Raw genomic sequence first — 56910 nt, 5'->3', positions numbered from 1 at the left:
GTTCTGGATTGAAGTCGTCCTGATGGTCTTCCCGTTAGTGGTGCTGCGTGTGGCGAAACTGCGTAATGACTCTCGTATGCTGTACCTGTCGGCGCTGAGCGCGCTGTTGGGCTGCGCGACGTGGCGTCTGACCTATTCGCTGGTGGCATTCAACCCGGGTGGCGGCTACCACTACTTCCCAACCTGGGAAGAATTGTTGATTTCTATTGGTTTTGTGGCTATTGAGATTTGTGCATACATCGTACTCATTCGTCTACTGCCGATACTTCCTCCTTTAAAACAAAACGATCATAATCGTCATGAGGCGAGCAAAGCATGAGCCAGAGAATTACTATTGATCCGGTAACCCGTATTGAGGGTCATTTACGCATTGACTGCGAAATTGAGAACGGCGTCGTATCCAAAGCATGGGCGTCCGGCACCATGTGGCGCGGTATGGAAGAGATCGTGAAGAACCGCGATCCGCGCGATGCGTGGATGATTGTGCAGCGTATTTGCGGCGTTTGTACGACAACTCACGCGATCTCCTCCGTTCGTGCGGCGGAAAGCGCGCTGAATATTGATGTTCCCGTCAACGCGCAGTATATCCGTAATATTATTCTGGCGGCGCATACCACCCATGACCACATTGTCCATTTCTACCAGCTCTCTGCTCTGGACTGGGTGGACATTACCTCTGCGCTGAAAGCCGATCCGGAAAAAGCCTCCGCGATGCTGGATGGCGTGTCGAGCTGGCACCTGAACAGCGCGCAAGAGTTCACGAAAGTTCAGAACAAGATCAAGGATCTTGTCGCCAGCGGTCAGTTAGGTATTTTCGCCAATGGCTACTGGGGGCACCCGGCAATGCAGTTACCGCCGGAGGTCAACCTGATTGCGGTCGCCCACTATCTGCAGGCGCTGGAATGTCAGCGTGACGCTAACCGCGTGGTGGCGTTGCTGGGCGGTAAATCGCCGCATATCCAGAACCTGGCGGTCGGTGGGGTGGCGAACCCGATCAATCTCGACAGCATCGGTACGTTGAACCTTGAACGCCTGATGTACATCAAATCGTTTATCGATAAGCTGAGCGATTTTGTCGAGCAGGTGTATAAAGTGGATACCGCAGTCATCGCGGCCTACTATCCGGAATGGCTGGAGCGCGGCAAAGGCGCGGTGAACTACCTGAGCGCGCCAGAATTCCCGACCGACGGTAAAAACGGTAGTTTCCTGTTCCCGGGCGGTTACATTACCAATGCCGATCTGTCGACATACCGTCCAATCACCTCTCACTCCGACGAGTTTCTGATTAAAGGTATTCAGGAGAGCGCGAAGCACGCCTGGTATAAAGATGAAGCGCCGCAGGCGCCGTGGGAAGGCACTACGATCCCGGCTTACGACGGTTGGTCGGATGACGGTAAATACTCGTGGGTCAAGTCGCCGACATTCTACGGCAAAACCGTTGAAGTCGGGCCGCTGGCGAACATGCTGTGTAAACTGGCTGCAGGCCGTGAATCCACGCAGACCAAACTCAATGAAATCATTGCGCTTTATCAGAAGCTGACCGGCAAAACGCTGGAAATGGCGCAACTTCACTCTACGCTGGGTCGTATCATCGGGCGTACCGTTCACTGTTGTGAACTGCAAAACGTATTGCAGGATCAATACAACGCGCTGATTGTAAATATCGGCAAAGGCGATTACACCACGTTTGTGAAGCCGAACATTCCGGCGACGGGCGAGTTCAAAGGCGTGGGCTTCCTGGAGGCGCCGCGCGGTATGCTGTCTCACTGGATGGTGATTAAAGACGGCATTATCAGTAACTATCAGGCGGTGGTGCCATCGACCTGGAACTCAGGTCCGCGTAACTTCAACGATGACGTGGGGCCGTACGAACAGTCGCTGGTCGGTACGCCGATCGCCGATCCGGCGAAGCCGCTGGAAGTGGTACGTACCATCCATTCCTTCGACCCTTGCATGGCGTGCGCGGTGCACGTGGTGGACGCCGATGGCAATGAAGTGGTCTCGGTGAAGGTTTTGTAATGCGGATATTAGTCTTAGGGGTCGGCAATATTTTGCTGACCGATGAAGCCATCGGGGTACGTATTGTTGAAGCGTTAGAGCAACGATACACCCTGCCGGATTTCGTTGAGATTCTGGATGGCGGTACGGCGGGAATGGAACTTCTTGGCGATATGGCGAGTCGGGATCATTTGATCATTGCCGACGCCATCGTGTCGAAAAAGAACGCGCCGGGAACCATTATGGTACTGCGCGACGATGAAGTTCCGGCGCTGTTCACCAACAAAATCTCCCCCCATCAGCTTGGACTGGCCGACGTATTGTCGGCCCTCCGCTTTACCGGCGAGTTTCCGAAGAAACTGACCCTGGTCGGCGTTATTCCACAGTCGCTGGAACCGCACATCGGCTTAACGCCAACCGTCGAGGCGATGATTGAACCTGCGCTTGAGCAGGTTCTTGCTGCGCTGCGTGAATCCGGCGTCGAAGCAATTCCTAAGGAGACGGCGCATGTCTGAAACGTTTTCCGGATTCGACACGGCGCCCGTCGCCCGGGTTCAGGCGGCGTTTGAAGAGATAGCCCATCGTTCGATGCACGATCTTTCGTTTCTGCATCCGACTATGCCTGTGCATGTCTCTGATTTTACGTTGTTTGAAGGACAATGGACGGGCACGGTAATTACGCCGTGGATGTTAAGCGCATTAATCTTCCCTGGCCCGGACCAGATCTGGCCCGGGCGTACCGTCGGTGAAAAACTCGGTCTGCAACTGCCTTATGGCACGATGACCTTTACCGTTGGCGAACTGGAAGGCGTTTCGCAATATCTTGCCTGCTCGTTGATGTCGCCGCTTTCCCGTAGCCTGTCGCCGGAAGAGGGCGTCCGGCTGGCGGATGACTGCGCGCGGATGCTGTTATCCCTGCCGGTAAGCAATCCTGATGCGCCGCAGACAAGCCGGCGTGCGTTGCTGTTTGGCCGTCGGAGCTGTGAGAATGCATGAGCTGTCTCTTTGCCAAAGCGCCGTTGAAATTATTCAGCAGCAGGCAGAACAGCACGGCGTGGCGCGCGTCACCGGCGTATGGCTGGAGATAGGCGCGCTTTCGTGCGTTGAAGAGCGCGCGGTTCGTTTCAGCTTTGACATCGCCTGCCAGGGGACTTTAGCGCAAGGGTGCGAATTGCACATCGACTACAGACCGGCCCAGGCCTGGTGCTGGGATTGCAGTCAGGTGGTGGAAATTCTCAGGCATGACGCGCAATGTCCGCATTGTCATGGCGATCGCCTGCGGGTGGATACCGGCGATTCGTTGAAAGTAAAAAGTATTGAGGTCGAATAACCCGCATTTTATTCCAGGTGGTTAATTATGTGTATTGGCGTCCCCGGTCAGGTGCTGGCCGTCGGAGATGATATTCACCAGCTTGCGCAGGTGGAAGTGTGTGGCATCAAACGTGATGTCAATATTGCTCTGATTTGTGAAGGTAAGCCAGCCGAGCTGATAGGGCAATGGGTATTGGTACACGTTGGTTTTGCGATGAGCATCATTGACGAAGACGAAGCGAAAGCCACGTTAGATGCGCTGCGCCGCATGGAGTACGACATCACCAGCGCGTGATCCCTTAATCACCTCTATTATATCGCTCTATAATCGTTGTATAATTATTTATATATCGATTGTGGGGCGAAACCTATGAATAAATTTTTGCGCCAGCTCTCTCTGCTGGCGTTGCTTTTTTGCTGGTCGTTAATGTCACAAGCGGCGCGTACTTTTACCGATCAAATTGGCCGCCAGGTCACGGTTCCCGACACCGTCGACAGAGTGGTGGTGCTCCAGCATCAAACGCTCAATCTCCTTGTACAGATGAATGCCACTGACAAAATCGTTGGGGTCATGGCGAACTGGAAACAGCAATTAGGCGACGGCTATGCGCGTCTGGCGCCGGAACTGGCGCAAAAAGCCTCGCTGGGCGATCTAACGCACGTTGATCCTGAAAAACTGGTGGCGCTGCGCCCGCAGGTGGTGTTTGTCACGAATTACGCTCCGCAGGAGATGATCGACAAGATCAGCCGTCTTGGCATTCCGGTGGTGGCGATTTCGCTGCGCCATGATGTTGTTGGCGAGCAGGCTAAAATGAACCCGACCCTGGCCGATGAAGAGCAGGCTTACAACCGCGGGCTGCGTGAAGGAATAACGCTGATTGGCGATATCGTCAATAAACCGCAGGAGGCGAAAGCGCTGATTGAGGCGATGGATAAAGGTCGCAAAATGGTCAGCGACCGTTTGCAGTCGGTTCCTGAAAATGAGCGGGTTCGCGCCTATATGGCGAATCCGGAGCTGACCACCTACGGTTCCGGTAAATATACCGGTCTGATGATGGCCCATGCGGGGGCGCTGAATGTAGCGGCATCCTCGGTGAAAGGCTTTAAGCAGGTGACAATGGAGCAGGTGATCGCCTGGGATCCACAGGTGATCTTTGTCCAGAATCGCTATCCGAAGGTCGTCAATGAGATCCTGCACAATCCCCAGTGGCAGGTCATTGACGCGGTGAAGCATCATCGGGTTTACCTGATGCCGGATTATGCCAAAGCCTGGGGATATCCGATGCCGGAGGCGGTGGGAATCGGCGAACTGTGGATGGCGAAAAAACTCTATCCGGAAAAATTCCACGATATTGACATGCAAAAGGCCGCTAACGACTGGTATCAACGTTTTTACCGTACTGACTATCAGGGCGTACAGTGATGCGAATACTGGCTGCGGGGAGCTTGCGTGTCGTCTGGCCGCAGCTAATGGCGGCGTTTCAGGCGGATGCGGTATGTGATTTCGGTCCGGCGGGGTTGTTACGTGAACGCATCGAAGCGGGCGAAGCGTGCGACTTTTTTGCTTCGGCGAACCTGGCGCATCCGCAGGCGCTGCTGGAAAGCGGGCGGGCGCTGTGGGTCGCGCCTTTTACGACGAACCGTTTGTGTCTGAGCGTGCGGGCGCAGGCGATGCGTGAAGGCGAGGACTGGCTGTCGCTGTTAACCCGGCGGGATCTGCGGATCGGCACCTCAACAGCAGGTTGCGATCCTTCCGGCGATTATACGCAACAGCTTTTTTCGCGGATGGGCAAGGAAGGCGAAGCGGTCCGAAAACGCGCGGTAGCGCTGGTTGGCGGCAGGCAGACTTTGCCGTTACCGGCGGGCCGGCTGGCGGCGGAATGGCTCATCAATCATGATTACACCGATATCTTTATCGGCTATGCCAGCTATGCTCCCAGGCTACGGCTGGTTAATTCGCTGCGAGTGGTTGATATCCCGGAACCTTATAATCCCGTGGCTGAATATGGCTTTGCCTGCCTGAGCGAGCAGGGAAAAACGCTTGCCGACTTTTTACTATCAGCACGGGCGAGGTCGATTCTCATGCAACATGGGTTTAGTGAAGCGCCGCATATGACACGCTCGCAGAACTGATAAGCGAAGCGTCAGCAGGGAATACCATGCCGGATGACGACATTACTACCCCATCCGGCATTATGGTTTAACTTTGACGTTTATCTTCGGTATGGTTTTCGAAGTCGCTGGCGTCATGGCGTTCGTGAAGCTGTTCGTTCAATGGGCCGTTGGTCCGGTTGACAATGCGCCCCCGCTTTACCGCCGGACGTTCGGCTACCTGTTTCGCCCAGCGTTGTACGTTTTGATAACTTCCGGCATCCAGAAACTCCGCTGCATCATAGACATTCCCCAGCACCACGTTGCCGAACCACGGCCAGATGGCCATATCGGCAATAGTGTACTCTTCTCCCGCGACATACGGGTGATGAGCTAACTGCTTATCCAGCACGTCCAGCAGACGCTTGGCTTCCATGGTGAAGCGATTAATGGCGTACTCAATTTTTACCGGCGCATAATGATAGAAATGACCGAAACCGCCACCGAGGAACGGCGCCGCGCCCTGTAGCCAGAACAACCAGTTAAGGGTTTCTGTGCGCTTAGCCAGATCCTGCGGCAGGAAATGGCCAAACTTATCCGCCAGATAAACAAGAATTGCGCCCGACTCAAAAACTCGAATCGGCGGGTTGTGTGAGTTATCGCGCAGCGCCGGGATTTTTGAGTTCGGATTGATGTCAACAAAGCCGCTGGAGAACTGATCGCCCTCGCCGATGCGAATCAACCAGGCGTCATATTCGGCGCCGGTCACGCCCAGCGCCAGGAGCTCTTCCAGCATAATGGTCACTTTCTGGCCGTTAGGCGTCCCCAGCGAATAAAGCTGTAACGGATGTTTGCCGACGGGCAGCGTTTTGTCGTGCGTCGGGCCGGAAACCGGGCGATTAATGTTAGCGAACGCGCCGCCGCCGGATTTATCCCACGTCCAGACTTTTGCGGGTTGATAAGTATTATCTGCCATATTGACCTGCCTTCACAGTGGTGGTGTTGAAGCAGTGTAGCAGCTTGCTAACCGGACATTTAACCGATTGGGACATTCCGGCGAGTGAAATTTTAACCTTCTGGCCTCAGTGTGCCTTATTGAGGTGTATGATTATGTCGACCTCTGTCCGGTTAGTGTCACAGAGCAGACAATCAGAGCGAAATTACGCCAGGCTGCTCAGGCGGTCTTGTTTTGAGGTAAGTGCATGAGCAAAGGAACCACCAGTCAGGATGCCCCCTTCGGGACATTATTGGGTTACGCCCCCGGCGGCGTAGCGATCTACTCTTCAGATTACAATTCCCTCGATCCGTGGGACGACGACGACGCAGCTTTTCGTAGCTACATCGACGATGAATACATGGGGCATAAATGGCAGTGCGTGGAATTTGCCCGCCGTTTTCTCTTTCTGAATTATGGCGTTGTTTTTACTGACGTCGGCATGGCCTGGGAAATCTTCTCGCTGCGTTTTCTGCGCGAGGTCGTGAATGACAATATTTTGCCTTTGCAGGCCTTCCCGAACGGTTCGCCGCGCGCGCCGGAGGCCGGGGCGCTGCTCATCTGGCAAAAGGGCGGCGAGTTTAACGAAACCGGGCACGTCGCGATTATCACCCAACTCCTGGATAACAAAATTCGTATTGCTGAGCAAAACGTTATCCACACGCCATTGCCGCCAGGGCAGCAGTGGACTCGCGAACTGGAAATGGTCGTAGAAAACGGGTGTTACACCCTGCGCGACACCTTTGATGACACGACGATTTTAGGCTGGATGATCCAGACCGACGACACGCAATACAGTTTGTCACAGCCTGACATCGCGAATCAGTCGCTGGCGATTCGCGGCGCAAGACTGCCAGAGAAAGGTCAGTTTGACGGTCAGTGGTTGGATGAGCGCGATCCGTTACAAAAAGCCTATGTACAGGCGAACGGACACGTTATCAATCAGGACCCGTACCAGTATTTTACCATCACCGAGAGCGCTGAACAGGAGCTTATCAAAGCGACCAATGAGTTGCATTTGATGTACCTGCACGCCACGGACAAAGTTTTAAAAGACGATAATCTGCTGGCGCTATTCGATATCCCCAAAATTCTTTGGCCGCGCCTGCGTCTCTCCTGGCAGCGCCGTCGTCACCATATGATCACCGGTCGTATGGATTTCTGCATGGATGAACGCGGGCTGAAAGTCTATGAATACAATGCCGATTCCGCATCATGCCATACCGAAGCGGGATTAATTCTCGAAAAATGGGCTGAGCAGGGCTATACCGGTAAAGGGCATAACCCGGCAGAGGGCTTAATTAACGAGCTGGCAGGCGCCTGGAAACACAGTAAAGCGCGTCCTTTCGTCCATATCATGCAGGATGATGATATCGAGGAGGACTATCACGCGCAGTTTATGCAGCAGGCGCTGCATCAGGCCGGCTTCGCGAGCAAAATTCTCCGCGGGCTGGGCGAGTTGCGCTGGGATGACGCCGGGCAGTTGATCGATGGCGACGGACGGCTGGTGAATTGTGTCTGGAAAACCTGGGCGTGGGAAACGGCGATGGAGCAGATACGCGAAGTCAGCGAGACGGAGTACGCCGCAGTGCCTATTCGTACCGGGCACCCGGAAAATGAAGTCCGGCTGATTGATGTATTACTGCGCCCGGAAGTGTTGGTGTTTGAACCGCTGTGGACGGTGATCCCGGGTAACAAAGCGATCCTGCCCATCCTGTGGTCGCTCTTCCCACATCATCGCTATTTGCTCGACACGGATTTTACCGTTAACGATGAGCTGGTGCAGACCGGCTATGCGGTAAAACCGATTGCCGGACGTTGCGGTAGTAATATTGATTTGGTGAGCCATCAGGAAGAGCTCCTGGATAAAACCAGCGGCAAGTTCGCCACGCAGAAAAATATCTATCAGCAGTTGTGGTGCCTGCCGAAGGTCGCCGGGAAGTATATTCAGGTCTGTACGTTTACCGTGGGCGGTAACTACGGCGGTACGTGCCTGCGCGGCGATGATTCATTAGTCATTAAAAAAGAGAGCGATATTGAACCGTTAATCGTCATCAAAGCGTAACGGGGTCATTCTCGTCGGGATATCGGCGTTGGTGCCGATATCCCGCCTGTTGTGTTTACCAGCGAACGGCTGTCAGCCTGACATTTACTGGTAACATATGAGAAATAATATCACAAATTATTCTTAACTTTTCTGACGCAGGCGGTGACGCTCGCCGCGTTGGCGCATCCGTTTCCTGATTTTCGACTACTCGATACTTTTTGCGGCTGGTTACGCCGCCCCTATCCCTTTGGATTTAGGTCATGCCTGTTTGGTTGGTAAACGGACAGCATAATATATTGATGAGTCCAAATGATATTATTGGTCATATAAAAAGTTTACGTTAGGTTATTTTTCTATTGCAAAAGTTTGCGTTTAAACCCTGTCTGCAATCTTCGGGCTGAGATATAGATACACCTAAGTAAATGCAGTTAATTATTATTCAACTATTATTGTCAGCCTTGTAAATAATATTTCCGTATAAAGTGAAGCGACTTCCATTATGACTATTAATAGTATTGTTGAATAGTTTACTCTGTAATTATTTAAGTTTAGTGGACGTTTTGTCTTATTCTGGTGAACGTATGGTTATGGCAGATGACAGCCGATTTTTCATTATGTTAGCATGAGTTGATAATACTTTATCCAGGCATAGATCAGGATGTCCACATATAATAAGGAGAATGGTATATGTTTAAAAAAGTATTAGGCTTGCGCCACTGGAATAATAATGTTGTAAAAATACCGCCGCCAGCAGAATCTGGCGCTAATGCGTCTGACGTGGTGGTGGATACTCCTGAGCCTTATGAGCGGATATTGTGTCAAAAAATTCTGATGGGGATCTCGACGATCGATATCATTCGTAATGCCATCATTAAGTCCTGTGAGCAGCTCAACATTGAAAAAGAACGCATTAATGAACTTAACGAACAGAATGATAAAGCCAGAAGTTCATTAAAATCGCTCGTGGAATTTATCACCGAAATTGGCACGACTTCATCGGATATTGGCTGTCGTATGGGCGACTTAAATACCTCCTTAACGCAAATTAATGCGTGTATTAAAGAGATACAGAAGATCGCTAACCAGACCAATTTGATAGCGATTAACTCCGCGATCGAGGCCGCGCGCGTAGGGGATGCCGGGCGTGGTTTTAGCGTTATTTCGAAAGAGGTGAAAAACCTGTCCGAAGATGTTAAACACAGTTCGAAAAGCGTCAGTACGTTAACCTCTGTAATCAAAGATAATACGGCCAGAGTGAGTGAGGTGCTGGATAACCAACAGCCGGTTATTGATAATATTACGACTAACATAAATCAAATTGTGGAGTCTATTGGCATCGTCATCGATAAATCGCTGAGCATGAAATCGGTCATGCAGTACATCTCTACGGTGCAGTTTTTGAATATTGTCAAAGTTGACCATGTTATCTGGAAAATGGAAGTCTACAAATTACTCTTAAATAAAGACATAAACAGTAAAATAACGATGCACGATCAGTGTCGGCTGGGGAAATGGTACTATGGTTTCGAAGGGCAGCAGTTTAGCAATTACTACAGTTTCCGTAGTCTGGAAGCGCCGCATAAAGAGGTGCATACCGCTGGTCACTCTGCGCTGAACTATTTTGCCGCAGGCGATATGAATGCGATGTCGCAAGAACTTGACAGAATGGAGCGATCCAGTAATGAGGTGGTTAACCAGCTGGAAATGCTGGCTGTCGATTTGTTAAAAGAAACCACACTGTGAAGTCATGAGTTATTACCGTATAACCAACAGGAGCCATCATCAACAGGACTGATGTATCGCACTTTCTGCACTGGAGTTATTCCGGACAGAGAAAAGAAGCATGACGCAGAAGATGGCTGTGTTTGTTCACCCGAATCACTTACCTTAGTAAGTGATTCGGGATTAATCAGCAACCTCTTTGCTTTTTATCGGCGGCCAGACTTTGGCTGGAAAAGTGCGTTACTGCTAAATTTCTCACTCTCTTACCGCCTTCCTGCCCCTCGGAATACCTGAAACCTGTGCTCACAGATTAATAGCGATTATTTAATCGTGAAATAACGTTGGGCATTATTGAAGCAGATATCCTGAACCATACGGCTTAGCATCGCTTCATCATCAGGAATCTCTCCGTCCTGCGCCCACTGTCCCAGCAGGTTACAGAGAATACGACGGAAATATTCATGTCGCGTATAAGAAAGGAAACTGCGGGAGTCGGTCAGCATCCCGACAAACTGACTTAACAGTCCCATTTGCGACAGTTGCTCCAGTTGGCGCAGCATCCCGTCTTTCTGATCGTTAAACCACCAGCCGGAACCAAACTGCACTTTTCCGGCAATTCCCGGCCCCTGGAAGTTACCGATCATGGTCGCCAGGACTTCGTTATCACGTGGGTTCAGGCAATAGAGGATAGTCTTGGGCAGTTCATTGGTCACATCCATACTGTCGAGCAAACGGGAGAGCGCCCAGCTAATGTTGTTATCGCCAATGGAGTCAAAGCCGGTATCCGGCCCCAGCTGGCGGAACATCCGGGTATTATTGTTACGGATCGCGCCAATATGTAGCTGCATCACCCAGCCGCGCGCGGCGTACTGACGGCCCAGCCAGACCAGCACCGCCGTGGTAAACTGGGCGATCTCAAGTTCGCTCAGCGTTTCGCCAGCCAGACGTTTGCCCAGAATGGCGTCAAGCTGCGCGTCGTCGGGCACCGGTGCAAATCGCAGCGTTTCAATGCCATGATCCGACGCGCGGCAGCCGCAGGCGGCGAAATGGTCGAGACGGCGAGTGAGCGCCTGACGTAAATCGTCGAAACGGGTAATGCTGACATCTGCCGCCGCTTCCAGTTTCCCCAGGTAATCGACAAAGCCGTCCAGTTCGATTTTGAAAACTTTGTCGGGGCGCCAGCTTGGCGCGACTTCAATATCAATGCTGTCGTCGGCGGCTATCTGGCGGTGATATTCCAGAGAATCTATCGGGTCGTCGGTGGTTCCGACCATCCGCACATTCATCTGCTGCATAATACCGCGCGCGGAAAAGGCCGGCGTCGCCAGTTTCTCATTACACTGCGTCCAGATACTTTCCGCGGTATCCGGTCCGAACAGCGTACCTGTAATGCCAAATGGACGGCGTAGTTCAAGGTGCGTCCAGTGATACAGCGGATTGCCCAGCGTTTTTGGTACGGTATTGGCCCAGGCCATATATTTTTCATAATCGCTGGTCTCTTTGCCGGTGATCAGCGACTCATCCACGCCTGCGCTTCGTAGCGCTCGCCATTTATAGTGGTCGCCTTCCAGCCAGATCTGACCGAGGTTATCGAAACGGCGATCGTCGGCGATTTCCTGCGGACTTAAATGGCAGTGGAAGTCATAAATCGGCATGGGCGCGGCGTATTTATGGTACAGCGTGCGGGCAATGTCGTTTTTAAGTAGAAAATCTTCAGTCATAAACGTAGCCATGATTTATCTCCTTACTTAGCCAGCGCTTCTACCGTGGCTTTCGCGCCGTTCTGCAATAGCTGTTGGTAAGCGTCGGTAACGGCTTGCACAAATTCGTGGTTCTTCGGCAGGTCGCTGCCAAAGATAGATTCGATGGCCAGTAGCCCGCGAACGCGTTCTTCCGGCGTCTGATATTGCTGATGAATCGCCTGATACTGCGCGAGCAGCGGATCGACGACATCAATGGTTTTACCTTGTTCATCGACACCGCCGACGTAACGCATCCATCCGGCGACGCCCAGCGTCAGGTGGCGATAGTCATCGCCCTGTTGTAAGTGCAGACGTACCGGGTCCAACAAACGCTGCGGCAGTTTCTGACTGCCATCCATCGCGATCTGCCAGGTGCGGTGTTTCAACGAGGGGTTAGTGAAACGCGCAATCAACAAATTCGCATACCCTTCCAGATCGGTGCCTTCCGGCATTGACAACGTCGGCGCTTGTTCATCAAGCATCAGCGCCAGCGCCGCGCGACGGTAAGCCGGGTTGGTCATGGTATCGGCGATAGTGTCATACCCGCCGAGATAACCCAGATAGGCGAGGAAAGAGTGACTGCCGTTAAGCATACGCAGCTTCATCATCTCAAACGGTACGACGTCTGCAACGAATTGCGCGCCGACGGTGTCCCAGTCCGGGCGACCATTCACAAAGTTATCTTCGATGACCCACTGGCGGAAGGGTTCGCAGGCGATAGCGCAGGGATCATAAACCCCTAACTGGTCGGCAACCAGTTGTAGCGTCTCTTCGGTCGCCGCCGGAACAATGCGGTCAACCATGGTACAGGGGAAGGTCACATTGTCGGCAATCCATGCGGCGAGGGCGGCATCGCGAGCTTTTGCCAGACCGAGGACGGCAGCCTTCGCGACGTGACCATTCTCGCGCACGTTATCACACGACAGCACGGTAAAAGCTTTCAGTCCTTGCTCCCGGCGCATGTTTAGCGCTTCGACAATATAGCCAATGGCGGATTTAGGCTGCTGTGGATGGGCAAGATCGTTTTGGATCAGCGGGTTATTGACATCAAGCTCGCCGCTGGCGGGGTCGGTGCAGTAGCCTTTTTCGGTCACGGTTAAGGAGACGATGGCGGTTTCCGGGCGCGCCATTGCCGCCAGAATCCCTGCATGACCGTCGAATTCAGGGTGTAGCGCTTCTTTCATTGAACCGATAATTTTCAGTTCGGTACTTTCTGCGCCGCGTTCTGCAACGGTGTACAGCAGATTTTGCGCTTTCAGGTTCGCGATCAGCCGCGCGTCGTTACCCGGCATCAGGTTCACTTCACAAATGCCCCAGTCGCTGTCGCTCTTTTCCAGTAGATGATGGGTAAAGAGCGCCTGGTGCGCGCGGTGAAACGCCCCGCAGCCCAGATGCACAATACGGGATACCAGACGTGATTTGTCCCAGTTTGGGCGGGCGACGGAAACCTGGGCGGTGGCGATATTCTGTTCCATTGCAAACTCCTGTCATTCGACGTCTTCGCCCGCGATCTCCGGGGCGAGGCATGTTGCTATTGCATTGAGTAGGGGAAATCGCATGACGCGTCGCGCCATGCGAAAGAAGGTTATTTGCTAAAGAAAGCGCGCTGGATAGCCAGTTCGACGCCGCGGACTTCCGCAAGCCCTTTCAGACGGCCAATGGCGGAATAACCCGGATTCGTTTTCTTCTTCAGATCGTCCAGCATCTGATGACCGTGGTCCGGGCGCATCGGGATCAGATCGTCGCTACCTTCGGCTTTACGACGGTGCTCTTCTTCCACAATCGCTTTAACGACTTCATACATATCCACATCGCCGTGCAAATGGGCGGCCTCGTGGAAGGTCTTCGGATTCTCTTCGCGCAGCGTAGAGCGCAGATGCGTAAAGTAGATGCGCGGACCAAATTGCTTGATCATATCAACCAGATCGTTGTCGGCGCGCACGCCGTAAGATCCGGTACACATGGTGAAGCCGTTCGCCATGCTATTAACGGTTTCCACCATCCATTGCATGTCTTCAATGGTAGAGACAATGCGCGGCAGGCCGAGAATAGGGCGCGGCGGATCGTCAGGGTGAACGGCCATACGCACGCCAACCTCGTCGGCAACCGGAATAATGGCTTTCAGGAAATAGGCAAAATGTTCACGCAGTTTTGCTTTATCGATATCTTTATACGTCGCCAGGTGTTGACGGAACTGCTCCAGCGTATAGCCTTCTTCCGCGCCAGGTAAACCGGCAATAATGTTGCGGGTCAGACGTGCTTTGTCTTCCTCGCTCATGGTGGCGAAACGCCGCTCTGCCTGAGCAATCTCTTCTGCCGTATAGTCGGCTTCTGCTCCCGGACGCTTCAGGATGTGCAGTTCGAACGCGGCGAATTCAATCTGGTCAAAACGCAACGCTTTGGAACCATCCGGTAATACGTATTCCAGATCCGTACGTGTCCAGTCCAGCACCGGCATAAAGTTATAACAAACCGTATAGATACCGCATTGCGCCAGGTTACGTAGCGTTTGCTGGTAGTTTTTGATCCATAAATCGTACTGACCGGTGTGGGTTTTGATGTCTTCGTGGATAGGTACGCTCTCTACCACAGACCACTCCAGACCCGCCTCTTCAACGATTGCTTTACGTTTCTGGATCTCGTCTACCGACCAAATTTCTCCATTCGGGATATGGTGTAACGCCGTTACCACGCCGGTTGCGCCAGCCTGGCGTACATCTGACAGCGTTACCGGGTCGTTAGGTCCGTACCAGCGCCAGGTTTGTTTCATATCTCGTTTCCTCTTCTTGCGATAACGTCTTCGTGGTTGACCCATTGCCAGCCAACATCGAAACGTGCTTTGTAAACCCGTTCTGGCTCCTAAATTCAACCAAAAATTTTCTCATGTCAACCTTATTGTTTAAATTGGCTAACCAAATCACAAATATCATCATTCACGGTCTGCCAATTTTATTTATTTGATCTGTGTCAATTTTTGCTGGGTGAAAAGCATTCACCATTCAACTTGAAATGAGTTGATGTATTTATTTCAAGAATATTAAGTGCGGGAGTTGCCGCCAGATTTTGACCGGTCCGGATGAGAAAATATTGATTGGTCAACCAATTTTTGTGATTTCAGTTTTCCCGCTACAGGTCAGACGGCGCGGAGCTAATGTTTTTTAACGAGGCTTTATCATGAAGATGACAAAATTAAGATGGTGGATTATCGGCCTGGTCTGCGTAGGGACCATCGTAAACTACCTGTCCCGTAGCTCGCTTAGCGTTGCGGCGCCAGCGATGATGAAAGAACTCCATTTTGATGAGCAACAATATTCCTGGGTGGTGAGCGCCTTCCAGCTTTGTTACACCATTGCGCAGCCGATCACCGGCTATTTGATGGATGTCATCGGACTGAAAATCGGCTTCTTTATCTTTGCCTTGTTGTGGTCGCTGATCAACATGGCGCACGCGCTGGCCGGCGGCTGGATAAGCCTGGCATTTCTGCGTGGTCTGATGGGGCTGACCGAAGCGTCGGCGATTCCGGCCGGGATTAAAGCCAGCGCCGAATGGTTCCCGACGAAAGAACGCGGTATTGCGGGGGGGCTGTTTAATATCGGTACTTCGATTGGCGCGATGCTGGCGCCGCCGCTGGTGGTCTGGGCGATGCTGACCTTTGCTGATAGCGGCATCGGTACTGAAATGGCGTTTGTGATTACCGGTGGGATCGGCGTGCTGTTCGCCATCACCTGGTTCCTGATTTATAACTCGCCAAATAAACACCCGTGGATCACCCACAAAGAGCTGCGTTATATCGAAGACGGCCAGGAAAGCTATCTCCAGGACGATAACAAAAAACCGGCCGTTAAAGAGATCGTTAAAAAGCGTAACTTCTGGGCGTTGGCGATTACCCGTTTTCTGGCTGACCCGGCATGGGGAACGCTGAGTTTCTGGATGCCGCTGTATCTGATTAACGTGATGCATCTGCCGTTAAAAGAGATCGCCATGTTTGCCTGGTTGCCGTTCCTGGCGGCGGACTTTGGCTGCGTTGCAGGCGGTTTCCTGGCGAAGTTCTTCATGGAAAAGATGCACATGACCACGATCAATGCGCGTCGTTGTAGCTTTACCATCGGCGCTGTTTTGATGATTTCGATCGGTTTTGTCAGCATTACGACTAACCCGTATGTCGCCATTGCATTGATGAGTATTGGCGGTTTTGCGCACCAGACGCTGTCTACCGTTGTGATTACCATGAGCGCTGACCTGTTCAAGAAAAATGAGGTCGCGACAGTTGCCGGTCTGGCAGGATCTGCGGCATGGATGGGACAGTTAAGCTTCAACCTGTTTATGGGGGCGTTGGTCGCTATTATCGGTTACGGCCCGTTCTTCATTGCACTCAGTCTGTTCGATATTATCGGCGCCATCATCCTGTGGGTACTGATTAAAGATCCGGAAAAGCACCACCCGCCAATGACGGAACAGCCGCTGGCGTCTCACCACTAAAGCTGTCTCGTTTTCACAGGCCTGATAAGCGAAAGCGCTACCGGCCTCTAACGGCCACCTCCGGGTGGCCGTCTTCATCTTACCTGAGCATAAAATCATACTGGATGCTCATCTTCACATCCCAGTAATTCAAGCGATCGCCCAGCGCGCTACCGTCGCGTTTTTCGCGCCCTTTGTCAGCGGCAAGAAAAATGTTCATGCCCTCTAGCGGCCCCTCTTCAATACGATAATTTATGGCTCCCAGCAGACCCAACCCCTTAATTTGAACAGCGCGCTGGCTGGACTCATAACCGCGCGTGACGACAGGCGCGAATGTCATGGTGAGCTGTGGCGTAACACGGTAATTAACGCCCGCCTGCCAGGACTGCATGCCTTCCCGGTTGCGATCGAGGCTTAAAGAGAAGGGATAACCAATATCGGTATCGACCACTGCGCCGTTCATGGCGTGTTGCAGATAGCCGCCGCTGGCAAACAGGCTGCCCCAGGGGGCGCTCCAGGTAAACTGAGCGCTAACCAACCCGGTCTCATTAGGCTGGGTGGATGAACGACTTAGCCCCTCCAGCCGGGCGTAAAAACCGAGCAGCTCGCCTTTCAGGGCATAACCATCGTCTAGTGGTATCCGTTTTTCAAAGATACCCTGTACCTGACGGGAGACATCGTTTTGCTGCGAGCCGCCTATGGAATAGCGGCTGCTCTCGTCGTGCCAGCTGGCGGTGAAAAATGCGCGTGGACGATGATGATCATATTGACCCGTTTTACTGTTGTAGACGCCTTCATTGCGAATACCGGTCGTTGAGTCTGTCCACTGAAAAACGCGGGTACGCCACATTGCCCAGAACTCTACATTTGGCGTCAGCGCCAGGTAGCCCAGCGCGCCTTCGGAAGCGGTCGGTAGCGTGCGTTGTGAGCTGCTGGCGATGAGTGGAATTCGCCAGGGGAGGCTGCCATAACTATAATCGGTGCCAAAACGACCTATTTTTAAGCGGCTATTTTCTGTTGGCTTTATTTTTATTGCGCCAAGCACATAGCCGAAACTCTCGTGTCCGTCTAAGTACCAGCGCGTACTCATATTATCACGAGCACCGAGTTTATAAACATAATACGCGCTACCCTCGACGCCGATCCGTTGTGAATAATAGCTGCTATTAAAATCAATTAACCCACCCTGAACCCAGGCATAAATATCTCTGCCTGCGCCCGCGCTGGGCTTATCAGCTCTTCGTAACTCATTTTTCAGTCTAAAACGTAAGGCGGACTCATCATCAGAAATTTGTAGGGCCAGGGCAGAAGGACAGGCCGCGACTACTGCTATTGGAATAGCCGCTATCTTCGCGAATTTTTTCATTGTTTAACCTGTTGTATATTATTGTTATCGAAAAGCTATTTATTAAAATCTTTAATAAGTTGTTGCTGTGACTGTTTTCGTTTATCTATCTCCTGAACAATCTCCTTAAATTTATTATCCGTTAATGGGTAAAACCAAATAATAATAAAAGCTAGTAACATAAAGCCGCACGGTATGAGCGATATAGACATCCGGATACCGGTAATGACTTCCGGCGTCTGCGTCTGATTGGCGATATAGCCACTTAACCCAAGAATAAAGGCCGGAATAGAACCGCCGATAGCCTGGCCGCATTTACGGGTAAAAGAAAATAGCGAGTAAGTCAGACCTTCTATGCGCACGCCCGTGAGATATTCGCCGTACTCCACGGTATCCGCCTCCAGCGCCCACATTACCGTCATGGTGATCCCCTGGCCAATAGCGGCAATCGCCAGAGCGGTTAAGGCCACGGGCACTGAATGGTCAGACATATAAAAGAAAAGCAAATACCCAAGGGTGCCCATTAAGGCGCCCGCCAGGAAGGTGTTCTTCTTACCTATCTTCGCCACCAGACGGGGAACCAGAGGTGCTGACGCCACAGAACCTACCAGCATTTGTACCAGCACGATAACCGAGAAAAGGGCGGTATCATTCAAAACATAGCGTACATAGAACAGTGACGATGCGCTGACGGCGAAGGTCGAGATCAGAATGCATAGCGCGCCGGTACAAAGCATCATTAGCGGGCGGTTCTGTTTAAGCGTTTGCAGACTGATTTTTAACGACGGCTGCGCGACGATACGCACCACGTTTTCGCGGGTAGATTTAAAACAGATGAAATACAGCGCCATACCGGCAATGGCCAGGATAATGGTCCAGAAGAGGTAGACCGACGCCATTTCTGTCGGGCTGGAATGAGTAATACGCGGCCCGATCAGGAAGGCCAGACAGACAAACGTTAGCGAGGCCGCAATACTGCGCGCCGCGCCGAGACGGGCGCGCGAACGCGGTTCCTGAGTCATTGCCGTCGCCAGCGATCCATAGGGAATATTGACCATGCTATAGCAGAACCCAAGTCCCATATAGGTGAGATATGCGTAAATAACTTTGTTGCTATGACTCCACTCTGCCGGGACGCAGAATACCAGTACGCTAAACAGCATTAACGGCGCCGATCCGAACAGCAGGAACGGGCGAAATTTCCCCCAGCGGGTATTTACACTATCTACTATGCGTCCCGCCACCACATCGGCGAAGGCGTCAAATATTCGTACCAGTAAGAGCATCGTACCGGCAGCGGCGGCACCGACGCCTGCGACGTCGGTGTAATAACTTAGCAGGAACAGCGCCCCCATGGCGAAGGCGAAATTATTGGCAACATCACCCAGGCTGTAGCCTACGATAACGCGCCAGGAAAGCGGCTGGTTCATGATTTCTCTCCCTGCTGTGGCTTTTCGCCGAAGGTCATACCGGTCCAGCGTTTTTGCAGTATAAAGGCCGCCGATTTTGGTCTTCTGTCGCGGGTAAAAATCCCTTTTCGATTACCGCCGACGCGCATAATGCCCTGTGAAGTCGCGAAATCGGCAAAGTTCCAGACCTGCTCGCCGACAACGGCGCTAACGCGATCGAATACTCGGTGATACATCTCCAGCCAGGCGCACTGGTACTCTTCGCTCCACATGTCGCTGTACATCGAATGCAGCCCTGCCAGCGTATCGACGCCATATTCCGTCATGATGATGGGGCGGTGGAGTTTCTCCTGCCAGGCCAGTAACTCTTTCTCCAGCACTTTTTCTGCTTTCGCAAGATCGCCGCTTTGTACATACCAACCGTAATAGCGGTTCAGGCATACCACATCGAAGAGGTCGGTGATGGTGTCGGTTTCCACATCGCAAAACATGACGTTCACGCAGGTTATAGGGCGGGTCGGGTCCAGTTCGCGCGTGGCCTGCGCCAGTGGCGCAAAATAGTCTCTGGCGCCTTCTGGACGGGTATCCGGCTCATTCGCGATACTCCACATCACCACGCTGGGATGGTTTTTATCGCGGGCGATCAATTCCTGAATAGCCTTGAGATGCGCCCGCTGTGTTTCATCATTGACGCCTTCCTCGCTGTATAGCGCCTTCGGTTTTTCGCAGGAATCAAAGCCGATACCTAAAGAGAAATTGAAACCAACAGCTGCTGTTTCATCAATGACGACAATGCCATGCTCGTCCGCCCAGTCGAGCATCTCTTCGGCGTAAGGATAGTGCGACGTGCGATAAGAGTTGGCGCCAATCCACGACATTAGCGCGTGATCGTGTACCATCAGCACGTTATCAAATCCTTTCCCTCGTAGATCGGCATCTTCATGGCGACCGAAGCCGGTAAAATAAAAAGGTTTATGATTTATCAGAAACTGTTCGCCTTTTACCGCTACGCTACGGATTCCTACCCGAAGCGGATAGTCATCACGTTCGTCCTGATGCTGTGCGATAACCCGCAGCTCGTACAGATATCCTTCGCCCGGTTGCCATAATCGTGGCGCTGCTATCTGTAATTCGCCCTTTGCCCCTTCGCCGTAGGCGACAATATGCTGCCCGGCATCCCGCAGTTCTACGCGTACTTCACCGTTGGCCTCCACCCGCCAGCTCAGTGTGGCCCGGGAGAGATCGTTCGCGACCTCCGTCGTCACCGTAATATCCTGAACAAACGTTTTTGGTGTGGTGTAGAGCATGACGCTACGGTGGATACCGGCGTAATTAAAGAAATCATGGAAGTATGATTGCTGCCTTTTCCCCATTTCATCACGGGTCACCACCCCCGGAGGGATAGTCTGCCAGCTCAGCTCGTTATTGACGCATACTGTGATACGTATGCTCTCTCCGGCTGCCGCCAGGTGGCTGATATCCGCTTCGAAAGGTGTATAGCCTCCCTGGTGTTCCATCACGGCGTGGTCATTTACCCATACCTTTCCATAATGCGTGACGGCATCAAAACGTAGAACGATGCGTTGATGCTCCCAGCCTTTGGGGATGCGGACGTTGAGCTGATACCAGACATTGCCGACATAGTTGCGGATCTCTGCATCGGCAAACTGATCGTTATAACTACCCGGTACGGCGATAGCGCGGCTTTGGGGGAGCGGTTGTCGCCACCATTGTTGCGCGATACCGCAATCGTCTGCATCCGTGCAAAACGACCACAGTCCATCAAGTTTTTTGATTTCGCGGCTCTGGGTTTCTACGGGACGTAACATTGTTCACTCCTTAATCCTGATGAATTTTCATTGGTCAACCAGCAATAAAACAAGTTAACCAGTTGTCTGAGGCAATAGTTATCACGCAGCGATCGAGAGGGAAAATGCAGAAAGGAAGGATCTTAAGGCGGATCAAAAAAAACAGGATTGCAACCTGATTTTTGTTTCTTTTGTCACATAAAACCATTTTCATCCGTTGACATATGGCAAAAAATGTTCAATCGAACGTTCGTTCTACTGTTTTTTATACAGGAAGTGAGGGGGAGGGGGCGGGAGGGATATCATGAGGATCAAAGAAAATAGGATGAAGAGTAGGTGCCTGAAGTGCGCCCGGGTACACTGCCACCACGCAGAGTGAAAAATGGGTCAACGTAATGGAGAATAAACTTACCGAATCACTACCGACGCGGATGCGAATTTTACGCGCCGCCAGGCAGTGTTTTGCTGAAAACGGTTTTCACAGTACATCAATGAAAACGATCTGTAAGGCCAGCGACATGAGCCCCGGCACACTCTATCATCACTTCCCCTCTAAAGAGGCCCTGATTGAAGCCATTATTTTAGAAGATCAGGAAAGAGCACTAACCCATTTTCGTGAGCCGCTGGAGGGCGTTGGGCTGGTGGATTATCTGGTGGAGTCAACTATTGCCGTCACGCGTGAAGACTGCGCGCAGCGGGCGTTGGTCGTAGAGATTATGGCTGAAGGGATGCGTAATCCTCAGGTCGCGGAAATGCTAACCAATAAATACCACACTATTATCGCCTCGCTGGTTGCACGTTTTAACGATGCGCAGGCGAAGGGGGAAATTGGCGCCGATGTGGATAAAGAAATGGCGGCAAGGCTATTATTAGCTACCACGTATGGTATTTTATCGGATAGCAGCTCTGCTGAGAATGCCCGGCACGTCAGTTTTGCGACGACGTTAAGAACTATGTTAACCGGGCTACTAAAATGCAACTCTGCAAGCTAGTGTCGGTAAAAATACGCGTTCGTTTTATACGAGCGCGTTATCATTTAGTTTGCCTGATTATTTTTAGATGATGAAAATAATATTGTGGTAAGGGTTATTGTTTTTCGCCTGGATTTTTATCGACTCTCTGTCTCGCTGCGATCATCGATAAAGTCCCCTTTATGTAAATAAAGCTTCAATGCTTCTACTCTTTTCTCCATATATTTTGCGTAGCTTCACAAAAAATAACCTGATGTCGTAATGCCCACTCCCTAATATTCTCCATGCGCTATACGTTAATTTAAGTTTAAATTTCATGCCGGGGATATCACGATGTCACGTAATTTTACTGTTTCAGCCTGTCAGTATATTGTTACTGAAATAAACACTTTTGAAGATTTCATAACAAAGGTAAGGATACTTCTTAATAAAAGTCAGGGAGCTGATGTCGTTATCTTCCCGGAGCTATTTACCATTGAGCTATTTACACTATTGAAAAAATGGCAAGAAAGACCCATTTCACACCTTACTTTAATTGATCAGTTCACGGATGCCTATAAGCAGCTTTTTCAACAGGAAGCGAAAGAAAGAGGACAGTTCATTATTGCTGGCTCTCATCTGGAGCAGACAGGAGCAGATCGCTATGAGAATGTTGCGCATATATGGGGACCCGATGGCGAACATTATGCCCACAGTAAGACGCATATCTTCCCGGCTGAACGGGGTTGGTATACTCAGGAAGGCGATAAAATGGCTGTTTTTCAACTGCCATTTGCAAAGGTGGGTTTTAATATTTGTTATGAAGCAGAAATACCGGAGTGTGCCGCGACGCTGGCGGAACAGGGTGTGGAGTTAATTTTAACGCCTTCCGCTACGTTTACTGAACAGGGATTTTGGCGAGTCAGGCATTGTTGCCACGCACGTTGTATTGAAAATCAAATTTATCTTGTTCACTGTTGCCTGGGCGGAAACCCGGGTGGACCACTGCCAGGCTGCTGGGCCCGAAGTTCAATTTTAAGCCCCTGTGATGTCGTGTGGAAAAATCCACAAGGTATTATCGTAGAGGCGCACGTCAATCAAGAGGATGTCATTTCAGGAGAAATTAACCTCGATGTTCTATATGAAAATAGACTTGGTGGGGCAGCAACAACGTTCAAGGACAGACGCAGAAAAGCAGGCATATATAATATCTGGCCATCACACATTAAATAACAGAATGTGTCCCTTCTATGTATTAGCTGGAGGTCGTTATGGGATATTTAAAATTACCTGAGGGTAAAAGGATTGCGGTCAATCTTGGTGTCGATGTAGATGCTCAGTCTTTATGGCTGGGCGGATTTAATCGACCGTCGCCATCCTTTATGTCACGAGGAGAGTTTGGTGCACAAGTTGGCGTACCAAGGCTTCTGAAATTGTTCAAAGAAAATAATATCAAAACCACCTTTTTTATTCCCGGACACACTGTAGACACCTTCCCGGAAATCAGTAAAGCGATTTTTGATGCCGGGCATGAAATCGCTCACCATGGCTACTATCATGAAAATCCGACGCTGGTGAATCGTGATACAGAGCGCCGACTTATGGATCTGGCGTTCGCCTGTTATAAAAGACATTTCGGCATACGTCCTGTGGGATACCGTTCTCCCTATTGGGATTATAGCGAGAATACGCTGGATCTTCTGGAGGAAGCCGGTTTTCTCTATGACAGTAGCCTGATGGCGAGAGATCTTGTGCCTTACCATCCTCAACGTTGGCAGGTGAATTGGGAGACGGGAAATATCGCAGGCCCGGCCAGCGCGATTCTGGAAATTCCTGTTAGCTGGTATCTGGATGATTTTCCCGCACTGGCGTATACCGGCAACCAGGAGGGGATGAGCGATACTGACGGTGTTCTGCGACGCTGGAAGGATATTTTTACCTATGCTTATAACCATCAGGAAAACGGTTTATATGCGATGGCCCTTCATCCGCAGATAATCGGTCATGGGCATCATATGATGATGTTGTCACGCTTGATTGAACATATTAAAGGGCATGATGGCGTATGGTTTGCAACCTGTGAAGAGATAGCCAGTGTCTGGGTGGATGACGAAGAGGATCGACAAAAAATGCTCCGTCCTGATGTTCGTGGCGTAGCGCCGGTTCCGGATGATTATGGCTGGCCAGGCAAATGATATCACCTCATGACAATGTTAATATCAGTCGGGTAACGGATTACCCGGGCAGAAGTTACCTGTTTGCCCGCTCGTTAATGCATATTGTCCATCAGAAAGGGAGACTATCCCGGGACGTATAAAATCTTTTTTATTTCGGTCAAAACGTTAATCAACGAGAATAGTTTGTTTTTTGATTTAAATCATTTTTTAGTGTTAACAGGAAGATAAGCAAATAGCATTTATAATGTGAGTATTAAGAAAAATAAAATTTCCATAGTGATTAATTTTTATTTAACGCTTTGATTTTTAGTGTTTTTGTATGTGTTAATTGATGTAAATCAATTTGGGGTTTTTTATTAAATAAGTAAAAATTAAGTTGATATTTGCTTTTTGATGTGTTTTTTATATATAGCTGATTATTATTCTGAAATGTCAATTTTTGAATAATGACGCTGTGATACCGGCACCAGGGATACTTTGCGATAAAAGGGATTGAATATGGCAGAGAGCGTTCAGTATAACCTCAATTGTATTTGGCCACAGCGGGCCAAAACCCTCTATTGCATTGCAACCAGCGGAATAACGTTCATCAGACGTGGGTAAACGTTGGCAAAATCCCTGCAAACCTGGCGCTTTTCACGCTGTGTTTTTTGGTAGTTGCGCTTTTAATAAGAGTCACAAGCGTTGGCCGCCGGTATTCGTCTGGCTGCTGAACTGCCACCTGATCAACAAGGAGATAAATCATGGATGCGATTTTTTTAAAGCTCGACAATATCAAAGGCGAAAGCCAGGTTGAAGGCTTTGAAGATCAGATAGAGATCATGTCTTATAGCCACAATGTGGCAATGCAGGTAAATAACGATGTTAGCCTCGCCGAGCGGACTTCCGGGCGTGCGCATGTTGGTGAAATGTCGCTCACCAAATTTGTCGACCTCGCCACGCCTGTGCTCAATGAGTACTGCTGTAGCGGGAGGCTAATTAGAACCGCGGTGCTGACGTTGTGCCGCAATGACGACGGCAAAATGCGGTCGCTTATCGTTTATACCCTGACAAACGTGCTGATATCACAACTCAGTGTTAGCGGCGGCGCCGGCGGTAAGCCGGTGGAAACGATGTCGCTGAACTTCACGAAAATCGAATGGCAAATCACTGCCGAGAAATCAGACGGCGCTCAACAGGAGTCCAGAACGTCAGTATGGGATCTGGCGATGGACCAGATAGGGAAATGATGATGACGCCAACCATTCCGGTCGCGCTATTCGACAGGCTCTTGGTTGAGGGGATAAGCCCACATGAATTGGTACGCCGCAAGTTAATGTGTTTATTCAACTCTTGCGCTGTGGCAGGTGGCGAGACATTACCGCCGCTGCTCACTCGGGGTATGCCGGAATGGCACGAGGTGAATGTGGGTGACAAACGGGTTCTCAACTGGTTTTGCCGTGAGCTTCGCGCTGCTATTTTACGTTATGAACCGAGCATCAACATGCTGAAAGTCAGTGTAAAAGATGCCCATCATCAGACGCTGGCGTTGTCTTTGGAAGCGATGTTACAGGATGAGTCTGAACCGTTAAGACTGGAGATAGCCTACTCTAACGGTAGATGGCGCTAGTAATGCAGAAAAGAACGCCGGGCCGGGCGTTTTACATTACCCCAAAAGCAATAAAACGCAGCGAGCGAACCTGATAATCAGGCAGGCAGTCCACCTTTCGGTATGGTTGATCTGCCTGCATCATTTTCAGGATGGTTAATAACGGACCATGACAGATTTAAGTTCGGTATAGTCATCAATAAACGCGCTGCCAAATTCACGACCAATGCCCGATCCTTTCATCCCTCCAAAGGGTACCGCAGGATCGAGGAAGGTATGCATATTGACCCACACCATGCCAGCATCAATATCTTCAGCGTAGCGTAATGCCTTAGACATATTTTCCGACCACACACTTGCTGCAAGGCCAAATGGCGAAGCGTTGATATGCGAAAGCGCCTCTTTTTCATTCTGATAACCGATAAAGCTACAGACAGGGCCAAAGGTCTCCTCGTGCATCAGCGTACTGTTTTTACTACGCACTTTTACCGCCGTCGGCTGTAAAAAGTACCCTTCGCCGGGTAAAGTTTCACCGCCGTAAACAATGGTATCCCCTTCTTCCCGTGCGATTTGAATCAGACGCAGCACTTTTTCAAGCTGAACCTGATTCGCCAGCGGGCCCATCACCGTTTTTTCATCTAAAGGCGACCCGGGCACGATCTCCGATAACCGTTGCCTGAGGAGCGTCATGACTGTATCCAGTTTTTCCTGGGGCAGATAAAAACGCTCTGCGGCAGCACAAATCTGTCCTTGATTCAGATAACCGGCTTCAAGAATACCGTTGACCATGGCTTGTGCCGAGAGATCATTGAGAAACAGCGCCGCATTTTTCCCTCCCAGTTCGAGGGTAACGCGTTTTCCTGACGATGTTGCCGAACGCCGGACTTTCTCACCTGTCGCGACTGACCCGGTGAAACTCACTTTGGCGCAATCTGGATGCGCGATCAGCTGTTGCGCTATCTCACCGCCAGCACCGTTTACCACGTTAATTACGCCATCAGGGAAACCTGCCTCTTTAGCCAGTTCAGCGACTCGCAGCAGTGTCAGCGGGGTATATTCACTTGGTTTAATGACGATGGTGCAGCCACATACCAGCGCTGCGGCCAGCTTCCAGATAGCAATCATAATTGAGAAATTCCACGGCACAATACCGACGACCACGCCAATGGGTTGGCGTTGGGTAAACGCTGTGTATCTCTCTTCTCCCATTGATGGCAGGGAGACATTCAGCGTTTCACCGGTTATTTTTCCTGCCCAACCGGCAAAGTAACGCAGGAAGGCCACTGACTGATCGAGTTCAAGACCGCGCGACAGCAGAATCGTTTTACCTGAACAGACGCTTTCCAGCTGAGCTAACTCTTCACGATGAGCGGCAAGAGTATCAGCCAGTTTCAGCAGTAATGCGCCGCGTTGTAACGTTGGCATTTTACGCCAGACATCAAACGCCCGTCTGGCGCTCTGCATGGCCTCTTCTGCCTGCGCAGGGGTTGCCGACACAACGTCGGCGATGATTTTGCCGGTGGCTGGGTTAGTGACCGAAAAGTTCGTGCCGTTTCCGGCCTGACGTTCACCTGCAATAAATTGTCCGTGTCGTTGGCGTAAAAAAGTCGTTACTTCGGCAAGTAATGTCACATCGCTCATCAGAAGTGCCTGTAGGTCAGGAATGTACGTTTTTCCATCCCAACATACTTTTTCGGAGCTGAATATCGTTCCAAAGAACGTCATTCTTCCGGACGATATTTTGTAAAACGTTACCGTGCTGTGATAGCGGTCTTAGTCAAGCGTGATGACAAGGTAACGCGATGAATACAAAAATCGATGCGTTGAATTACTACGGCGCGACGAAAAAATACCCGTTGCATTTTCCTGCTTTGCAAGAGGATATTGATGCCGATGTGGTGATCATTGGCGGTGGCTTTTCAGGCATCAATACCGCGCTGGAACTGGCGGAGCAGGGGATCACTAATGTTGTCGTTCTGGAAGCCCGTCATCTTGGGTATGGCGGCACCGGACGAAACGGCGGTCAGGTGATGGCCGGTATAGGTCACGACATCGAAGCCGTTAAAAAATATGTAGGCGCAGCGGGAATGGAGACGCTGTTTAAAATCTCGAACCTCGGCGCAGGTATTATTCGGGAGCGAATTCGTAAATACCATATTGATGCTGATTTTGTCCCCGGATATGGTTATCTGGCCTACAACCAGCGGCAGTTAAAAACGCTGCAACAATGGGAAAAAGAATTCAAAGCCGCCACGCCGGAAGACGATATTGAACTCTATACCGGTAAAGACGTGCAGCAGGTTATCGGTTCCGACGTCTACTGCGGTGTTCTCAAGCATATGGGGGGAGGGCATGTCCACTCGCTGAATTTATTGCTGGGCTCCGCTCAGGCTGCGAATTCGCTGGGGGTGAAGATATTCGAATATTCACCTGTGGTTGAGGTCAGTTACGGTAAAACTGTGCGGGTACGTACTGCGATGGGCAGCGTAAAAGCAGCCAAATTGCTGTGGGCCTGTGATAGTTTTCTCAATAATCTGGAACCAGAAATTTATAAGAAAACGCTGGTTACTTATTCTTATCAGGTCTCTACAGAACCTCTCTCCAGCGAGCTTGTTGAGCGGATCAGTCCCTTGCGCGGGGCTTTTAGCGATATCCGCCCGGTGATAAATTACTACCGTCTCACAAAAGAAAACCGTCTGCTGTTTGGCAGCGCCACAAGGTTTCTTGAATATACCCCGCACGATTTTGCTGCCTGGAACCGCACTCTGTTGACTGAGGTCTTCCCTTATTTGAAAGACGTTAAAATCGATTTTGCCTGGGGCGGACCGATGGCCTGTAGCGCGAATCTGTTTCCGCAGATTGGCACGCTTCGTGAACACAATAATGTTTTTTATGTTCAGGGTTATTCCGGATTTGGCGTCACGCCTTCCCATATTGTATGCAAAATCCTGGCCGAAGGAATAAATGGCGGTTCCGAGCGGTATCGTCTGATGAGTAGCATTCCCCACGCGACAATTTATGGTCGCGACAGTCTACGTCTATTACTGGTCAGTGCGGGAAAACTGATACATCAAACAGCCGGTTTCTGGAAAGGCCGGAATTAACCAGGAGAACATTAATGCACGCTTTTAAACTCAATCAACCTGTTCCTGAATTACAGCCAGTCGGGAGTGTCAGCCTATTGGGGGCGTTGCCAACAGAAGGCGATCCTCAGGTTGCCGTTGCGATGATTTACGGTAAACCTGAGGATGTATTTACCTGTGGACTGTTTTCATCGACCCGCGGCGGTTTCACTATGATTTATCCCTTTACCGAGCACGCAACCGTGCTGGAAGGGGAAGTGGAACTCACTGTTGCGGGTCAGGAACCGATACGTTTTTCACCAGGCGATAGTTGGTTTGTTGAACAGGGAACCGAAGTGGCATGGAAAGTTTTAACGCCCCGTTTTGTAAAACATTATCTGGCAAACGTTGAAAGCCATAAACAGGGTTGAATCCTTTAATTGTTCGTCAGTAGCGTTGGCATCACTGGGGAGAATAACGCGCTCCCCACTTGCTATTAGCGCATGCGGGGACGGCGTCACAACGTTATTTACCGTTATCCCTCTTCAGGACGATACCTGTTAGATGCGCTGCCTGCCATAAATAAGCGTTATTCCGGAGCGGTAATTTATTGTTGTAATAATAGTGAAGAGGTTGACCATGTTTAAAAACAGACTTGCCAGCCATCTTGAACGTGGCGTTATCGGTTTCCCCACGACGCTTGCCAGCTCCGTCGGGCTGATTATGGCAAGCCCGGTGATCCTGACCGTGACCAGTGGTTTTGGCTCAGGGGGAGATACCTTTGCCCTTGCGGTATTACTGGCATTTATTATGATGCAAGCGCAGATTACCACCTTTGCCGAAGCGGCAACGCTTATTCCCACAACTGGCTCCGTCTACGACTATATTTCCTGCGGAATGGGGCGTTTTTTCGCTATCACCGGTGCGCTTTGCGCTTACCTGATCGTACACATTTTTGCCGGCACGGCAGAAACGATTCTCGCTGGCGTCATGGCGCTGGTGAACTTTGAGTCTGTTAGCGAACACGTGGCCATGCAGCACAATACCTGGATGGTTGGCGTCGGCATGGTAGTGGTTTTCGGGTTACTGAATGCCATTGGTGTTGAAGTATTTGGCAAGGTGGAAGTATTTCTTACTTTCGGTATGTGGACTACCCTGACCATCTTCGGTTTATGCGGGATCCTGTTATCCCCGGTCACTCATCATTCTGGGTGGTTTGGCGCACCGCTTGATGTCAGTAATCTTTCTGGCCTGTTTGGTTATATTGGCATGGCGATGTTTATGTTCGTCGGTTGTGAACTGGTAACGCCAATGGCGCCGGAAATTAAAAAAGCGCATCGTACGATCCCCAGAGCGATGGCGCTTGGCCTTTTAGCGGTGGCAGGTTGTATGTTCCTCTATGGCGCTGCGATTAACCGGCAGGTAAATAATGTGGTTGTCGATGCGGCAAACCATATCTTTTTACTGGATACGCCGATGGCTATTCCCGCCTTTGCCAATCGTGTCATGGGACATGTCGGGCAATACTGGCTGGGCGTGGGGTTGTTGTTAGCGGGATGTGCGACAATTAATACGCTGATGGCGGCAGTACCGCGTATTATATACGGCATGGCGCTGGACGGCGCTTTGCCGCGGTTTCTAACCTGGTTGCACCCCCGCTTTAAAACACCGGTCATCGCCATCGCATTCGGTGTTGCGATTCCCTGTTTACATGCCTGGTATCTGAATGGTGATATCGACCACATTGTTCCGCTGATCCTCGCTGCGGTCTGCGCCTGGGGAGTAGCTTATCTGCTGGTAACGTTATCGGTCGTTATCTTACGTATTCGGCGCCCCGATTTGCCACGCGCTTACCGGGCCCCCTGGTTTCCCTTACCTCAGATTATTTCGAGCGTGGGTATTATTATCGCCATTATTAATATCGCGCCTCCAGGAATGAACAGTCGGGATGTACTTATACCATTCGGTATTATGCTTGGATTGACTGCCGCCTATGCCTTATTCTGGACATTATGTGTGCAACGGGTTAATCCTTTCCTCCCACTTCCGGTAGAAGAGGTCGTGGAACGGGCGATGGGCAATTATGAAAAGCGAAACAATGAAGAGATGACGCCAGATGTCCTCCGTCCCCTGGTTTAAGAGCACATTAATGAACATGGTGTTACGTGATTTGAGCGGCTGGCGTTGTGAAAAATTGACCGAACATAGCGCCGTGCTGCATCTGAATGCATTTACCCAGGTTATCTGCCATGTTCAGCAAAAACGATTATTCATGGCCAGTATTCACAGTTGTGAATTCAGGGTGAAAGGCACAATCAATTATCCTTTGCAGGGCAAAATTCGCGTTCATCAGCCCGGATGGCTGAAACGTTATCCCGTCATTTTTACTGGCAGCAAAAGTACCGCCGGGCTGATTAACTATCTTAATCGTTTCCCCAATTTACAACAGGCACTGAGTGAACTGGATTATCGTCGGTTTACGCTGGTTTTACATCATAAGGAATGGTATTGCAGCATTGAGCTATGGGCTGCTAGCGAAGTGGTTTGTAAAATGCCGCCGCTGCGCCGTTATCTGCGGCTTGAGCGGCACCAGCGTGTTCTTCTGCTTAGTGTGATAAATATGATCAATCAGGCCATGAATCAATGGCTGCAACAGGATACCGACGCCAGATAATATGACATTTTATTGAGGCATCAGCTCAGAGAATGGTATTAATTCAGGAATATATGACACATGGGGAAAAGACCCGCACTTGACGCGGGGTAAAAAGAACGCTTTCACATATTCAGTGAATGTTGTACCGAGGACATTCTGGTTCGGGAAACCAGTTCCGTGCGATTTATCACTTCTGTTTTAGCAAAAATATTGCGTAAATGCGTTTTCACTGTTGAGAGAGATATATTCAACTGACGGGCAATCAATTTGTTACTGGCCCCTTCGCAGACCATTCCCACAATTTCACGCTCTTTTGCGGTCAATATTGACGCCAGATTGTTGTCTTCCTGAAGAGAATCATGAATTGCCAGTCCCAGTAATGGTTGTACTGCCTGGGCTCGCAAACGCTCTTCGCTGGAAAAAGGTATATCGCGCATTAATGAAATGCCCGCGATAATACGATGGCCCCGACGAATAAAGATCTCAATCATGTCGCACACATGATTAGGTAGCATAAATTCATGATAATAATGGCGATGACGGGCACAGATACCGGGCGTCATCGTCGCTACGGTAACAACCTGTTGGCCGAACCGGGAAGGCGATAGCGGGTCTAATGGTTGAAAATGCTCCAGATATTGTTGGTGTGTGCTATTAGAAATGTTATGTAAAACATAGGCCTCTGGCTTTAAATAAGCATTAACACGATAAAAAACCGCCGACGATAGAGGAATGAGTTGCGCAATGCTCTGTAAGCAATGGAGAGTGATCCCGTCATTATGGCCAGTAGTTGATAAGGCTGACATGTTATCTCCTTCCATCCGGATGAGCGTGCCGGGACGCAGTAAAATAGTGGTATGTTGAAACATACAATTTACATTCGGTTAACACAATCATTCACATGTTAATAATGTGACGTGTGTTACGGTATTTTTTATAACTATTTGAAATAAAACAGTTTTAATTTAAATCCTGTTTGGTTTTCTAAAAAATAATTAAAAATTATTAATATAATTTTTTTTCTGTCGCGGTTGACTCATCTCCTGAAAATGCCGTGGGTTCTCGTCCTTCAGGACGATATTCTTTTGAGATGCCTGTTCTATGATTTTCTGTAATAGCGCAGGTTAACAGAGACTTAATTTCTGGTTCAGACAGGATTTGCTAAATAACGTTTCAATAGCGTCATGCGCTATGCAGAAAACCGGTGTATCAATAGATACAGCCCGCTTTCGGCATTCTGCCCGCAGCACCAGACGGACGCTATTGCGAAATGTGAGTAATGTCTCCGCATCAGAAATGATAATTACAGGACAGAATAATGTTGAATCTCAACACATTACGGCAACAACAAATCCCCGTAATGACTGAATATCGCGCGCAGATACCCTTTCATATTCTGGCAAAACCCATAGGCCCTGCGTGTAATCTGGCCTGCCGCTATTGTTATTACCCACAGGGCGAAACGCCCGTAGAAAAAATGAATGAATCAACGCTGGAGGTTTTTATTTGTCGCTATATTGCGGCGCAACCTGCCAGTGCGCGTGAAATTAATTTTGTCTGGCAAGGCGGTGAACCGCTTTTAGCCGGAATCGGTTTTTATAAAAAGGTAATAGCGCTTCAACAACGATATGCGCCTGACGGCGTGACGATCAGTAATAGTCTGCAAACGAATGCGACGTTGTTAAACGATGCCTGGTGTCGTCTGTTTCGCGACAATAATTTTACTATTGGCATCAGTCTTGAGGGCAGTGAAGACTTGCAAAATTACCATCGTCCGGGCAAACGCGGCGAGTCCAGTTATCCGGCGGTGTTGCGGGGAATCACATTGTTACAACACTATCGAGTCGATTTTAACGTACTGATTGTCGTGCATGATGACATGGCTCGCCATGCGGCAGCCATCTACGATCATGTTGTTAGCCTTGGCGCTCGTTATCTGCAATTTCAGCCACTGATGAACGAAGGCAACGCCCTACAGCAACGTTACCAATTGAGTGCGGATAACTGGGGACGTTTCATGATTGATATCTGGCGTCAATGGCGCAAACGCGGCGATATGGGACGGGTTTTTGTGATCAACATTGAACAGGCATGGGCACAATATTTTACGCATATCAGCGCCACCTGTGTCCACTCCGCCCGCTGCGGCACGAATCTGGTCATGGAGCCGGACGGCAAACTCTATGCCTGCGATCATCTGATTAATAGCCAGCATTACCTGGGACAGCTTGCTAATAATACGTTAGCGCCAGCCGTAGATTCCGCAACCCGGCTTCCCTTTGGTATTAAGAAAAGCCAGCGCCGGGAGTGTCAACGGTGTTCTGTGAAAATAGTCTGCCAGGGAGGCTGCCCCGCACATATCAACAGTGCCGGCTACAACCGACTTTGTAGCGGCTATTACTCTTTTTTCACGGAGATTCTGGCTCCGCTACGCGCCTGGCCCCGGAATCTGAATGGACTGAAAGCCTGGCGTGCTGACGTTATGGGTAGATTTTCGGGCTGATGGTCCCTCTTGCCGCATTTGCTCGCCGCTCTTGTACAACATCCGTAGTCTGAAATGGGGAATAAGCCGTGAAAAAACAAGTAACACTTGCCACACTCAGCATTATCTTCTCCGGTACGGCGCACAGTACGCAAAACGAACGTCCTGATATTATTGTGATTATCGCTGATGATATGGGATATTCTGATATCACTCCCTTCGGTGGGGAAATCCCAACGCCTAATTTGCAGGCGATGGCTGAGAACGGCGTGCGGATGAGTCAATATTACACGTCTCCCATGTCTGCTCCCGCCCGTGCGATGCTATTAACCGGGAACACCAGTCAGCAAGCGGGTATAGGCGGTATGTGGTGGTATGAAAATACCATAGGTAAGGAAGGCTATGAATTGCGCCTGACTGATCGGGTGACGACCATGGCTGAACGCTTTAAAGATGCTGGTTACAATACGCTGATGGCGGGTAAATGGCATCTTGGTTTTACGCCAGGCTCGACGCCAAAAGATCGGGGCTTTCGTCATTCTTTCGCCTTGATGGGGGGAGGCGCCAGTCACTTTGATGATGCCGTGCCGCTGGGAACCGTGGAGATATTTCATACCTATTATACCCGTGACAATCAGCGCATTTCACTGCCCTCCAGTTTTTACTCCAGCGAAGCCTATGCCAGCCAGATTAATCGCTGGATCAGCGAGACGCCACGGGAACAACCTATCTTCGCGTGGTTGGCCTTTACTGCGCCACATGATCCTCTGCAGGCGCCGGATGAATGGATTAGTCGTTTTAAAAATCAGTATGAACAGGGCTATGCAGACGTCTATCGTCAGCGTATTGCTCGTTTGAAGAAACTGGGTTTCCTGCGTGATGACATACCTCTGCCAGGACTGGAACTTGATAAAGAATGGCAGGCGATGACCCCGGAACAGCAGAAATATACGGCGAAGGTGATGCAGGTTTACGCTGCTATGATCGCCAATATGGATGCACAGATTGGTACCGTTATTGAGACGTTAAAAAAGACCGGGCGCGATAAAAACACGATTCTGGTCTTCTTAAGTGATAATGGGGTGAATCCGGCAGAGGGCTTTCACTATGAATCTGAACCGGATTTTTGGAAGCAATTCGATAATCGTTACGAAAATATTGGTCGTAAAAATTCATTTATCTCTTATGGTCCCCACTGGGCTGATGTCAGCAATGCGCCTTATGGTCGCTATCACAAAACGACCAGCGGTCAGGGGGGAATTAATACCAGTTTTATGATTTCCGGTCCTGGTATCATCCATAATGGCGCCATAGATAACGCCACAATGGCGGCGTATGATGTCGCGCCCACGCTCTATGAATTTGCAGGTATTGATGTCAGTAAATCATTATCTGAAAGACCGACACTGCCAATGATCGGCGTGAGTTTTAAACGCTATCTGACCGGTGAAAGTCTGCACGCGCCTCGCACACAATATGGTGTTGAACTCCATAATCAGGCGGCCTGGATAGATGGGGAATGGAAATTGCGTCGTCTTGTCACAGTATTCCCACAGGCGGGTAATGCGCCATGGGAATTATTCAACCTGCAACGTGACCCCCTGGAAACGCATAATCTCGCAGCAGATTATGTGGATAAAGTGAAAATACTGAGCAGTGCATATGAGGCATTTGCAAAACAGACAATGGTGCTTTATGCCAAAGGCAAGCTTATCGATTATGTGGGTATCGACAGTAAAACCGGGCGTTATCTGGCTGTCGATCCACAGACATTGCAGCCAGTTCCTGCTCCGTTAGCGATTCCTTTAGACACAAAATCGGACCAATAATTATTGGTTACGTTTCAAATGATTATTCAACGCTCACATAACCGCATTCAGCCAGTGACTTTCAGGATGAAGTTTCTCAGCGTTGGTGATGTATCGCCGCGCCGGTATGCCAGAGCCAGCTTTGCGACGGGCATCTGGTCTGCAACGGGGCGGTATACTACTCCCTTGACATTAACCTGTCTCATTGAATCTGGAACCATCGACACGCCCATCTCTGCCGACACAAGGTTAATGACTGACGAAATTTGCGGCACGAGTTGACCAATTTTCGGTTCAAAGCCCGCTTTACCGCAGGCCTCGATCACTACGTCATAAAGCGACAGGCCGATTTCACGTGGGAAGAGTAAAAAAAACTCATCTTTGAGAATCGAGAGTGCAATCTGTTTACACGCCGCAGCAGGATGCGTTTCTGCCAGCACAATAACCATCGGCTCTTCAGACAGTAACCTGAGCTGGAACCGTTCATTGCCTGTAAAACCGGGTCTCAGAAAGGCAACATCCAGCGATCCTTCATTCAATTCATCAGCCAGTTGGGTTGTATTTCCTTCCTCAAGCTGCAAACGAACGTCAGGATAAGCCCGCTTGAAAGTACGGATTGCGCCGGGCACCACACTGTTAAATGCCGCAGAGGCAGTAAAACCCACCCTTAACACGCCCGACTCCCCCCTGGCAACACGCTGCGCCGCCAGCGCGGCTCTTGTCGCGGTAGCAGGCATCCCTTTAACAACATCATAAAATGCTTTTCCAGCCTCGGTTAATTCCGCGCCATGAGGCACTCTCCGGAATAGCTGCGCTCCCAGCTCGCTTTCCAGATCCTTAATCTGTTGGCTTAGCGGCGGCTGACCTATGCCTACTTTTGTCGCAGCCCGCGTGAAATGCCGCTCTTCAGCGACGGCGAGAAAATAGCGAATATGGCGCAGTTCCATCTTCATCTCCAAAAGCAATTAAGAATGGCACCATCATATATTGGAAGAATGAAACCGGCGAGCGCATAGTGAGGTTAACAGGAGGTGCAATATGCCCGATATTTCTCATACACCGACACGTAGCTGGCTTTTTACTCCAGCAATTCGACCAGAACGTTTCATAAAAGCAGTTGAAAGTGCGGCGGACATTTCTATTATCGATCTTGAAGATTCCGTCACCCCGAATGACAAGGCGCAGGCCCGGAAAATTGCGATGCAGTTCCTTTCATCCCGACCAAACTCATCGCTGAAAATAGCATTAAGAATTAATGGAATGAATACTCATGCTGGCATTGAAGACCTGCATATGTTACTGGAATGCCGTTTTTTTCCTGATTACATTATTCTTCCGAAAACAGAGTCAGCCGCGCACCTGCAAATCGTGGATAGTCTTATCATGATGGCTGGTTCTGATACTCGCCTTATTGGCATTATTGAGTCAGTTGTCGGACTTAATGCCGTAGAGTCTATTGCGGACGCCACCCCCAGACTCTGCGGGTTGATGTTTGGCGCCGCAGATATGGCGGCTGACATTGGCGCCACACCCGCCTGGGAGCCTCTTGCGCTGGCGCGGGCCAGAATAGTGGCTGCCTGTGCTATGAAAGGGCTTCTTGCAATAGATGCTCCCTTCTTTGATATAGGCGATTTTTCAGGTCTGAAAGAGGAAACGCTGCAGGCGCTCAGTTTTGGTTTTTCTGCAAAATCGGCTATTCACCCCGCTCAGATTAGTGTAATCAACACCGCATTTACTCCTACAACGGCAGAAATTAATCATGCTCGTGCAGTACTGACAGAGAATGCCAAAGGCGTCGGGATCGTTAGCGGCATGATGATAGATGCAGCCGTTGCCCGTCAGGCCCGGAGATTACTCGCCCGGGCAGGGATCTTTTCCTGATTTTATTAACAGAGGAATTGATTATGAACACGTTATTACCCGCTTATAAAACCATTAGCGAGGGGCGCTACCGAGAAATTTCGGGTCTTTACTGGGAGGATTTTCATCCCGGTGATGTTTTTGAACATCGTCCCGGCCGGACGGTTCTGGACGCCGATAATGTGTGGTTTACCCTGCTCACTCTCAATGTGCAGCCGGTCCATTTCGATGCGGCTTACGCCAGCAAAACGGAATGGAAAAAGTTACTGGTTGATTCAACGTTCACTCTGGCGCTTTTAACCGGTATGAGCGTGCGTACTGTCAGCGCCAAGGTCGTGGCCAATCTTGGCTGGGATAAGGTACAAGCCGTCCATCCGGTTTTCGCAGGGGATACACTTTATGCTGAAAGCACTGTACTCAGCAAACGCCTGTCAAATAGTCGCCCGGGACAAGGCATCGTTACCGTTCGGACATGTGGTATTAACCAGAATGGTGTAGAGGTCATGCGCTTCGAACGAACAATGTTAGTTTATTGCTGTGGATGTTCGCCTGAAGAAGACGCCGCTTATTGAGAAATCGCCCTGAGGTTTAGAGTCATGATGAATGTTAATGCAGCGTATGCCGAAAAATGCGTGACGCCTGACGAGGCGGTTACTTTAATTACCTCCGGCAGTCACCTCTCTATGGGAATGTTTGCAGCAGAGCCTCCAGCTTTGCTGAATGCGCTGGCAAAGCGAGCGAAAAGGGGAGAAATCAACGATCTGCGGGTTTACTGTTATGAAACAGCCAGCATTGCCGGGAACACTATTTTCCGTTATGAGCTAAGTGACTATATTCATCTCTACAGTATGTTTATTACCGGTATTGAACGGGCTTTAATACGTCAGGGGATTGAGAGTTCCGGGCGAAAAATAGTTAACTATGTACCTTCAAATTTTCATCAGGCGACGCGATTACTGGCTGATGATATTGGTATTGATACCTTTATTCACACCGTGTCCCCTATGGATAAGTATGGCTATTTTAATTTTGGAACTGGAAACGATTATTCCACCCGGATTGCGAGGACAGCTAAAAAGCTTATTGTCGAAGTTAACAAATATATGCCGCGCGTTCATGGAGAAGGTGCTGCAATCCATATTTCAGAAATTGACGCCATTGTTGAAAACCATGTCCCTTTAATTGAACTACCAATACGTACTGCCGTAGCCGAAGATATTGCTATCAGTCAGATTATCGCCTCTCTTGTGCCAGATGGCGCTTGTCTCCAGATGGGGGTCGGCGCATTACCGGAGCTCATCTGTAATGCGCTCAAGGAACATAATGATCTGGGGGTCCATACAGAGGCGCTGAATCCGGGGTTGGTAAGTTTGATTCAACAAGGCGTCGTTACCAACCAGCGTAAAAATATCGACCGGGGAATGTCTGTATTTACTTTTGCTATGGGACAAAAGGATATGTATGACTATCTCAACGACAACCCCTCTTTTTTTAGTCGGCCTGTCGATTATGTTAACGATCCGGGGATCATTGCGCAAAATGAGAATGTTGTCTCCATTAACGCTACCTTACAAATCGATCTCACTGGTGCCTGTAACTCTGAATATTTGCTTGGACACCAGTACAGTGCTTCAGGAGGGCAATTGGATTTTGTCAGAGGCGCATATGCATCTAAAGGAGGTCGTTCCATTATTACGACCCGCTCAACGGCCGCGAATGATACGATTTCTCGTATTGTTCCCCGCCTTGAGGGGCCTGTAACAACCCCACGAACGGATACGCACTGGATAGTCACTGAATTTGGCTCCGTAAACCTGAAGGGGCTCTCTTCAACCGAGCGTGCGCTCAGGATCATTGAATTGGCGCATCCCAATTTTCGGCAGCAACTTAGAGTAGATGCAAAAAAAATGCATCTGATTTAAAAGTAGGTTAATGCTATTTTTAATGTAGCATCCCCAAAATATAAACATCATGAGTCTATTCAAATGATAATTGACAGAATTGATCACCTTGTATTAACGGTATCTGATATATCAACCACAATAAGATTCTACGAAGAGGTACTTGGTTTTTCTGCGGTAACATTTAAACAAAACAGAAAAGCGTTAATATTTGGAGCGCAAAAAATTAACCTCCATCAGCAAGAAATGGAGTTCGAACCAAAAGCGAGTAGACCAACGCCGGGATCTGCCGATTTATGTTTTATTACATCGACACCGATAAATGATGTTGTGTCTGAGATCTTACAGGCAGGCATTCCCATTGTTGAAGGCCCGGTTGAGAGAACTGGAGCCACAGGCGAGATAATGTCTATCTACATCAGGGACCCTGATGGAAACTTAATTGAAATTTCGCAGTATGTTTAATGTTAAAACTTACTATTGCTGCCTTTATTATGATCACGCATCCGTTTATATTGGTCTAATGGAGATCATATGACAATAATTTCTGGAAAGAGTCTATGTTCAAACTTATTGACTTGAAGACATCGAGGAGTTCATAGGGAAGCATAAAAAAGGAAAGGTGGTGCCCGGACTCGGAATCGAACCAAGGACACGGGGATTTTCAATCCCTGAGTCAAAGTTAATAGTTTGTAAACAGGCGTATTTGCATACTGTAAAGAGTGTGCAAAATGAAAATACTTCCCGTTATCTCTCCCAAAGGTGGAGAAGGCAAATCCACGTTTGCTGCTTACCTTGCCGGTTTTCTTGCCGATGCTGGCCTGAATACCCTTCTTGTGGATGCAGACTATTCCCAGCCCACAGCCAGCAGTATCTTCGCGCTGGAGCATGAAGCCCCTTTCGGTCTCTATGAATTGTTGATGCAGATGGTCAGTGACCATACGCAATGCATTTCACAGACCTCCATAAAAAATCTCGATGTCATCTACTCTAACGACCCGGACGAACTGTTGCCGACCGCGATGCTCCACGCTGCAGATGGCCGTCTTCGCCTGCGTAACATACTTCAGCATCCTTTCTTTAACCGTTATGACGTCATTATTGTGGATTCGAAAGGCGCAACAGGCGTCATGACCGAACTTTCCCTCCTTTCCTCTACCGGTAATGTGATGGGCGTTGTTAAACCCATCCTTCCGGATGTCCGCGAATTTATCCGCGGCTCCCTTCACATGCTTACCCGCCTGAAAACCTATGAAAATTACGGTATCCGCCTTCCTGATATTTCCATTCTCGTCAACTGTATCGAAAACACCCTGCTTGACCGTGAAGCAATGGACGGTCTTGCCGCCATCATTAACGAAAAACATTACGACGCCTCTGCGCTGGGCAACCGTGACGTTTATCGTTTACTCAATACCCGTATCGAGGCGCTGGATATTTTCAAACTGGGGCACGTAAAGCAGCAGCCCGTGCATCGTCTGGAATACAAAACACGCCGCAAAGGTCCGGCCGCAGCCGTCACCATGCACGACCTCGCGTGTGAACTGTTCCCTGAGTGGCAGAGCCATTTCAGTGACGTTCTGACCCGGGAGGTGCGTCATGTCTGAGATGATGATGCCCTGCTCTTATGAGGCTGAGCAGGCCGTACTGGGCGGACTGATGCTTGATAACGACCGGTGGGATGAGGTGATACTGCAAATCTCCCCGGAAGATTTGTTTTCCCGGCCGCACCGTATGGTCTTCCGCGTCATGGCCGAGCTGGCCGGAGAAGGGCTACCGCTCGATCTCATCACTATTACGGAACGGCTGGAGAACAGAGGCGACCTTGAACAGTGTGGCGGCTTTGCTTATCTGGCTGAAATGAGTAAAAACACGCCGTCTGCAGCCAATATCCTGGCTTACGCCGGGGTGGTGGCGGAGAAAAGCCGCCTGCGGCAGCTGATGACTGTGGGTAACAGTCTTCTTTCCGATGTGCAGGCCCCGAAAGCGAGCTCGGCGGGCATTCTTGAGTCGGCCGAAGGTAAGTTGTTTAACATTGCCGAACAGGGAGCCATGCAGCTCAACAGTGAGACCGGTGTTAACGAGGCGCTGGATAAACTGCTGACGCAGCTGGAAAGCATGTCCGCCAGTGACGGCCTCACCGGGACACCGACAGGGTTCAGTGAACTGGACGCGATGACCTGTGGTCTCCAGCCCGGCGATCTGGCCCTGCTGGCCGCCCGTCCTTCCATGGGGAAAACGTCGCTGGCCATGGCCGCCTGCACAGCGGCCGTGAGCGCAAAACCTGACGATTACGTCTTTGTGTTCAGTCTTGAAATGCCCTCAGAGCAGCTGATGATGCGCCTGCTGGCGATGGAAGGCCGGGTGGAACTGTCCCGGCTTCGCAGCGGCAACATGGATGATGAAGACTGGGCTCGCGTGTCCGAGGCAACCGGTCGCATTATTGAGTGGAAAAACCGTCTGATCATTGATGATACCAGTTACCAGACCCCGGCCACACTGCGCGCCCGCGCCCGACGCTATGTCCGCAAATACGGCAGACCCTCTCTCATCATGCTGGACTATCTGCAGCTTGTCCGCTCCCCCGAGCAGGAAAACCGCACGCAGGAAATATCGGAAATTTCCCGCTCGCTTAAGGCGCTCGGTAAAGAGCTGGGCTGTCCGGTACTGGCGCTTTCCCAGCTCAACCGCCTGGTGGAGCAGCGGGCCGATAAACGCCCCAATAATGGTGACCTGCGTGACTCCGGTGCGCTGGAGCAGGATGCGGACCTCATCATGTTTATTTACCGGGATGAGGTTTATAACCCCGGCACCCCTGATGCCGGGGTGGCTGAGATCATTGTCGGCAAGCAGCGGCAGGGGCCAACCGGCACGGTAAAAGTCAAATTTGACGGGCGTTACACCCTCTTTTCGGAGTTTCAGGAAGGCAGCTATGACTTCGGTTACCGCAGCGGGAGGAAACAGGCATGAGCCGTAAAAGTTCTAATGTGGGGGCTGCCATGCTGCAGCCCGGACGCCAGTCGCAGGCGGCCGGCAATATCAGCGTCATGCCGGCGGCTGAAATGCCCATGGTCCTGACGCTCGACCAGTTAAGCCCGAATCCTGATAATCCGCGAACATCACGCAATCCGCGTTATGACGATATCAAGGCTTCCATCCGTTCGCGCGGGCTGGACACCGTGCCCAAAGTCACCCGTGACCCGGATGGTGAGCCCGATATGTACATCTTCAGCGACGGGGGTAATACACGTTATCAGATCCTGTCAGAACTGTGGCAGGAAACCGGAGAAGACCGGTTTTTCCGCGTCCATGTGTTGTTCAAGCCGTGGCCGGGACGGCTGCAGTGTGTTATTGGCCATCTGGCAGAGAATGAAGTGCGCGGGGAGCTGAGTTTTATTGAAAAAGCGCAGGGGATCCACAAAGCCCGCTCTATATATGAAGAGCAGATGGGAAAGACGGTTTCGTTGCGTCAGTTGTCAGAGCTACTGACCCATGAAGGTTTGCCAGTCCATTACTCAACAGTCAGCCGTATGGAAGATGCGCTGAAATATCTTTATCCGTGGATCCCAGACCTGCTTGAGTCCGGGCTTGGCAGGCCACAAATAACGTCACTGCTGGCGCTCCGGCATGATGCGGAACGCGTGTGGGATGAGTTTTGCCTGATTTCAGACACAGGCGACAAATCCTTCAGCGACGTTTTTGGCCAGTGTTGTGGCCGTTTCAACTCCCCGGAACTGTGGTCTCTGGAGATGTTTCGCGATGAATTTATTGGTGATTTACTGCAGGCGTTACCCCATCCGGAACTGGACTATGACCGCTGGATGATGGAACTCGATCCTAAAGAACGCAACCGCAGACATCACTTTGGCGAGCCGGAGACGGTTGCCTTTCCCGCCGCAAACAAGCCTGTTAATGCTGATCACGCCCTGCATACCACAGGCTCAGATGAGAGTGAAGGCGTCCCGCTACCTGTCTCCAGTTCACGTCCTGAGGTCTCAGGAGGGGCTGTAACGCCCGTTCCGGGTAATGCGTCTTCTCCTTCTGAAACACCGATTAATGAGCCCCCTCGGCATGAGGTTCAGCCAGATATGTACGGTGCCGCGCCGGTTATTTCAGGTGAGAGCGGGGATGTTAGCGGGCTGGTTACCCTCTCCGATGGGTACAGAGAAGAGAATGGCGGAGAAGAGGACAATGGGGAGGATGGCCTGCTTTCTCTTTTAACACCAGAACCTGAAGTTGTCCTGCAGGATGACGCGCCGGTGAGTAATGACAGCATCTGGCATGTGCCGGCCCATCAGGACGATATCGAACACCTGCAGAATACCGCTTTTCGTCTGGCCTGGGAGCTGGGTGAGGTCCTTGGCTGCGAAGATGAAATTCTTCCTCAACGCGACAACGACATATCTGCCGGTTACGTCGGGGCAGGTGAGGTGTGTTCTGAAGCCGCCGCATTTCTGCTGGGCCTGACCGGCGAAGCGCCTGCGCTGCATCCTGCGGCAGGAGTGTGTGGCCTGCCGGAGCTTTTCACCGGCGGCCCGGGTGAGGGGGAAGCACCTGCCCTGACAGATGAAGATGCTCTGAAACTGCTCCGCCTGATGCGCGTTATGCGCCGTCTCCGGGAGCTGCAACGCGGTCTGAAGTACGGGGAGGATAACAGTAATGAATAACTCACAGCGACAGTTGCGACTGCTGAATCTTGTCAGGAAACTGCTGAAGCTGGGCCGCAGCAACAGTAATGCCCATGAGGCAGGACTGGCCCTGCAGCGTGCCCAGAAGCTGATGGCCAGATACGGTATCAGCGAGCTTGATGCCGGCCTTACATCCGTGCGCGAAGCGTCTTCCCGCACGGCCCCTTCGGATGCTGAAAAAGTTCCGGAATGGATGGTGACCCTTGTCCGGGGCGTCTGTCATGCCTTTGGCTGCCAGGCTTATTACTCATGGCGTCAGACCTCTGCCGGGTATCGCCGTTCGGTAACCTTTTACGGATTCAGTGAAAAACCTGAGATAGCAGCCTATGCCTTTGATGTGCTGACGCGCCAGCTGAAAGATGCCACAAATTCTTATCTCAAAACCCAGAGTAAGCGGCTGAAACTGGCCACACGCCGGGCGAGAGCGGAGCAGTTCCGTGACGGCTGGGTATGTGGGGTGCGTGAGGTGATGATATCGGCAACTGACATCAGCAGCGAGGAGCAGCAGGTAATGAGCCACTGGCTGGAAAGCCGCAGTATGAAAACAGTCACAACCCGTGAACTGAAAGCCTGCCGCGGGGCGGATACAGCACGTTATCAGGGGTATGAAGCCGGACAAAATGCCCGTCTTCACCAGGGTGTCAGCGGCCGGGGTCCGGCAGCCATTGGTTACCGTCAGGATTAAGGGGGAATGATGAACAGTTTATCTCAGGCTGCAAACGGATTATTGATGCAGCTGGTTATGGATCTCAGAAGTGGCTATCTCCGCCGCTGCGAATCGCTGGGACTGAACCGCGAGGAAATGCAGATGCTGCAGGGACTCTCGCTCGAAGAGCTTCACTACCTTTCCGGCAGTGAGGTGTCGATCATCAGTGTGGGCATCAATCACGGCAATCTGGTGCGCATGCTACAGCAGGCCCGGACGGAACAGAAACGACTCCAGCGTATCGATCGGGCGCTGGCGCTGGGCGGCTCCATTGAACTGATGGCCAATTACTTCGGGCTCTCCAGTACGGACGTGGCGGCCCGCCGTCGCATTGCCGGTATCGATGTCCGGCCGGGGCGCGGTAACGCACTGGGTGATGAGGAAAACGCCGCCCTGTGGCGTCAGTGGCAAAAGTCCGGCGTTGAAGACGCGGAAAGTGCTGACGGGCTGGACGTGATGATGCTGGCTGCAGAACAGATGAACGTCTCGCTGACGTCGGTCTGGCATGCCGTCCGCGGCTGGCACAAGACCCGGCAGCCTTCTCCGGCCCGAACGCCGGTAAGGAAGACGGCATGAAATACAGAATGGTTGCGCCGGGCCTGCGGGCTCCCCATGGTACGCCGCCGCAATGCTGTCAAAAGGCGTTACGTCAGGTTCGCCGTTTCCGGCAGGGGGCGCGTAATTACACCCGGCTCGATGAGAAAGGCTGCGGTTACTACAAAATCGATCTCGGCCCGTTCTGGCGTCTGCTGAGTCGCAACGAAGGCCGGACATGGCTTCTTCTCAGCCACGAACGCTATAACAGCGCCATACGGAAATAGCAGCATGACAGCCTGTTTACCCTGCACCCGTACGCGGGTGCAGTACTAAGCATACTGACAGTTCAGAACGGCCGTGATGGCGGCCGAAAAGGAAAAATAATGAGTCTGCCTGCAGAAAGCCTGATTGCTTATACGCTGGATAAAATGAATGCCCGCCTTGCGGCCAGTCCCCGGCGGGATGATGGCAGGATACGTAACGGCCTGCTGTTTACCGGAAATGTGCATGATTCCATTCCCCGCCGGCTGTTGCTCGACACGCGGTTGTCACCACTGGACAAGATGGGCTGGATGATGATCCGGCTGTATGCACAAAATAATGAGGGGGCGGTTTTCCCCAGCTATGACGAACTGCAGCTGCAGCTTGCCTCACCCGGAAAGGGGAAAGCCTCAAGGGAAACGGTAAGCCGCGTCCTGCTGATGCTGCGAATAACCGGCTGGCTCAGCCTCTGTAAACGCGTGCGGGATGATAAAGGGCGGGTGCGGGGGAATATCTATGCTCAGCACGATGAGCCCCTGACATTCAGCGATGCGGAAATGCTCGACCCCCGCTTCCTTGATACGGTGGCGGATGCCTGCCTGAGTAAAAACCGGACTATCAGCCAGACCGCCCGCGAAGTGCTCGACGATATAAAAAACGACCCCACCATGCGCCATTATCGCAGCCATCTTGCGCTGATCGAATCGCGTCTGGACCGCCCACAGACGCCCAGCCAGATGGCGAAACATCATCACCGAATACACTGTCCCGCACCGGGTTCGGAAACCGAACTCAGTCATAAACGGCCAGGAATCGTCGCTAAAAAACAGGGTTCGGATACCGAACTCAGCCCAGAAAGATACAACAATTCACTGAGTTCGGAATCCGTACTGCCAGTAAAAACAGGCAGTTATGACCGGGTTCGGAAACCGAACCATTACGTACGTAGTATCACACACAGTGTGAATAAAAATACGTACGTACCGGGTAAACCTGTGCTTCCCGACAGTCTGCATGAACTTGTGCCGGCTGAAGATATTGCCATGCTGACCGCCCAGCTGCAGGCGCTGCCTGAAGAACAGGCACAACTTGTGCTGCTCAGCCTGCAAAAGGTGATGGCACGCCAGCAGCTCAGCAACCCGGTTGGCTGGTTGCTGGCCGTGATGAAGAAGGCGCGTGAGGGCAGGTTATACGCGCCCCGTCAGGGTGGCGATATATCTGACAGTGTCGGGCAAAAAACAGTTCAGCGTCCCGAACAGCAACAATGGAAACCCGAACCACGCGCCTCTGCCCGCCCGGTATCGGAGGAAAATATCAGGGATCTGGTGAAGAAAATTCGGGAAAAAATCATAAATTCATGAAATTGCAGATTTTTACAGGCAGCGGAGCATGAAGTCTTGCACTTTTGCCAGCAAAATGCTGGCTAAAAAGCAAGCACTGTTGCCAGTGGCAACACTGGCTAAAAAGCGAGCACTGTTGCCAGTGGCAACACTGGTTGAAAGCCAGGCAATACTTCTTCGCCATAAAAGAGATGAAGGTTCTGCAAATTTGTAACGGTGACGATCTGGTTTTAAGTTGTTCATATACCCCTCTCGCCCGGACTATCTCAAGCGTGTCAAAACTCATTACCCACTAAAGAGAGGCGTTAGACATGTCTGATGGTAAAACAAAGGGCGGAACAACCGCTTCACGAGCGGGGGCCCTACAGTCCTCTGTTAATATCCTGCTCCATACACATTATGCAATCCGGCTTTGGGAGGGCAGGAAACGTGATGCTCCGGACGAGACAGGGGTGAAAAAAAAGAGGCCTGAAATAATCAGCATGCCGCAAGCCATTGCGCGAGCTGGTAATGCTTCCCGAGACTCAGCGGCAGATAATCCCTATGCCGATATGGCTCTGGTACGGCTCGAAGAAGCCCTGCAACGAGCAACACTTAAAATTAATGCAAACGTCAGTTCACTGGATGCCATATTGTCAGCCGTACCCAAAGGGGTAACGCTCTCGGAAGTTGAATCAGCCGATCCGTTAAATGTCAGCGTTTTCAGCCGTTCACCGTTAGGATACCGGTGCGTATGGCTTCTGGTTGGATATGATCAGTTAGCAATGAAAGCTTTCCAGGCTTTTCATTACGGACTGATTTCGCGTTCGCAACGTGACGCTATCCTGGACAATGGTGGCCATGCTGTTCGTCAGGTCTATGGCGTGATTCAGCCTTACCGAACACTTGCAGTGACTCGCCGTGATATTGCAGAAAAAACCACGCAAGGGCTTGTTGCCATTGAGCGAAATGGCGAACCTGATCCGGATGTGTTAAGCGGTAAAAAACGTTCTTCGTTCTCACCTCCGCTTAAAAACACCATAGCAGAGGAGGAATGATATGATTCGCCCTGTGTTCCTCCTCACCTCCTTCTTTTTACTGAGCGGATGCGCAACAACGGACTGGGCTGCGATTAATAAACAGGTCAGTGACACAGCCGCAAACCTGACAAAAACGTTGGGCGGCAACAGCAGCGGAGAAAGTGGCGGGATGCCGCTGATGAGCCCGGCGGGGCAACAGGCCCTGCAGTCCGTCGATAAAACGTTCTCCGTGCCGGTCGATGTGGATACCGCGGCGGCCCGCCTGAAGCGCCATTACAAATTTATCTCCACGCAGGAGCTTGAGGCACTGCGGCAGGCCGCAAATGACGGGGACTGGAAAGCGGCGGCTGAAGATGATGCGCATCCCGTCTGGGATGCCATGCCGGGCAGCTACTACAAAATGGGCTCCGACTGGAACGGACGTGATCACCTGGATATCGAAATCGAGAAAAACGGGTCCGGCAGCAGGCTCTATGTTGTCTATCGCTCATCATCAGCACAGCGTCTGGCCGGGTCCGGCGTCACGAAGCTGATGAATGATGTCCGCGCTGTTGCGGCGGGTGAAAAACGCTGATGCGGGAGGCAACACATGCAACTCTTTCTGTGTGAAAAACCCTCCCAGGCAAAGGATATTGCCCGCGTACTGGGTATCAGCAAGCGTGAGCAGGGATTTATCAGCGGCGGTAACATCGTTGTGACCTGGGCGGTCGGCCATTTACTCGAAACTGCCAGCCCTGAAGCCTATGGCGAGCAGTATGGCAGGCCATGGCGTGCCGATGTTCTGCCTGTGCTGCCTGAGGCCTGGAAAATGGTCGTCAAAGAGCAGACAAAATCGCAGTTCACCGTTATCAGTAAGCTGCTCAAAAAGGCGTCTGAGGTGGTCATCGCCACCGATGCCGACCGCGAGGGAGAAGTTATCGCGCGTGAGCTGCTGGAATACTGCCGCTACAGTGGCGCGGTACGCCGGCTCTGGTTGTCAGCCCTGGATGAGGCCAGTGTGAAGGAAGCACTGGGCAATATCCTTCCCGGGGAAAAAACAGCCCTGCTGTATGATGCCGGCAAGGGCCGGAGCCAGGCTGACTGGCTCATCGGTATGAACCTGACTCGCCTTTATACCCTCAAAGCCCGTGACTCAGGTGTGTCAGAAGTGCTGTCCGTCGGGCGGGTACAGACGCCGACGCTTGCCATGGTGGTTAACCGGGATAATGAAATCACGTCCTTCGTGCCAAAGCCCTGGTGGCAGGTACATGCGCTTATTGAAAAAGAGGGCGTCCGGTTCCGGGCTGGCTGGGTGCCCGTTGAGCAGTACTGTGACGAGGAAAAGCGTTGCATCAATCCTCAGGCAGCCCGGGCGGTGGGACAGCTTTGTCAGCAGCAGGGCAGGGCTACGGTACTGGAGGTGACCCAGAAGCGGGAGAAAACGGCGGCACCCCTCTGTTTTGACCTGGGCACCCTTCAGCAGGTCTGTTCCCGAAAATTCGGCATGGGCGCAAATGATGTGCTCGCCATTGCTCAGTCACTTTACGAAACCCACAAAGCGACCACCTACCCCCGGACAGACTGTGGTTTTCTGCCAACCTCCATGCAGCAGGAAATTCCCGACGTGCTGGCAGCAGTGGCGAAATCCGATCCCGCCGTGGCCCCGGTACTGAATCAGCTGGACAGGCAGTTTGTCTCGCGCGTCTGGAATGACAAGAAAATCACCGCGCACCATGCCATCATTCCCACCCGGCAGGCATTTGATTTGTCGCGCCTCAGCGCCGATGAGCTGAAGGTCTACCAGCTGATTCGCCAGCATTATTTCGCCCAGTTCCTTCCGCTGCAGGAATCTGACGTGACTGAGGCGTCTTTCAATATCGGTGGCCAGCTGTTCCGTACACGCGGGAAAGTCGGTGTGGTGACGGGCTGGAAGTCATTGTTCCAGGCTGAAAAAGATGACGATGAAGAGGACGTCGACGGTGACAGTATGGCGCTGCCGGCGCTGGCTAAAGGGGATAATTGCGCTGTCACCGGTGCTGAGGTTAAGGATATGAAAACCAGTCCGCCCAAACCGTTCACGGAGGGGACGCTGATTGCTGCCATGAAGAACGCGGCCAGTTTCGTCAGTGACCCGAAGCTGAAGAAAGTGCTGCGTGATAACGCAGGTCTGGGCACAGAGGCGACGCGTGCGGCAGTACTCGAAACCCTCTTCAAACGACACTATCTGGAGAAAAAAGGGAAGCACATCCACTCAACGCAGATGGCCCGGGAGCTGATTGCGGCCCTGCCGGAAACGCTGACGAGCCCGGGCATGACCGCATTATGGGAGCAGGCACTGGATGATATTTCGCAGGGGAAAATGTCGCTTGCGGTCTTTATGCAAAAGCAGCTGCAGTGGACCCGTCACCTTGTCGAAAAAGGCCGCCAGGACAGTGTGAAAATCACCGCTCCCGTCACGCCTCCCTGCCCGTTATGCAAAGGGCCCACACGTAAACGTAAAGGTAAAAATGGTGATTTCTGGGGGTGCATACGCTATCCGGACTGTGAGGGAATTATCAGTACAGGTAAGAAGAAAGCAGCGAAGTGTAAAAAAACATCGGTTAAGGCTAAAACAGAATAATCCGCGCAGTATTGAACTATTTCACTGTACAACCCCGGGGCGGGTTCTGCTATTGTTGCCAGGCTTTGATGCATAGGTGCCCCGCTGGCCACGGTGCTGTAAGGTAAACTTTAACGGGATTTACCCGCAGCAGGCCTGGCAGGAAGTTATTGCACACTAACTGACCTGTAAGACGCATGCACTCCGTGAAAACCGCGTCGGGATTATTCCCCGGAGACAGATGAGACGACCGCAGGTTAAGGCACTGACCCCAGGGCACCGGAAACGGTGCCCTTTTATTTTTACGGATCACGTTTTCCATTTTGACCGTTGACATTCCGGGAGGACGGTTTAATTATAAAAGTGCTAAACCGTCGTTCATACGACCACCAATGATTCAGTAGCCTGTGAGAATCGCCTTCGGGTGGCTACAGCGAAAGCTCCTGTAACCTGAAAGGGAGCAAACTTTGGTACATCTGCGCACCTTTGAAAGCAGATATCGCCTGTACAAGCGCATTACGACGCGGCGATGAAGGTTCCTTCAACATACCAGACTCTCAGGATTCAACCGATCCTGACCCCCGACGGGAAACCACTCCCGTCAGGGCAGATGGTTTCTCCGTCGTACCTATTTTTACCTCCATGGAGAAAACATCATGTCTGCAAACAACACTTCTGCATCTGCAAAATCTGAGTACTTCAACCTGACTATCAAAGGCATCGGGTATCTCAGCAACATTCGCCAGGTTAACCATCAGAATGGCTCGTTCCTCAGCTGCGTAATCAATGCACTGAGTGGTCCGACTGATAATCCGGCCTACGTCCGCTTTGACATTTCTGTCGCAGGTAAAGAGGCAACCAGCCTTATCGCCCGCTGCCAGAAAGCCGTCGATGAAGACAAGAAAGTCCTGCTGGGCTTTAACCTGAGTAACCCATCCACGGACATATTTACGCTGAACAAGGGCGACCATGCCGGCGAACAGCGCGTCAGTCTGAAAGCCCGCCTGATAAAGGTGGACTGGATCAAAATAGGCCAGGAAATGGTTTACAAGACTGAAAAATCTGACTCCGTGCCGCCGCAGAATGGCTCTGCCGCACAACAAAACTACGCAGAAAACTCATTCTGATGCGCACCTGACACACCCCGTTCGCGGGGTGTTCCTTTATTCCTTACAGGAGAAATGATTATGTCCTCACGCGGCGTTAACAAGGTTATTCTTGTCGGAAACCTCGGCCAGGATCCTGAAGTTCGTTATATTCCTAACGGCAGCGCAGTTGCCACCCTTTCGCTGGCCACGTCTGAGAGCTGGCGCGATAAGCAGTCCGGTGAACAGAAAGAAGTGACCGAATGGCATCGGGTGGTTATTTTCGGCAAGCTGGCAGAAATTGCGGGTGAATATCTGCGTAAAGGCTCCCAGGTTTACATCGAGGGCCAGCTGCGCACACGCAAATGGACCGATCAGGCCGGCCAGGATAAATACACCACAGAGGTGGTGGTCAATATTGGTGGCACCATGCAGATGCTTGGCGGTCGGCAGTCCGGCAGCGGTCAGAATACGTCTTCCCGGAATGACTGGGGCCAGCCTCAGCAACCTTCCGGACCGACTCACAGTGGCCAGGCTACCGGCAGCAGTGCCGGTGCGCCACCGATGGACTTCGATGACGATATACCGTTCATTGGATTCGGGTATGGAGTACCAAAATCGGCAATCCATGCACTCTGAACAGCCTTTATGGTAGTTGCTCTGAACTTACACATAATCCGGTCAGCATTTAAGGATAACTGACATGCCTGTTATACTGAGGATCAACGGTTTCCGGTTCTTTTTTTATTCTAATGAAGGTAACCCGCTCGAACCTGCACACATTCACGTAATGAAAGCAGGTAGTGAAGCCAAATTCTGGTTAACGCCATCAGTGGTACTGGCCAGTAACGATGGGTTTAATTCACGGGTATTAAAAGAACTGACGGGGATCGTTGAAGATAACCAAGCATTGTTTCTGGAGGCCTGGAATGACTATTTCAGCTAAACGGGTCAGCTTCGATGAGGCCACGATGTGGGTTGAACTCAACGACGCCCGTACCATCGGTGTGCCGCTGGCATGGTTTCCACGCCTGTTGCATGCTTCAACTGAACAGCTTAACAGCTATGAACTGAGTCCCCGTGGTATCCACTGGGACGCGCTGGACGAAGACATTTCTATTGCGGGTTTGCTTGAAGGCCGCGGCGATGTGACCCATCGTCCCCATAAAGTAGCCTGACAGCGCGCTATTAGTGAAAAACGCTGGCTTTTGCCGGCGTTTTTTTTCATCAACGGAAAATCAGTTGTTAATTGAGTGAAACCGGAACGATTCCGCACAGTGAGGGCTGTTTTATCACTGTACAGGAAAATTCCGGATGAAACGTAACACCTCTCACAACATATTTTCACCAGGCAGGCTTGCCACTGTTCTTCCCCTGCTGCTCCTTGCGGGCTGTGTTTCCCAGCCGCAAAAGTTGCAGCAACGCGCGCCTGCCGACCCGGCACCCGGCACCACCGTCACCCGCAACGTTCAGCCGGTCTCTCCGGACGAGTATGCGCGGACGCCGGAAGTGGTGCGCTACGATCGTTATCTGCTGGTCAGTACCGATCCGCAGGCGGCCCAGCGTGACCCTCTCTCGCAGATTATTGATATTCGCATCCCGTCATCCCTGCATCCTACCGTGGCGGATGCGCTGCGTTACGCCCTGCGCCAGTCCGGTTATTCCCTGTGCGCGACCGGTTCCGCCAACGGCGTGCTTTACCGCCAGGCATTGCCGGCAGTCCAGTACCAGCTGGGCCCGATGCGCCTGCGTACTGCCCTGCAGGTCCTGGCCGGTCCGGCCTGGCAGCTTGAGGTGGACGATGTACAGCGGGTGGTCTGCCACAGCCTGCGCGACGGCTACCAGCTGCCGGTCTCCCAGCTTCCGCCGCCGGTCAGCAGCTGGTCCACGCCTGCGCCGTCAGCCGTGTCACAACCGGCCATCAGCGCCCCTCAGTCCGTCCCCGTTAAATCTGTCAGCGGAGGGTTTCTGAGAAAATGAGCGAACAGCAACCATTCCATACGGACTCCGCGCCGGCCCGTAAAAGATTCAGCTGGCGTCCCCGCCGCCGCCTCATCTGGGGCGCTGCCGGCGGTGTGGCGCTGGCCGGCATTCTGGCGCTGGGCTACACCGCCTTCAGTCTGGGCATATCGAACCTTGATGAACGCCTTACACGCCTTGAATCTCAGGGCAGTACAGCGGCCACTGTTGAGACAGTCGCGGCCCTGCAGTCAGATGTGACCATGCTCAGAGCCGGTCTGCAGGACACCCGGAAAAAACTTGGTGAGATGCAGCAGGAGCTGAGCGCAGCAGCGAAACAGGCCGGCAGCGACGACGCCGTGCGTCAGTCATTGCGAACTCTTCAGGAGGCACAGCAGGGGCTGGAAACCCGCCTGAGTGCGCTGACTGAGCAGCTGACAGCGCTGAAATCACAGCCGGCACCCGCACCCGCCGCACCTGTCGCCGCACCGGTCAAAAAAAACGCGCCTGCTGCAAAAAAGCCCCGTCCCGCTGACACACGTCGTGCTGCTCCGTCCCTTCGCCTGGCCCGCAATGCGCCTTTTGTGCTGACGGGTGTGGAGAAGCGGGGGGCAGAGTCCTGGGCTGCCATCGCGCCCCGGGGCTACAGCAGCCTGTCGCAGGTGGCCCTGGTCGGAGAGGGCGAAACCGTTGCCGGCTGGACGCTGGTCAGTGCCGGTTATGGTGAGGCGACGTTTCGGGTTAACGGCCGCCTGACCGTGCTCAGAGCAGAATAACGGAGCGAATAATGAAACTGAAACATACCTTTTTAGCCGCCATGCTGCTGAGTCCCCTGACCTTGGCCGCGACCACATCAGGACAGATCGATGTCAGTCAGCAGGCATCAACACAACGGGCCGACTCTGCACAGCAAAACCTGCAGCAGCAGGCCGGTCAGTGGGGACTCAGTGCCGACGATTATCAGCGTTATCAGCAACTGATGAAGGGACCCAGGGGTATCCAGTCGCCGGGTCTCGATCCGCTTTCCACCCTCGGTATCGAGGCGCAGACGCCGGCAGAGCGCCGTAAGTTTGCTGAGAAGTGGGTCAAGGAAGAGTTTGCCCGCACTCAGAAAGAGCTTGATTTCCAGCGTGAGGTGAACGCGGCCTGGCAGCGCCTGTATCCGGGCACACTGCCGGTCAATATGGGGAACGCCTCCGGCGTGGCGCACGACAGTGGTGGCCGGCTGGCGCTGTTCGTCAGGTCAAAAGACTGCGCCACCTGCGACGCGAAACTGTCTGCCGTGCTGGCTGACAACCGGCCGGTGGACATCTATCTGGTCGACAGCCAGGGCAGTGATGATGCGCTTCGCAGCTGGGCGCGGGACCATCACATTCCCGTTGAAAAGGTCCGCAAGCGCCAGATCACGCTTAACCACGACGGCGGACGGTGGATGCGCTTTGGTAACGGTCTGATGCCGGTTTTACTGCAGCAGGCGGGAGACGGTAAATGGGCAATCGCAGCATTCTGACCGGTGCGCTGGCGCTGGGCTTACTGATGGCGGCCGTCCCTGACGGCCATGCTGACCAGACGGTGCCGGAGGGTTACGTCCGCGTGGCCATGGCGCACGGCGTGCCCCCGGAAGCGCTTTACTCGGTCTCCCTGAGCGAGTCTTCGCGCAAACTTCCCCGCGGCGTGCGTCCATGGCCCTGGACCATCAATGTGGCAGGCAAAGGGTATCGCTATGAGACGCGTCTGCAGGCCTGGCAGGCGCTGCAGGTCTTTATGAAGCGTCACCCGCTTAAGCGCATCGATGTCGGTATTGCCCAGGTCAATCTGGGCTGGAACGGTCATCATTTTGCCTCGACGTGGGATGCGTTTGACCCTTACACCAACCTGAACGCCGCCGCCACCATTCTGCGTGAGTGCTGGGCGCGTAAGCCCGGCAGCTGGCTGGATGCGGCCGGCTGCTACCACCATCCCGCAGGTGGTCAGCCTGCTGCACGTTACCGCGCCATTGTGAGAGGGCATCTGGCAAAAATCAGCCCTGCACCCCGCATTTCTGCGCCGGCAGCTGAAGCGCCCCGTTCGGTTGCTGCGCTCACCCCCGATCCAGGCTTCGTCTGGACTGAACCCGGGAGATAACCCTGATGAAAACGCTGTCCTTACTGCTGTTTACCCTCCTTCCCCTGACCGGCCATGCTGAACTGAACGTGATTGCTGATCTGGGCGGTGAAGATGCTGCGCCGTATTTTGAGGCCGTTAATAAACAGCCCGGTATGAGCACGGGAAACGACACCACATCTTCACCCCCGTCACCCGTGCTGCAGGGCGAGGCCGCCATGCTGCCGGTATTCACGCCGGAGTTGCGCCCGGGCAGCATTGCCGACCGGCCGCTGCAGCTGCCCGGCATCGGGGCGTTGTTTCTGGTCGGGGATGATGCTCTGTCCCGTGAATGGCTGAAGGCTAATGCCGGTGAGCTGGCTGAACAGCATGCGGCCGGGATGATAGTCAACGTCACGGACATGGCTACCGTGCGTGAGCTGCGCGAGCTGGCACCCGGTGTCAGTCTGGCCCCGGCTTCCGGCAGCGAGCTGGCCCGTCGCCTGCAGATTGCGCATTATCCGGTACTTATCACCGATACCGGCCTGACGCAGCAGGTTAAGCCGTAATGAGCGCGCCATATATCAATGGTCTGCTGATGGCGCACCCTTACGGGGCGGTCATACTGGTCGTCCTGTTCCTGGTGGTGATGGTCTTTCTGAACCTGCGCCGGCGGGAGAAAGCCAGCACCCGCCGTCACCGGCGATACCGGGCAACGGCGGGGAGGGTACTGAATAAGCTTAACAGCCTGCCGGGAGACGGGCAGCGCCTGACTTATCTGCGCAAAATCAGCCCCTATGTCTTTGAAGAGCTGTTGCTGTCTGCCTTTGAACGTCAGGGGCTGACCGTGGTGCGTAATGCCTCCTACAGCGCTGACGGCGGCCTTGATGGCCAGGTCATCATCGACGGGGAATACTGGCTGATTCAGGCCAAACGGTACAGCCGTGCTGTTTCCCCCGCACATGTTGAGGACTTTGACCGGCTTCTCCTGCAGACCGGCCGCCGCGGTCTGTTTGTCCACACGGGCCGTACCGGGAAGATGAGCCGCGCCATTCGCACGACATCACCGCGCCTGCGCATCATCAGCGGGCAACGCCTGCTGACCATTCTCGCCGGGCAGGACGTCCGGCAGTATCTCTGAGGAATCATTTATGCACATCATCCTGAACGGCACTGTTGCAAATAGTCGGTGGTGATAAACTTATCATCCCCTTTTGCTGATGGAGCTGCACATGAACCCATTCAA

57 protein-coding genes (1 of these 57 only partly in view) are annotated in these 56910 nt (G+C 51.8%); 46 read left to right on the top strand and 11 right to left on the bottom strand.

Features of this window, described 5'->3' with window-relative positions:
- From hybB to NA389_RS15755, 8 genes are all read left to right on the top strand, one after another.
- Nucleotides 1–319, top strand: the end of a protein-coding gene (gene hybB, locus NA389_RS15790) for a Ni/Fe-hydrogenase cytochrome b subunit (protein WP_000017678.1). 860 nt of this gene lie to the left of the window's left edge; only the last 319 of its 1179 coding nucleotides appear in the window; the start codon falls outside the window, past its left edge; it ends in the stop codon at nt 317–319.
- Nucleotides 316–2019 carry a hydrogenase 2 large subunit gene (gene hybC, locus NA389_RS15785; RefSeq protein WP_000083045.1) on the top strand — a complete coding sequence of 568 codons (1704 nt, stop codon included), beginning with the start codon at nt 316–318 and terminating at the stop codon, nt 2017–2019. Before hybB ends, hybC begins: the two co-directional genes overlap by 4 nt.
- The gene (locus NA389_RS15780; RefSeq protein ID WP_001221962.1) at nt 2019–2513 is read left to right on the top strand and encodes a HyaD/HybD family hydrogenase maturation endopeptidase; all 495 of its coding nucleotides are present in this window, start codon (nt 2019–2021) and stop codon (nt 2511–2513) included. Before hybC ends, NA389_RS15780 begins: the two co-directional genes overlap by 1 nt.
- Complete coding sequence (hybE, locus tag NA389_RS15775; protein WP_000004951.1) at nt 2506–2994, top strand: hydrogenase-2 assembly chaperone; 489 nt, start codon at nt 2506–2508, stop codon at nt 2992–2994. Before NA389_RS15780 ends, hybE begins: the two co-directional genes overlap by 8 nt.
- Nucleotides 2987–3328 carry a hydrogenase maturation nickel metallochaperone HypA gene (hypA, locus tag NA389_RS15770; protein ID WP_000544945.1) on the top strand — a complete coding sequence of 114 codons (342 nt, stop codon included), beginning with the start codon at nt 2987–2989 and terminating at the stop codon, nt 3326–3328. The genes hybE and hypA overlap by 8 nt, the downstream gene beginning before the upstream one ends.
- Before the next feature lie 27 nt (nt 3329–3355).
- Nucleotides 3356–3604 (top strand): hydrogenase maturation factor HybG, encoded by a 249-nt coding sequence (gene hybG / locus NA389_RS15765; protein ID WP_000334890.1) that lies wholly within the window; start codon nt 3356–3358, stop codon nt 3602–3604.
- A 75-nt stretch (nt 3605–3679) separates the two neighbouring features.
- Nucleotides 3680–4732, top strand: coding sequence for an ABC transporter substrate-binding protein (locus NA389_RS15760; protein ID WP_001032024.1), 1053 nt, complete (start codon nt 3680–3682; stop codon nt 4730–4732).
- Nucleotides 4732–5442: a molybdate ABC transporter substrate-binding protein gene (locus NA389_RS15755; RefSeq protein ID WP_001543521.1), complete on the top strand. Its 711-nt coding sequence runs from the start codon at nt 4732–4734 to the stop codon at nt 5440–5442. Before NA389_RS15760 ends, NA389_RS15755 begins: the two co-directional genes overlap by 1 nt.
- 67 nt (nt 5443–5509) lie before the next feature.
- Here the strand turns inward: NA389_RS15755 and yghU are convergent, their stop codons facing one another.
- The gene (gene yghU / locus NA389_RS15750) at nt 5510–6376 is read right to left on the bottom strand and encodes a glutathione-dependent disulfide-bond oxidoreductase (protein WP_000774852.1); all 867 of its coding nucleotides are present in this window, start codon (nt 6374–6376) and stop codon (nt 5510–5512) included.
- Between the two features lie 226 nt (nt 6377–6602).
- Between yghU and gss the strand changes: the two genes are divergently transcribed.
- Complete coding sequence (gss, locus tag NA389_RS15745) at nt 6603–8459, top strand: bifunctional glutathionylspermidine amidase/synthase (RefSeq protein ID WP_000033690.1); 1857 nt, start codon at nt 6603–6605, stop codon at nt 8457–8459.
- Between the two features lie 669 nt (nt 8460–9128).
- Entirely contained in the window at nt 9129–10184 is a 1056-nt protein-coding gene (locus NA389_RS15740; protein ID WP_000475253.1) for a methyl-accepting chemotaxis protein, read from the top strand.
- A gap of 299 nt (nt 10185–10483) precedes the next feature.
- Here NA389_RS15740 and uxaC read toward each other — a convergent pair whose 3' ends face one another.
- The 3 genes from uxaC to uxuA all read right to left on the bottom strand — a co-directional run bounded on the left by uxaC (nt 10484) and on the right by uxuA (nt 14675).
- Nucleotides 10484–11896 carry a glucuronate isomerase gene (gene uxaC, locus NA389_RS15735; protein WP_000190181.1) on the bottom strand — a complete coding sequence of 471 codons (1413 nt, stop codon included), beginning with the start codon at nt 11894–11896 and terminating at the stop codon, nt 10484–10486.
- An 11-nt stretch (nt 11897–11907) separates the two neighbouring features.
- Nucleotides 11908–13380, bottom strand: a complete 1473-nt coding sequence (locus NA389_RS15730; protein WP_000437125.1) for a fructuronate reductase — start codon at nt 13378–13380, stop codon at nt 11908–11910.
- Nucleotides 13381–13490: 110 nt separating this feature from the next.
- Nucleotides 13491–14675 carry a mannonate dehydratase gene (uxuA, locus tag NA389_RS15725; protein ID WP_000815491.1) on the bottom strand — a complete coding sequence of 395 codons (1185 nt, stop codon included), beginning with the start codon at nt 14673–14675 and terminating at the stop codon, nt 13491–13493.
- 404 nt (nt 14676–15079) lie between these two features.
- Here uxuA and NA389_RS15720 point away from each other — a divergent pair, with 404 nt between their 5' ends.
- Nucleotides 15080–16384 carry an MFS transporter gene (locus NA389_RS15720; protein ID WP_000784370.1) on the top strand — a complete coding sequence of 435 codons (1305 nt, stop codon included), beginning with the start codon at nt 15080–15082 and terminating at the stop codon, nt 16382–16384.
- 79 nt (nt 16385–16463) lie between these two features.
- On the opposite strand, the gene uidC is transcribed toward NA389_RS15720, so the two are convergent.
- Genes uidC through uidA form a run of 3 tightly spaced genes read right to left on the bottom strand, consistent with a single transcriptional unit; the run spans nt 16464 to nt 20946 of the window.
- Complete coding sequence (uidC, locus tag NA389_RS15715) at nt 16464–17729, bottom strand: glucuronide uptake porin UidC (protein ID WP_000712678.1); 1266 nt, start codon at nt 17727–17729, stop codon at nt 16464–16466.
- A gap of 35 nt (nt 17730–17764) precedes the next feature.
- Nucleotides 17765–19138, bottom strand: coding sequence for a glucuronide transporter (gene uidB / locus NA389_RS15710; protein ID WP_001075549.1), 1374 nt, complete (start codon nt 19136–19138; stop codon nt 17765–17767).
- Nucleotides 19135–20946, bottom strand: a complete 1812-nt coding sequence (uidA, locus tag NA389_RS15705; protein WP_079917057.1) for a beta-glucuronidase — start codon at nt 20944–20946, stop codon at nt 19135–19137. Before uidA ends, uidB begins: the two co-directional genes overlap by 4 nt.
- A 374-nt stretch (nt 20947–21320) precedes the next feature.
- Between uidA and NA389_RS15700 the strand changes: the two genes are divergently transcribed.
- The 5 genes from NA389_RS15700 (at nt 21321) to iraD (ending at nt 25661) form a co-directional block, all read left to right on the top strand.
- Nucleotides 21321–21917: a TetR/AcrR family transcriptional regulator gene (locus tag NA389_RS15700; RefSeq protein ID WP_001667040.1), complete on the top strand. Its 597-nt coding sequence runs from the start codon at nt 21321–21323 to the stop codon at nt 21915–21917.
- A 312-nt stretch (nt 21918–22229) separates the two neighbouring features.
- Nucleotides 22230–23108, top strand: coding sequence for a carbon-nitrogen hydrolase family protein (locus NA389_RS15695; protein ID WP_000089256.1), 879 nt, complete (start codon nt 22230–22232; stop codon nt 23106–23108).
- Nucleotides 23109–23146: 38 nt separating this feature from the next.
- Nucleotides 23147–24070, top strand: a complete 924-nt coding sequence (locus tag NA389_RS15690) for a polysaccharide deacetylase family protein (RefSeq protein WP_000540892.1) — start codon at nt 23147–23149, stop codon at nt 24068–24070.
- Between the two features lie 725 nt (nt 24071–24795).
- On the top strand, nt 24796–25281 hold the full coding sequence (locus NA389_RS15685; protein WP_000338747.1) for an Hcp family type VI secretion system effector: 486 nt from the start codon (nt 24796–24798) through the stop codon (nt 25279–25281).
- Nucleotides 25281–25661 carry an anti-adapter protein IraD gene (gene iraD / locus NA389_RS15680; protein ID WP_001543513.1) on the top strand — a complete coding sequence of 127 codons (381 nt, stop codon included), beginning with the start codon at nt 25281–25283 and terminating at the stop codon, nt 25659–25661. The genes NA389_RS15685 and iraD overlap by 1 nt, the downstream gene beginning before the upstream one ends.
- A 135-nt stretch (nt 25662–25796) precedes the next feature.
- Here iraD and NA389_RS15675 read toward each other — a convergent pair whose 3' ends face one another.
- On the bottom strand, nt 25797–27281 hold the full coding sequence (locus tag NA389_RS15675) for an NAD-dependent phenylacetaldehyde dehydrogenase (RefSeq protein WP_001286382.1): 1485 nt from the start codon (nt 27279–27281) through the stop codon (nt 25797–25799).
- Nucleotides 27282–27442: 161 nt separating this feature from the next.
- Here NA389_RS15675 and NA389_RS15670 point away from each other — a divergent pair, with 161 nt between their 5' ends.
- From NA389_RS15670 to NA389_RS15655, 4 genes are all read left to right on the top strand, one after another.
- On the top strand, nt 27443–28744 hold the full coding sequence (locus tag NA389_RS15670) for an NAD(P)/FAD-dependent oxidoreductase (protein ID WP_001092825.1): 1302 nt from the start codon (nt 27443–27445) through the stop codon (nt 28742–28744).
- Between the two features lie 14 nt (nt 28745–28758).
- A complete protein-coding gene (locus NA389_RS15665) occupies nt 28759–29133 on the top strand; it encodes a cupin domain-containing protein (RefSeq protein WP_000542984.1) in 375 nt (124 codons plus the stop codon).
- 208 nt (nt 29134–29341) lie between these two features.
- Nucleotides 29342–30841, top strand: coding sequence for an APC family permease (locus NA389_RS15660; RefSeq protein WP_000475960.1), 1500 nt, complete (start codon nt 29342–29344; stop codon nt 30839–30841).
- On the top strand, nt 30819–31376 hold the full coding sequence (locus tag NA389_RS15655) for a DUF3156 family protein (RefSeq protein WP_000100109.1): 558 nt from the start codon (nt 30819–30821) through the stop codon (nt 31374–31376). The genes NA389_RS15660 and NA389_RS15655 overlap by 23 nt, the downstream gene beginning before the upstream one ends.
- 104 nt (nt 31377–31480) lie before the next feature.
- Here NA389_RS15655 and NA389_RS15650 read toward each other — a convergent pair whose 3' ends face one another.
- Nucleotides 31481–32164: a helix-turn-helix transcriptional regulator gene (locus NA389_RS15650; RefSeq protein ID WP_001275364.1), complete on the bottom strand. Its 684-nt coding sequence runs from the start codon at nt 32162–32164 to the stop codon at nt 31481–31483.
- A gap of 512 nt (nt 32165–32676) precedes the next feature.
- On the opposite strand from NA389_RS15650, the gene NA389_RS15645 reads away from it, so the two are divergent.
- Both NA389_RS15645 and NA389_RS15640 read left to right on the top strand, forming a co-directional pair.
- Nucleotides 32677–33861, top strand: a complete 1185-nt coding sequence (locus NA389_RS15645) for an anaerobic sulfatase maturase (protein WP_000933445.1) — start codon at nt 32677–32679, stop codon at nt 33859–33861.
- Nucleotides 33862–33929: 68 nt separating this feature from the next.
- Nucleotides 33930–35669 carry an arylsulfatase gene (locus tag NA389_RS15640; protein WP_000745171.1) on the top strand — a complete coding sequence of 580 codons (1740 nt, stop codon included), beginning with the start codon at nt 33930–33932 and terminating at the stop codon, nt 35667–35669.
- A gap of 47 nt (nt 35670–35716) precedes the next feature.
- Here the strand turns inward: NA389_RS15640 and ripR are convergent, their stop codons facing one another.
- On the bottom strand, nt 35717–36595 hold the full coding sequence (ripR, locus tag NA389_RS15635) for an itaconate degradation transcriptional regulator RipR (RefSeq protein WP_000423179.1): 879 nt from the start codon (nt 36593–36595) through the stop codon (nt 35717–35719).
- A 91-nt stretch (nt 36596–36686) separates the two neighbouring features.
- Between ripR and ripC the strand changes: the two genes are divergently transcribed.
- From ripC to NA389_RS15580, 11 genes are all read left to right on the top strand, one after another.
- On the top strand, nt 36687–37529 hold the full coding sequence (gene ripC, locus NA389_RS15630; protein ID WP_001112900.1) for an itaconate degradation C-C-lyase RipC: 843 nt from the start codon (nt 36687–36689) through the stop codon (nt 37527–37529).
- Nucleotides 37530–37552: 23 nt separating this feature from the next.
- A complete protein-coding gene (gene ripB / locus NA389_RS15625) occupies nt 37553–38080 on the top strand; it encodes a (R)-specific enoyl-CoA hydratase RipB/Ich (RefSeq protein WP_001094307.1) in 528 nt (175 codons plus the stop codon).
- 24 nt (nt 38081–38104) lie between these two features.
- Complete coding sequence (ripA, locus tag NA389_RS15620; protein WP_000982331.1) at nt 38105–39430, top strand: itaconate CoA-transferase RipA/Ict; 1326 nt, start codon at nt 38105–38107, stop codon at nt 39428–39430.
- A 63-nt stretch (nt 39431–39493) separates the two neighbouring features.
- Complete coding sequence (locus tag NA389_RS15615) at nt 39494–39874, top strand: VOC family protein (protein WP_000582672.1); 381 nt, start codon at nt 39494–39496, stop codon at nt 39872–39874.
- Nucleotides 39875–40140: 266 nt separating this feature from the next.
- Nucleotides 40141–41016: a ParA family protein gene (locus NA389_RS15610; protein WP_055386985.1), complete on the top strand. Its 876-nt coding sequence runs from the start codon at nt 40141–40143 to the stop codon at nt 41014–41016.
- Nucleotides 41009–42379 (top strand): SPI-7-type island replicative DNA helicase, encoded by a 1371-nt coding sequence (gene dnaB-PI, locus NA389_RS15605; protein WP_055386984.1) that lies wholly within the window; start codon nt 41009–41011, stop codon nt 42377–42379. Before NA389_RS15610 ends, dnaB-PI begins: the two co-directional genes overlap by 8 nt.
- On the top strand, nt 42376–44076 hold the full coding sequence (locus NA389_RS15600; RefSeq protein WP_088244028.1) for a ParB family protein: 1701 nt from the start codon (nt 42376–42378) through the stop codon (nt 44074–44076). The genes dnaB-PI and NA389_RS15600 overlap by 4 nt, the downstream gene beginning before the upstream one ends.
- Nucleotides 44069–44782, top strand: a complete 714-nt coding sequence (locus NA389_RS15595; protein WP_438795987.1) for a DUF2786 domain-containing protein — start codon at nt 44069–44071, stop codon at nt 44780–44782. The genes NA389_RS15600 and NA389_RS15595 overlap by 8 nt, the downstream gene beginning before the upstream one ends.
- A gap of 6 nt (nt 44783–44788) precedes the next feature.
- Nucleotides 44789–45379: a DUF2857 domain-containing protein gene (locus tag NA389_RS15590; protein WP_006777722.1), complete on the top strand. Its 591-nt coding sequence runs from the start codon at nt 44789–44791 to the stop codon at nt 45377–45379.
- Nucleotides 45376–45624: a ParE family toxin-like protein gene (locus NA389_RS15585; protein ID WP_004115572.1), complete on the top strand. Its 249-nt coding sequence runs from the start codon at nt 45376–45378 to the stop codon at nt 45622–45624. Before NA389_RS15590 ends, NA389_RS15585 begins: the two co-directional genes overlap by 4 nt.
- A gap of 99 nt (nt 45625–45723) precedes the next feature.
- Nucleotides 45724–46962, top strand: coding sequence for an STY4528 family pathogenicity island replication protein (locus NA389_RS15580; protein ID WP_088244029.1), 1239 nt, complete (start codon nt 45724–45726; stop codon nt 46960–46962).
- Between the two features lie 12 nt (nt 46963–46974).
- On the opposite strand, the gene NA389_RS15575 is transcribed toward NA389_RS15580, so the two are convergent.
- Nucleotides 46975–47184, bottom strand: coding sequence for a hypothetical protein (locus tag NA389_RS15575; RefSeq protein WP_128299311.1), 210 nt, complete (start codon nt 47182–47184; stop codon nt 46975–46977).
- 68 nt (nt 47185–47252) lie between these two features.
- On the opposite strand from NA389_RS15575, the gene NA389_RS15570 reads away from it, so the two are divergent.
- The 13 genes from NA389_RS15570 (at nt 47253) to NA389_RS15510 (ending at nt 56805) form a co-directional block, all read left to right on the top strand.
- Nucleotides 47253–47978 carry a PFL_4669 family integrating conjugative element protein gene (locus tag NA389_RS15570; RefSeq protein WP_055386981.1) on the top strand — a complete coding sequence of 242 codons (726 nt, stop codon included), beginning with the start codon at nt 47253–47255 and terminating at the stop codon, nt 47976–47978.
- Nucleotide 47979: 1 nt separating this feature from the next.
- Entirely contained in the window at nt 47980–48534 is a 555-nt protein-coding gene (locus NA389_RS15565) for a hypothetical protein (RefSeq protein ID WP_029593104.1), read from the top strand.
- A gap of 15 nt (nt 48535–48549) precedes the next feature.
- Nucleotides 48550–50559, top strand: coding sequence for a DNA topoisomerase III (locus tag NA389_RS15560; protein WP_088244030.1), 2010 nt, complete (start codon nt 48550–48552; stop codon nt 50557–50559).
- A gap of 635 nt (nt 50560–51194) precedes the next feature.
- Complete coding sequence (locus NA389_RS15555) at nt 51195–51665, top strand: STY4534 family ICE replication protein (protein WP_006785950.1); 471 nt, start codon at nt 51195–51197, stop codon at nt 51663–51665.
- Between the two features lie 60 nt (nt 51666–51725).
- Entirely contained in the window at nt 51726–52262 is a 537-nt protein-coding gene (locus NA389_RS15550) for a single-stranded DNA-binding protein (RefSeq protein WP_055386979.1), read from the top strand.
- A gap of 64 nt (nt 52263–52326) precedes the next feature.
- Entirely contained in the window at nt 52327–52569 is a 243-nt protein-coding gene (locus NA389_RS15545) for a DUF4160 domain-containing protein (RefSeq protein WP_004115560.1), read from the top strand.
- Entirely contained in the window at nt 52553–52801 is a 249-nt protein-coding gene (locus NA389_RS15540; protein WP_004115558.1) for a DUF2442 domain-containing protein, read from the top strand. Before NA389_RS15545 ends, NA389_RS15540 begins: the two co-directional genes overlap by 17 nt.
- Before the next feature lie 136 nt (nt 52802–52937).
- Nucleotides 52938–53603: a PilL N-terminal domain-containing protein gene (locus NA389_RS15535; protein ID WP_055386978.1), complete on the top strand. Its 666-nt coding sequence runs from the start codon at nt 52938–52940 to the stop codon at nt 53601–53603.
- On the top strand, nt 53600–54358 hold the full coding sequence (locus NA389_RS15530; RefSeq protein ID WP_088244031.1) for a hypothetical protein: 759 nt from the start codon (nt 53600–53602) through the stop codon (nt 54356–54358). The genes NA389_RS15535 and NA389_RS15530 overlap by 4 nt, the downstream gene beginning before the upstream one ends.
- Nucleotides 54359–54369: 11 nt before the next feature.
- Complete coding sequence (locus NA389_RS15525; RefSeq protein WP_088244032.1) at nt 54370–55092, top strand: TIGR03759 family integrating conjugative element protein; 723 nt, start codon at nt 54370–54372, stop codon at nt 55090–55092.
- Nucleotides 55071–55706: a transglycosylase SLT domain-containing protein gene (locus NA389_RS15520; protein ID WP_031624646.1), complete on the top strand. Its 636-nt coding sequence runs from the start codon at nt 55071–55073 to the stop codon at nt 55704–55706. Before NA389_RS15525 ends, NA389_RS15520 begins: the two co-directional genes overlap by 22 nt.
- A gap of 5 nt (nt 55707–55711) precedes the next feature.
- On the top strand, nt 55712–56233 hold the full coding sequence (locus NA389_RS15515) for an integrating conjugative element protein (protein ID WP_004115548.1): 522 nt from the start codon (nt 55712–55714) through the stop codon (nt 56231–56233).
- Nucleotides 56233–56805, top strand: coding sequence for a restriction endonuclease (locus NA389_RS15510; protein WP_004115546.1), 573 nt, complete (start codon nt 56233–56235; stop codon nt 56803–56805). Before NA389_RS15515 ends, NA389_RS15510 begins: the two co-directional genes overlap by 1 nt.
- Nucleotides 56806–56910 lie beyond the last annotated feature (105 nt).

This window comes from Salmonella sp. NW645 (assembly GCF_051703725.1).
Classification (GTDB): domain Bacteria; phylum Pseudomonadota; class Gammaproteobacteria; order Enterobacterales; family Enterobacteriaceae; genus Salmonella; species Salmonella enterica.
The sequence above is the reverse complement of the archived record's forward strand: the minus strand, read 5'-3'. Positions and strand labels throughout refer to the sequence as shown.

What these genes read in the sequence shown, in the direction of transcription:
- NA389_RS15700 (WP_001667040.1), top strand. Translation starts at nt 21,321, where the DNA reads ATGGAGAATAAACTTACCGAATCACTACCGACGCGGATGCGAATTTTA.
- NA389_RS15525 (WP_088244032.1), top strand. Translation starts at nt 54,370, where the DNA reads ATGAAACTGAAACATACCTTTTTAGCCGCCATGCTGCTGAGTCCCCTG.
- NA389_RS15510 (WP_004115546.1), top strand. Translation starts at nt 56,233, where the DNA reads ATGAGCGCGCCATATATCAATGGTCTGCTGATGGCGCACCCTTACGGG.
- NA389_RS15530 (WP_088244031.1), top strand. Translation starts at nt 53,600, where the DNA reads ATGAGCGAACAGCAACCATTCCATACGGACTCCGCGCCGGCCCGTAAA.
- NA389_RS15545 (WP_004115560.1), top strand. Translation starts at nt 52,327, where the DNA reads ATGCCTGTTATACTGAGGATCAACGGTTTCCGGTTCTTTTTTTATTCT.
- NA389_RS15670 (WP_001092825.1), top strand. Translation starts at nt 27,443, where the DNA reads ATGAATACAAAAATCGATGCGTTGAATTACTACGGCGCGACGAAAAAA.
- NA389_RS15550 (WP_055386979.1), top strand. Translation starts at nt 51,726, where the DNA reads ATGTCCTCACGCGGCGTTAACAAGGTTATTCTTGTCGGAAACCTCGGC.
- NA389_RS15660 (WP_000475960.1), top strand. Translation starts at nt 29,342, where the DNA reads ATGTTTAAAAACAGACTTGCCAGCCATCTTGAACGTGGCGTTATCGGT.
- NA389_RS15740 (WP_000475253.1), top strand. Translation starts at nt 9,129, where the DNA reads ATGTTTAAAAAAGTATTAGGCTTGCGCCACTGGAATAATAATGTTGTA.
- NA389_RS15720 (WP_000784370.1), top strand. Translation starts at nt 15,080, where the DNA reads ATGAAGATGACAAAATTAAGATGGTGGATTATCGGCCTGGTCTGCGTA.
- hypA (WP_000544945.1), top strand. Translation starts at nt 2,987, where the DNA reads ATGCATGAGCTGTCTCTTTGCCAAAGCGCCGTTGAAATTATTCAGCAG.
- uidB (WP_001075549.1), bottom strand. Translation starts at nt 19,138, where the DNA reads ATGAACCAGCCGCTTTCCTGGCGCGTTATCGTAGGCTACAGCCTGGGT.
- NA389_RS15610 (WP_055386985.1), top strand. Translation starts at nt 40,141, where the DNA reads ATGAAAATACTTCCCGTTATCTCTCCCAAAGGTGGAGAAGGCAAATCC.
- NA389_RS15755 (WP_001543521.1), top strand. Translation starts at nt 4,732, where the DNA reads ATGCGAATACTGGCTGCGGGGAGCTTGCGTGTCGTCTGGCCGCAGCTA.
- iraD (WP_001543513.1), top strand. Translation starts at nt 25,281, where the DNA reads ATGATGACGCCAACCATTCCGGTCGCGCTATTCGACAGGCTCTTGGTT.
- NA389_RS15570 (WP_055386981.1), top strand. Translation starts at nt 47,253, where the DNA reads ATGTCTGATGGTAAAACAAAGGGCGGAACAACCGCTTCACGAGCGGGG.
- NA389_RS15555 (WP_006785950.1), top strand. Translation starts at nt 51,195, where the DNA reads ATGTCTGCAAACAACACTTCTGCATCTGCAAAATCTGAGTACTTCAAC.
- NA389_RS15690 (WP_000540892.1), top strand. Translation starts at nt 23,147, where the DNA reads ATGGGATATTTAAAATTACCTGAGGGTAAAAGGATTGCGGTCAATCTT.
- NA389_RS15655 (WP_000100109.1), top strand. Translation starts at nt 30,819, where the DNA reads ATGTCCTCCGTCCCCTGGTTTAAGAGCACATTAATGAACATGGTGTTA.
- NA389_RS15585 (WP_004115572.1), top strand. Translation starts at nt 45,376, where the DNA reads ATGAAATACAGAATGGTTGCGCCGGGCCTGCGGGCTCCCCATGGTACG.
- NA389_RS15520 (WP_031624646.1), top strand. Translation starts at nt 55,071, where the DNA reads ATGGGCAATCGCAGCATTCTGACCGGTGCGCTGGCGCTGGGCTTACTG.
- uxuA (WP_000815491.1), bottom strand. Translation starts at nt 14,675, where the DNA reads ATGAAACAAACCTGGCGCTGGTACGGACCTAACGACCCGGTAACGCTG.
- NA389_RS15575 (WP_128299311.1), bottom strand. Translation starts at nt 47,184, where the DNA reads ATGAACAACTTAAAACCAGATCGTCACCGTTACAAATTTGCAGAACCT.
- NA389_RS15645 (WP_000933445.1), top strand. Translation starts at nt 32,677, where the DNA reads ATGTTGAATCTCAACACATTACGGCAACAACAAATCCCCGTAATGACT.
- ripA (WP_000982331.1), top strand. Translation starts at nt 38,105, where the DNA reads ATGATGAATGTTAATGCAGCGTATGCCGAAAAATGCGTGACGCCTGAC.
- NA389_RS15695 (WP_000089256.1), top strand. Translation starts at nt 22,230, where the DNA reads ATGTCACGTAATTTTACTGTTTCAGCCTGTCAGTATATTGTTACTGAA.
- uidC (WP_000712678.1), bottom strand. Translation starts at nt 17,729, where the DNA reads ATGAAAAAATTCGCGAAGATAGCGGCTATTCCAATAGCAGTAGTCGCG.
- NA389_RS15615 (WP_000582672.1), top strand. Translation starts at nt 39,494, where the DNA reads ATGATAATTGACAGAATTGATCACCTTGTATTAACGGTATCTGATATA.
- NA389_RS15675 (WP_001286382.1), bottom strand. Translation starts at nt 27,281, where the DNA reads ATGAGCGATGTGACATTACTTGCCGAAGTAACGACTTTTTTACGCCAA.
- NA389_RS15685 (WP_000338747.1), top strand. Translation starts at nt 24,796, where the DNA reads ATGGATGCGATTTTTTTAAAGCTCGACAATATCAAAGGCGAAAGCCAG.
- NA389_RS15730 (WP_000437125.1), bottom strand. Translation starts at nt 13,380, where the DNA reads ATGGAACAGAATATCGCCACCGCCCAGGTTTCCGTCGCCCGCCCAAAC.
- NA389_RS15590 (WP_006777722.1), top strand. Translation starts at nt 44,789, where the DNA reads ATGATGAACAGTTTATCTCAGGCTGCAAACGGATTATTGATGCAGCTG.
- NA389_RS15665 (WP_000542984.1), top strand. Translation starts at nt 28,759, where the DNA reads ATGCACGCTTTTAAACTCAATCAACCTGTTCCTGAATTACAGCCAGTC.
- ripC (WP_001112900.1), top strand. Translation starts at nt 36,687, where the DNA reads ATGCCCGATATTTCTCATACACCGACACGTAGCTGGCTTTTTACTCCA.
- NA389_RS15540 (WP_004115558.1), top strand. Translation starts at nt 52,553, where the DNA reads ATGACTATTTCAGCTAAACGGGTCAGCTTCGATGAGGCCACGATGTGG.
- NA389_RS15780 (WP_001221962.1), top strand. Translation starts at nt 2,019, where the DNA reads ATGCGGATATTAGTCTTAGGGGTCGGCAATATTTTGCTGACCGATGAA.
- NA389_RS15565 (WP_029593104.1), top strand. Translation starts at nt 47,980, where the DNA reads ATGATTCGCCCTGTGTTCCTCCTCACCTCCTTCTTTTTACTGAGCGGA.
- NA389_RS15535 (WP_055386978.1), top strand. Translation starts at nt 52,938, where the DNA reads ATGAAACGTAACACCTCTCACAACATATTTTCACCAGGCAGGCTTGCC.
- hybG (WP_000334890.1), top strand. Translation starts at nt 3,356, where the DNA reads ATGTGTATTGGCGTCCCCGGTCAGGTGCTGGCCGTCGGAGATGATATT.
- ripR (WP_000423179.1), bottom strand. Translation starts at nt 36,595, where the DNA reads ATGGAACTGCGCCATATTCGCTATTTTCTCGCCGTCGCTGAAGAGCGG.
- uxaC (WP_000190181.1), bottom strand. Translation starts at nt 11,896, where the DNA reads ATGGCTACGTTTATGACTGAAGATTTTCTACTTAAAAACGACATTGCC.
- uidA (WP_079917057.1), bottom strand. Translation starts at nt 20,946, where the DNA reads ATGTTACGTCCCGTAGAAACCCAGAGCCGCGAAATCAAAAAACTTGAT.
- NA389_RS15600 (WP_088244028.1), top strand. Translation starts at nt 42,376, where the DNA reads ATGAGCCGTAAAAGTTCTAATGTGGGGGCTGCCATGCTGCAGCCCGGA.
- gss (WP_000033690.1), top strand. Translation starts at nt 6,603, where the DNA reads ATGAGCAAAGGAACCACCAGTCAGGATGCCCCCTTCGGGACATTATTG.
- NA389_RS15560 (WP_088244030.1), top strand. Translation starts at nt 48,550, where the DNA reads ATGCAACTCTTTCTGTGTGAAAAACCCTCCCAGGCAAAGGATATTGCC.
- hybE (WP_000004951.1), top strand. Translation starts at nt 2,506, where the DNA reads ATGTCTGAAACGTTTTCCGGATTCGACACGGCGCCCGTCGCCCGGGTT.
- NA389_RS15580 (WP_088244029.1), top strand. Translation starts at nt 45,724, where the DNA reads ATGAGTCTGCCTGCAGAAAGCCTGATTGCTTATACGCTGGATAAAATG.
- ripB (WP_001094307.1), top strand. Translation starts at nt 37,553, where the DNA reads ATGAACACGTTATTACCCGCTTATAAAACCATTAGCGAGGGGCGCTAC.
- NA389_RS15760 (WP_001032024.1), top strand. Translation starts at nt 3,680, where the DNA reads ATGAATAAATTTTTGCGCCAGCTCTCTCTGCTGGCGTTGCTTTTTTGC.
- NA389_RS15595 (WP_438795987.1), top strand. Translation starts at nt 44,069, where the DNA reads ATGAATAACTCACAGCGACAGTTGCGACTGCTGAATCTTGTCAGGAAA.
- NA389_RS15515 (WP_004115548.1), top strand. Translation starts at nt 55,712, where the DNA reads ATGAAAACGCTGTCCTTACTGCTGTTTACCCTCCTTCCCCTGACCGGC.
- NA389_RS15650 (WP_001275364.1), bottom strand. Translation starts at nt 32,164, where the DNA reads ATGTCAGCCTTATCAACTACTGGCCATAATGACGGGATCACTCTCCAT.
- yghU (WP_000774852.1), bottom strand. Translation starts at nt 6,376, where the DNA reads ATGGCAGATAATACTTATCAACCCGCAAAAGTCTGGACGTGGGATAAA.
- hybC (WP_000083045.1), top strand. Translation starts at nt 316, where the DNA reads ATGAGCCAGAGAATTACTATTGATCCGGTAACCCGTATTGAGGGTCAT.
- dnaB-PI (WP_055386984.1), top strand. Translation starts at nt 41,009, where the DNA reads ATGTCTGAGATGATGATGCCCTGCTCTTATGAGGCTGAGCAGGCCGTA.